Source organism: Nocardia sp. BMG111209 (assembly GCF_000381925.1).
In the GTDB taxonomy this organism is placed as follows: Bacteria; Actinomycetota; Actinomycetes; order Mycobacteriales; family Mycobacteriaceae; genus Nocardia.
The window spans coordinates 1,714,600-1,769,807 of the sequence record NZ_KB907308.1 but is presented as its reverse complement, the minus strand read 5'-3'; the positions used below and the strand labels follow the sequence as shown (position 1 = coordinate 1,769,807).

Here is a 55,208-nt window from a genome sequence, read left to right as displayed (position 1 = left end):
ACGAACCCCCGGATGTCTGGGTGGGTTCCGGTGTCGGGCAAGAGGTTTCGTTCCTGCTTGCCGGGTACCGGGGTTCATCGAGGACATGTGGTGTGGGGGTGTGGATAGTTTCATAGAGTTACGGCGGTTATAGCGGTGGGGAAACGCCCGGTCCCATTCCGAACCCGGAAGCTAAGCCTGCCAGCGCCGATGGTACTGCACTCGCCAGGGTGTGGGAGAGTAGGACACCGCCGGAACATACATTCAGTGAAGGGGACCCGCATGCGGGTCCCCTTCACTCGTTCCACGACCAAGACATGACAGGCCCCCGACGGAATGTCGGGGGCCTTTTCTGCGTCCACCGTGCAATCTGTCGACAGTCACAGCGCCGCAATGCGTCTCGATCACCCGGCAGCAGGGCCCACGGCGGCCGCTGCGGCCTTGTACCGCGCCGGCTGGACCTCCAGCGCGCCGACGCTCGATCGAGGGGCTGCATGTCCTCGGACCCACTCACGTTTCATCGCTTGTCGCTATCTGCGCAGGCCATGCACACTGCTTCGGAATCGGTGGCGGTTTCGACAGGCCCCGGAGTGGTATGCCTCACCCACAACAGGCGGCGACCCGGCGGTTTGCGCACTTCTCAGAGTCCTCTCGAGGAACAACCAGCCCCTCGAAAGCCGTTTTGTGGATCATGGAAGTGTAGGTCCGGCGTGACCGGATAGTGATGGGGAAGGAGTGCTCATGGTCGTGCTCGAAGAAGCACCGGTCCAGGGAGCATCGTTGGAGAGCGGTACGGTGACCACCCCGCGCTGGCGTCGGTTGCTGCTTCCCGTCACCTATACCTATGCCGCCCTGCTGGTGGCCGTCACCGTCCTGGTCTCCGAGCTGAGCGACGACGATCAGTCCCGTGTGGTCCTGCACGCCAGCACCAACCTGCACAACCTGCTCCGCGGCCACATCGGAACGCTGCTGTCGAGCGCGTTCGTCATCGGTGACAGCAATGCCGCGCTCATGATCATCCCGTTGCTGTTCTGCGTGCTGGCCCTCGCCGAGCTGAGATTCGGTTCGCGGCGTCTGCTGCGCGTATTCGTCGCCGGCCACATCGGCGCCACCCTGTTGGTCGCGATCGGGCTGTGGGTCGCGGTCGAGGCCGACTGGCTCCCCTGGAGCATCAGCCAGGCCGAGGACGTCGGTATCAGCTACGGCGCCATGGCCCTTATCGGAGCCTTCATCGCGCTGCTCCCGTCCCGCTGGCGGCCGACCTGGGCCATCTGCTGGCTCGCGGTGGCCGTCGCGGGAGTCGCGATGGGACGGACCTTCACCAACGTCGGCCATCTGCTCGCCGTGGCGATCGGGCTGGCCGCCGGATTCTGGTGGATCCGCAGCGGCCGGCTCGACGCGCTGCGCCGGCTCTCCTGGCCCGAATCGGGACTTCTCGGAACCGGCGCACTTCTCGGATATCTACTTCTGGTCGGATGAAATTGGCCTGCCGGATATCAATTTCATCGTCTATTGGCCTAGAGTTTCACGGGTGCGTTTAGTCATCGCTACGTGCCAAGTCGACTATGCCGGACGGCTCACTGCTCATCTGCCGATGGCCCGCCGTTTGATCATGATCAAAGCCGACGGTTCCGTACTCATCCATTCCGACGGTGGTTCCTACAAACCGCTGAACTGGATGAGTCCGCCGTGCTGGCTGAAGGAGGAGGTCGATACCGGCGCCGAATCCGGCACCGCGGAGAAGCCGCGCACGCGATGGATCGTCACCAACAAGGGTGGTGAGCAGTTGCAGATCACCATCGAGAACATCGAGCACGATTCGGCCTTCGAACTCGGGGTCGATCCCGGTCTGCAGAAGGACGGCGTGGAGGCGCACCTGCAGGTGCTGCTCGCCGAGCACATCGAAACCCTGGGCGCCGGTTACGAACTCATCTCCCGCGAGTACATGACCGCGATCGGGCCGGTGGACATCCTGTGCCGCGACGATCGCGGGGCGACGGTGGCGGTGGAGATCAAGCGCCGCGGTGAGATCGACGGTGTGGAGCAGTTGACCCGCTATCTGGAACTGCTCAACCGCGATCCGCTGCTGACGCCGGTGGCCGGGGTCTTCGCGGCCCAGCTGATCAAGCCACAGGCGCGAACCCTGGCGGAGGACCGCGGGATCCGTTGTCTGACTCTCGATTACGATGCCCTCCGCGGCATGCAGAGCACCGATTTCCGGCTGTTCTGAGCTCGAACTATGCCCCGCCGGAAGCCGCGCCCACAGCAGCCCTCGGCACGGTTCTCCGCCGAACCGCGGCCGATGGGTGATGCGTTCGGCCGCAAGGAGACCGGGCCGGACGGCGAGGACTACATGGTCCGGACCGTACCGGGCGCTCGTGCGGTGAAGACGTACCGCTGCCCGGGGTGTGACCACGAGATCCCGCCCGGGACCGCGCATATCGTCGCGTGGGCGGTATACGGCGGTGAGGACGATCGTCGGCACTGGCACACCGGGTGCTGGCGTGGTCGTAACACACGCAGCATCACCCGGCGCTGGTCCTGAGGAGCCCGATACGCCCGGAAGGCCGTCCCGAGAGGGGCGGCCTTCCGGCGATCGGTCAAATCGTGTCGCCCGGCGGTGTTCGGGGTCCCTAGCTCGAGATGTCTGCGTTCTCGCGGTGGTCGTCGAGGATGTCGTCCTCGTCGCTGGCAGCCTCCGGGATCGCCTTCTGCTGACGCCCCTGAGAGGGCTTGCTGGAGCCGCTGCTCAGCGAGCGCGCCTCGGACGCGCCGTCGAGCAGTTCGCTCTCCCGGTTGACGGCCGCGAGCATGGCCGGCACCGAGTCGAGCTGGCCACGGATGCCCAGCAGCTGCGCCAGGACGCGGCCACGCAGCACTCGCATCTCCTCCGCCAGTTCCTTGGCGTGCGCGATCTTGCGATCGGCCTGCTGGGTGGCGGTGGAGACGAGGCGGTTGGACTCGTCGGTGGCTTCCTTGATGCGCTGCGCGGCATCGCCGCGGCTGGAGGCCTCGAGCTCCTCCATGGCGCGCGTCAGCTTGGTGCGACGCTCGGCCATGGTGACCTCGAAGTCCTGCTGCGCGGCCTTGCGCTTGGCCTCGGCCTCCTTGGTGATCCGGTCGGCCTCGGCGTTGGCGGCCTCGTTGATCTTGGCCGACTCGTTGCGCGCGTTCGCGAGGGTCTGCTCGAACTCGACCTCGAGCGCTTCGCGCTTCTCCTTGGTCTCCGACAGCAGCGACTCGTACTTGCCGCGCATCTCGGTGGCCTGCTGCTCGGCGATCGAGATCATCTCGGCGGCCTCGGCCTGCGCCTGGGCGCGGACCTCGGAGGCCTCGTCGGAGGCCAGCCGCAGCATGCGCGAGATGCGATCGCTCATGCCCTCCGCCGTGGTCGGCGGCACGGACAGACGATCGACCTCCTTGCGCAGCTCGTCGATTTCGTCGCGCGCGTCCTCGAGCTGGGCGGCCAGGTTACGGGCCTGCGCGGCAGCGGCATCGCGGTCGGTGGCCGTAACTCTTAGTTCGGCGTCGAATCGGTCGAAGTAATTGCGCACTTCGTCGCGGTCGTACCCTTTACGAACAACGGTAAAGGGCAACGCGACGAAGCGGTTGCGATCGGGCTCAGTGGACGACATGCCGAACAAACTACAGCCTGCCGACCGGCCATGGTGACCCGACCGCGAATGTCGTTACGAACAACTTTCCACGGTCGGACCAGGGGTACTAGTGAGTAGGATTGGCCGCCGGTTCGATGAGCTCGATGAGCACACCGCCAGCATCCTTCGGGTGTAAGAAGTTGATCCGCGCCCCCGCAGTTCCCCTCTTCGGAGCGTCGTACAACAGGCGCAGGCCACGACTGCGCAAATGGGTTGCTACGGCCTCCACATCGGTGACCCGATAGGCAAATTGCTGGATACCCGGGCCGTTGCGGTCGATGAACTTGGCAATCGTCGAGTTCTCGTTCAGCGGTGCCAGCAACTGCACAGCAGTCGAGTCGTCGCCGGCGGCGGGCAGCGACAGCATCGCCTCGTGCACGCCCTGGGTCTCGTTGATCTCGCGATGGGTTTCCACCATGCCGAGGTTCTCGCTGTACCAGGCGACGGCGGTGTCGAGATCCGGCACCGCGATGCCGACATGGTCGACGGCGATCACGTAATCGGCCGGGATGAAAGGGCTGGTCTCGGATGAATCTGTGGTGCTCACCCTTACGACGGTAACTCCACCTGCGTAGAGCCCGAACGGTCGGCCGGGTTACCGTGAGAACGACGTTTCCGTCACCAGATCTACTCGGAACAACGAAGCGAGGCCCCTCGTGACCACAACAGTCATCGTCTCCGGCGCCCGGACCCCGGTCGGCAAACTGCTCGGTGGCCTGAAGGATTTCAGCGGCTCGGCTCTGGGCGGGATCGCCATCAAGGCGGCGCTGGAGAAGGCCGGCGTCCGGCCGGACCAGGTCGATTACGTCATCATGGGCCAGGTGCTGCAGGCCGGCACCGGCCAGCTGCCCGCCCGTCAGGCCGCGGTGGCCGCCGGTATCCCGATGAGCGTGCCCGCGATCAGCCCGAACAAGGTGTGCCTGTCCGGCATCAACGCCATCTCGCTGGCCGACCAGCTGATCCGCGCCGGCGAGTTCGAGATCGTGGTGGCCGGTGGCCAGGAGTCCATGTCGCGCGCGCCGCACCTGCTGCTCAAGGGCCGTGAGGGTGTGAAGCTCGGCGATCTGACCCTGCACGACCACATGAACTACGACGGCCTGCACGACGTGCTGACCGACCAGGCGATGGGCCTGCTCACCGAGGAACGTAACGATCTGGACAAGATCGCCCGTGCGGACCAGGACGCCTTCGCCGCCGCCTCGCATCAGCGCGCCGCGGCCGCGTGGAAGAACGGTGTGTTCGACGACGAGGTCGTGCCGGTTCCGGTGCCGCAGCGCAAGGGTGATCCGATCCCGTTCACCAGCGACGAGGGCATCCGCGCCGACACCACCGCGGAGTCGCTGGGCAAGCTGCGCCCGGCGTTCCGGCCGGACGGCACGGTCACCGCGGGTTCGGCCTCGCAGATCTCCGACGGCGCCGCCGCGGTGGTCGTGATGAGCAAGGAGAAGGCGCAGGAGTTGGGCCTGACCTGGATCGCCGAGATCGGCGCCGCCGGCGCGGTGGCCGGTCCGGACTCCACCCTGCAGGACCAGCCGGCCAACGCCATCGTGAAAGCCTGTGCGCGCGAGGGTATTTCGCCCTCCGACCTGGACGTGGTGGAGATCAACGAGGCGTTCGCCGCCGTCGGTGTCGCCTCGGCCCGCAAGCTCGGCCTGTCCGACGACAAGGTCAACGTCAACGGTGGCGCGATCGCCATCGGTCACCCGCTGGGCATGTCCGGCGCGCGCATCGTGCTGCACCTGGCCCTCGAGCTGAAGCGCCGCGGTGGCGGTGTCGGCGCCGCGGCCCTGTGTGGCGGTGGCGGTCAGGGCGACGCGCTGATCCTCCGCGTGCGATAAGTCCCCCTGACGGCACCCCGTCCGGCCCGTTTCCGCGGGTACCGGGCGGGGTGCCGTCGTCTCCGGGAGTTTGTGACACAGGTCAACTACGGGCCGTCGTAGCGGTTGGGCACAATAGAGCGCATGGGCGAATTCTTCGATGTGCGCACCGCCGCGACGCGGGTGCGGTTGTTCGGCACGCTGGAAGCGGTCTCGTGGGTGCTGCTGCTGACCGGTTCGGTGCTGAAGCGGCTCCCGGATCCGATCACCTGGCCGGTGATGGTGTTCGGGATGCTGCACGGCATCGTGTTCCTGATCTATCTCCTCAGCGTTCTGCTCGCGTGGCGCGAGTTCGAATGGCCCGGCCGGACCGTGCTGCTGGGGCTGCTGTCGTCGGTGGTCCCGTTCACCTCGATCTGGTTCGAGCGCTGGGCCATCCGCAGCGGACAGTTGGGCGAATTGAGCCAAGCCCCAGCGGCTACCCCGGTACAGGCATGACACACTGGAAGTCGTGACTCGACCTGCTGCACGTCGTCCCTCGCCCGCCGTTGCCGCTGCCATGTCCGGTGCGGTGGATCTGTCTGCTCTGAAGCAGCCCGCCGTCACGGATGTCCCGCGCGGGCACGCGGTCACCGAGGCCGATTTCGAGACCCAGGTGCTGCGGCGCTCGCTGCAGGTGCCGGTGGTTGTCGCTCTGTACTCCCAGCGCAGTCCGGGCAGTGTGGAATTGGTGAAACTGCTCGAGCGGCTGGTCGCCGAGGGCGACGGCAGCTGGGATCTGGCCACGGTCGAGGCCGAGGCCAACATGCGGATCGCGCAGGCGTTCGGGGTGCAGGGCATTCCGACCGTGATCGCCGTGGCGGCCGGTCAGCCGCTCGCGGATTTCCAAGGCGCACAACCGGAACCGCAGGTGAAGCAGTGGCTGGCCGCGGTGGTCGAGGCTGTGCGTGGCCGGCTGGAGGGCGCCGAGGGCGAGGCGCCGGAGGAGGTCCCCGAGGATCCGCGTTTCGTGGCGGCGGAGGAGGCGCTCGAGCGCGGTGACATCGCCGGGGCCGAGGCCGCCTACGAGAAGATCCTGGCGGAGGAGCCCGGCAACGTCGAGGCCCGGTCCGCGCTGCGTCAGGTGCGGTTCTTCGACCGTGCCCAGGGCCTGCCCGACGATGCGATCGCGCGCGCCGACGCCGCTCCGACCGATATCGAGGCGGCGTTCGCCGCTGCCGACATGGAACTGTTCAACCAGCTGCCCGAGGAGGCCTTCGACCGCCTCATCGCGCTGATCAAGCGGACCGCGGGCGACGACCGCAACCTGGTGCGCTCGCGGCTGGTGGAGCTGTTCGAGCTGTTCGACACCGGTGAGCCCGTGGTGGTTGCCGCGCGCCGCCGGTTGGCCAGCGCGCTGTACTGAGTGACCGGAGGCTCCGGGAAGGTCCGGGCCTCGGGTGCCGCGCGCCGGATCGGAGTGCGGCGACGGCACCGATGGGGCCGGGGCTTCCTCGACGTCTTATCCTGCGGTTCCGGACCCTCGGCGCGAGCCGGTTAGCAGTCGGCAACGGCTCTCTCGAGTGGCCAGTGATTTCGACCACACCCGCTCCGGTTGAGTGCCACTGTGCATTGATCTCGGCGGTGCGGTGCGGTGATTCTCGAATCCGCGGGGGTTGACGCACTTTTCGGTGTCGGGTCGTAGGTACTCGGCCTCGGTTCTGGCAGGGTGGGATTCGCGCGGGACGGTACGGCCGGATCCTGCGCGAAAGCGGGTAGTGGGCCGGGAATCTGGTGCTTGGAAGGCGGGAGCTGTGCGCAGGACATCGAGAGCCGTGTGGTCGATGGGTGTGCTGGCGGCCGTGCTGACCGTGCTGCCTGCCGGTGGCGCGGTGGCGCAGGATCGAATCACCGACCTCACCTTCACCCGCGACGATCCCGATCGCGCGATTTCGACGGTGACCCTGGGTTGCGATCCGGACACCGGTTCGCATCCCAACATCGCCGCCGCCTGCCGGTATCTGGCGGACAGCGGCGATCTGGCGTTACCCGAGGAGAATCCCGAGGTGCACTGCATCCGGTACCACCCGGTGTCGCTGCACGTCGTCGGGACCTTGTACGGGCGGCCGGTCAGTAGCCATCGCACTTATGGGTGTGTGGTGCCGGATCTCCCGGCGCCCTGGCAGTTCTGAGCGATCACTCCGCGGCGAGCCATACCGCGCTGTTGGGTGCGAGTGTGATCGCGGCGGAGGCCGGGCGGCCGTGCCAGTGCTGATCCGTCGCCTCCACGCCGCCGAGATTTCCGGTGCCGCTGCCGGCGTAGGCCAGCGCATCGGTGTTGAGGATCTCCCGCCAGCGGCCGGTGGCCGGCAGCCCGATGCGGTAGTCGCGATGTTCGGAACCGGAGAAGTTGAACGCGCAGGCGACCGTCGATCCGTCGCTGCCGTGGCGGAGGAAGGCGAGGACGTTGTTGCCGCGGTCGTCGGCCTCGATCCAGGAGTAGCCGCCGGGTGAGGAGTCCTGCGACCACAGCGCCGAATGGGCCCGGTAGGCGGCGTTCAGGTCGCCGACGAGGGTGAGGATGCCCTGGTGCAGGGGATTGCCCAGCTCACCCCAGTCCAGGCCGCGGTCGTGCGACCACTCCCGGAACTGGCCGAACTCCTGGCCCATGAACACCAACTGCTTACCCGGATGCGCCCACATGTAGGCGAGCAGGGTGCGCACTCCGGACGCCTTGGTGTAGTCGTCGCCGGGCATGCGGGTCCACAACGTGCCCTTGCCGTGCACCACCTCGTCGTGGCTGATCGGCAGCACGTAGTTCTCGCTCCACGCGTACACCGTGGAGAAGGTGATCTCGTTGTGGTGCCAGCTGCGATGCACCTGGTCGCGGCCGAAATAGCCGAGCGTGTCGTGCATCCAGCCCATGTTCCACTTCATGGTGAAACCGAGCCCGCCCACCTCGGTGGGCCGGGTGACGCCGGGCCAGGTGGTGGACTCCTCGGCGACGGTGACCACGCCGGGATGATGCTTGTGCACCGTCGCGTTCATCTCCTGCAGGAATGCGACGGCCTCCAGATTCTCCCGGCCGCCGTGCACATTCGGCTCCCAGCCGCCGGCCGGGCGGGAGTAGTCCAGGTAGAGCATCGAGGCGACGGCGTCGACGCGCAGGCCGTCGATGTGGAACTCCTCGATCCAGTACAGCGCGTTGGCGACCAGGAAGTTGCGCACCTCGAACCGGCCGAAGTCGAAAACGTAGGTGCCCCAATCCAATTGCTCACCGCGACGAGGGTCGGGGTGCTCGTAGAGCGGGGTGCCGTCGAAGCGGGCCAGGGCCCATTCGTCGCGCGGGAAGTGGGCGGGCACCCAGTCCAGGATGACCCCGATACCGGCGGTGTGCAGGCGGTCGACGAAGGCCCGGAAATCGTCCGGCCCGCCGAAGCGCGCGGTCGGCGCGTAGTAGGAGGTGACCTGGTAGCCCCAGGATCCGCCGAACGGGTGCTCGGCGACCGGCAGCAACTCCGCGTGCGTGTACCCGTGGTCGAGGAGATAGTCAGCGAGCTGATCGGCCAGCTCCCGGTAGCCGAGGCCGGGCCGCCAGGAACCCAGGTGCACCTCGTAGATGCTCATCGGGGCGCGGGTGGGATCGGTCTGCGCCCGCGTGGTCAGCCACGGCAGGTCGTGCCATTCGTAGTGGCTCTCGGTGACCACCGACGCCGTCGCGGGCGGCATCTCGGTGGCGAACGCGAACGGATCGGCGTGGTCGGCGGTGCGGCCGTCGGCGCCGTGGATGCGGTACTTGTATTTCGCGCCCACCGCGACACCGGGCACGAACAGCTCCCAGATACCCGAGCCACCCAGTTTCCGCATCGGCGCGCTCTGCCCGCTCCAGCCGTCGAAGTCGCCGATGACCGCGACTCCGCGGGCATTGGGCGCCCACACCGCGAACGAGGTGCCGGTGACCTCGCCGTCGAGGGTGTCGTAGTGCCGCGGATGCGCGCCGAGCACCTCCCACAGCCGCTCGTGCCGGCCCTCACCCATCAGGTGCAGGTCGAGGTCGCCGATGCTCGGCAGGAAGCGGTAGCCGTCGGCGTCGAGGACCGTCTGACCGCCCGGATAGGAGACCAGCAGCCGGTAGTCCCACAGGTCCGGGAACGGCACCACGCCCTCGAACACCCCGTGGGCGACATGTTTGAGCGGATACTCCTCGTCGCCGATCCGCGCGCAGACGCTGTCCGCGTGCGGCCGGAGCGCGCGCACGACGGTGCCCTCGGGATGGGGATGGGCACCCAGCACGGTGTGCGGATCCGCGTGCGTCCCGGCTGCAAGCAACATCAGATCGCGCCGATTCATCCGCGCTCCCTCCGGTTCGGCCCGCCGACGGTAGTGACGTCGTTCAACTTACCCACAAGATCGCCATCGGGCCCTGTGAGACGAGGTCCCGCACCCGTTCCTAGGAGAAAGTCCGGCGGTAGGACAGTTCGGCGCGGGCGGGGGCCGGAACCGGGGGCAACGCCAGGATGTGGGCGACCGACCTCGCGGGGTCGAGACGGATGTAATTGGTTTGGGCCCAATGGTATTCCTCGCCGGAGACCTCGTCGTGGACCACTGGGTGGTCGTGCCATTCGCGGCCGACCGCGGGGAGATCGACGGAGATCATGCCCTCCTCGACCCCGAACGGGTTCAGGTTCACCACCACCAGGACCGCGTCGCCGCTGACCGGGCACACCTTCGAATAGGCGAGCAGCGCGTCGTTGTCGGTCTCGTGGAAGCTCACGCAGCGCAGCTGTTGCAGGGCCGGGTGCGCACGGCGGATCTCGTTGAGCCTGGTCAGCCACGGTTCCAGGGATTCGCCGTGGGCGGCGGCCTCGGCGAAGCGGCGCGGGCGCAGCTGGTATTTCTCGGAGTCCAGGTACTCCTCGCTGCCGGTGCGCACGGCCTGGTGCTCGAACAGCTCGAAGCCGGAATAGACGCCCCAGGTGGGGGCGAGGGTCGCGGCGAGGACGGCGCGGATCGCGAACATGCCCGGACCGCCGTGCTGCAGGCTCTCGTGCAGGATGTCGGGGGTGTTGACGAACAGGTTCGGCCGGGCCTCGTCGGCCTTGGCGGCCAGTTCCCGGCCGAATTCGGCGAGTTCGTGTTTGGCGGTCCGCCACGTGAAATACGTGTAGGACTGGGCGAATCCGCGGCGGGCCAGACCGTAGAGCCGCGCGGGGCGGGTGAACGCCTCGGAGAGGAACAACACGTCGGGATCGGTGTTGCGCACCTCGGCGATCAGCCACTCCCAGAAGTCGGCCGGCTTGGTGTGCGGGTTGTCGACGCGGAAGATGGTGACGCCCAACGAGATCCAGTACCGGACCACCCGCAGCACCTCGGCGTAGAGGCCGTCGGGATCGGTGTCGAAATTGATCGGGTAGATGTCCTGGTACTTCTTCGGCGGATTCTCCGCGTAGGCGATGGTGCCGTCCGGCAGGGTGGTGAACCACTCCGGATGCGTCGTGACCCACGGATGGTCGGGAGCGCACTGCAACGCCAGATCGAGGGCCACCTCGAGGCCGAGTTGCCTTGCGGCGCCGACGAATTCGGTGAACTCCTCGGCGGTGCCGAGCAGCGGGTGGACCGCGTCGTGGCCGCCGTCGGCGGAACCGATCGCCCAGGGCGAGCCCACGTCGCCGGGCTCGGCGGTCAGGGAGTTGTTGGGGCCCTTGCGATTCACCTCGCCGATCGGGTGGATCGGCGGCAGGTACACCACGTCGAAGCCCATCGCGGCGATGCGCGGCAGTTCCTTCGCGGCGGTGACGAAACTGCCGTGGACCGGATTGCCCGCCGCGTCCCAGCCGCCGGTGGAGCGGGGGAAGAACTCGTACCAGGCGCTGTACAGGGCGCGGCGGCGCTGCACCAGGACGCAGTGCTGCGGGCCGCGGGTGACCATTTCGCGCACCGGATGGTCGCGCAGGATCTCGGTGACCTCGGTGCTGAACGCGGGCGCCACGCGGGCCGGTAGCTGTGCGTCGCTGCGCAGGGCGGTGGCCGCGGCGCGCAGGCGCTGCCACTGCTGTTTCGGCACCGCCTGGGCGGCGCGTTCCAGCAGGCGGGCGCCGGTCTCCAGATCGTTGGCCAGGTCGGCGGCGTTCTGGCCGACCGCGAGTTTTGCCTCGACCGCCGAACGCCAGGTGGCCAGCGGATCGCTCCAGCCCTCGATCCGGAAGGTCCACAGGCCGGGCCGATCGGGGGTGAAGGTGGCGTTGAACACATCCGGTTCGTAATCGGGCGTCATCCGGATGCGGTGTGTGCGACCACCACCCGGACCGCGCACGGCGAGGTTCGCGGCCACCGCGTCGTGCCCTTCGCGCCAGACGACGGTCCGAACGGGAAAGACCTCGCCCACCACCGCCTTCGCCGGGCGGCCACCGGGGATGGCAGGGGAGGTGTCATCGATGGCGATGCGACCGGTCACCGCACAACCCTACCGAGAATTCGGACACGATCGGATGTCGAGGGTGATGCTGCCAGGTTTCGATGCGGGTGGATGTGCGAGGGTTGCCTCGCTCGCACCGAGCCGGAACGATTGCCCCGGTTCGGTGGCGAATCGGTGAACGGCAAGGAGGGTTTCCACAATGACTGCTGTACAAGGTGATTCGGTCGACATCCAGACTCCGGACGGGGTCGCGGACGCGTACCTGGCGCATCCCGACGACGGCGCGGCGCATCCCGCTGTGCTGCTGTTCGTCGACGCGTTCGGCCTGCGGCCCGCCACCCGGCAGATCGCGGATCGGCTCGCGGCCGGCGGGTACACCGTGCTCGTCCCGAACGTGTTCTATCGGCACGGCCGCGCCCCGGTGGTCGACCTGCCCGACTTCATCGATCACGGGGACCGCACCGGCACGTTCGCGAAGATCGGCCCGATCATGCAGTCCCTGACCACCGAACTCGCGATGCGGGACGCGGGCGCGTACCTGCAGTGGCTGGCCGACGACCCGCGCGCCACCGACGGCCCGGTCGGCCTCACCGGATACTGCATGGGCGCGCGGCTGGTGCTGCTCACCGCGGGCACCTATCCGGACCGGGTCGCGGCCGCCGCCGGCTTCCACGGTGGCCGGCTGGCCACCGACGATCCGCACAGCCCGCACCTGGTCGTCGACCGGGTGACCGCGGAGCTGTACTTCGGCCACGCCGATCAGGACCAGTCGATGCCGCCGGAGCAGATCGAGCGGCTCAACAAGGCGCTGGACCAGGCCGGGGTCCGCTACCGCGCCGAGGTGTACGCGGGCGCCACGCACGGGTACACGATGCCCGACACCTCCGTCTACCAGGAGGAAGGCGCGGAGCGCCACTACACCGAACTCCTGGCCCTGTTCGGCCGCAGGCTGTAGTTTTGGCCTTCGCTTCGCTTCGGCGGGTTCGCGGCCCCCTTTGTCTCGCTCCTTCCCTCCTCCGGTCGGTCGCTGCGCTCCCTCCCTCCGTCAGTCCAGGACCGAGACGGGCCGCGAACAACGGGGGTGGGCCAGTGGCTGTGCTCGGCCGGCCGTGCGGCTGTGGGGGTGGTGGGGGCTTGCGGACCGGCCGGGGTGGGGCGGTCAGCGGGGGATCAGTTGCATCGTGGTCGCGGATGCTTGCGGGCCGGTGATGGAGTCGATGATGTTCGACGCGTAGCGACGGTATTTGTTCCGGTAGGCGGCGTCGATCCGGTCGTTCACGTCCGGGGTGGCGTCCACGAAGGTCACGTCACGCTCGACGCCGTCGGTGCTGAGGTGGCCCTCGTGCTGCCTGCGGGTTCCGCGATACCACGTCGCGGTCGGCCCGTTGACCGAGCGGACGTAGACGGCGTCGCCGTCGCGGACCGCCCAGATGACCCTGGCGCTGCTCAGCGAGCCGTCGGAACGCCGGGAGGAGATCTCGAATTCGTCCTCGTGGTCGAGGCGGGTGAGTTCGTCGGTGGTCCATGCGGTCATGAGTGCCTCCATCCTGTGCGGTCTGCCGCGGGTCTCCGTATCCGTCGTCGGTACCGTTGCGGGAATCCGATCGGGTCCCTTCTGCGAGTGTGGCAGAACCGCGGCGATACCGCTGCGGGGGTCCGCGCGGCCCGGCTGCGAGCAGGTGTCGAAAAGGTGTGTGACCGGCGGCTGAACCGGCGCGTAGCCTGCCGTGACGTGTAGGGTTCGGCGAATGAAGGCTCTGCGTAGGTTCACCGTCCGCGCCCATCTGCCCGAACGATTGGCCGCGCTGGCCGAGCTTGCCACCAACCTTCGGTGGTCCTGGCATACGCCCACCCAGGACCTGTTCGCGGAGTTGGATCGGGACCTGTGGGCGCGGGTCGGTCACGATCCGGTACGTATCCTCGGCGAGGTACCCGCCGCGCGGCTCGATGAGCTCGCCGGCGACGAGGTCTACGCGCGGGCCGTCGACGCGGCGGCCGCCGATCTGCAGGACTATCTGACCCGGCCGCGCTGGTTCGGGCGGCAGGAGTCCGGGCCGCGGTGTATCGCCTACTTCTCGATGGAGTTCGGCGTCACCGAGGTGCTGCCGAATTACTCGGGCGGCCTGGGGATTCTGGCCGGCGATCATCTGAAGGCCGCCTCCGACTTGGGACTTCCGCTCATCGGCATCGGATTGCTGTATCGCTCGGGCTATTTCCGGCAGTCGCTGACCGCCGACGGCTGGCAGGTCGAGCACTATCCGGCCCTCGACCCGCAGGGTCTGCCGCTGCGACTGCTCACCGAGTCCGGCGCGCCGGTGCTGGTCCACGTACCGATGTCCGAGGGCCGGGTGCTGCGGGCACGGGTGTGGATCGCGCAGGTCGGCCGGATCCCGTTGCTGCTGCTGGATTCCGATATCGCCGAGAACGACGCCGAACTGCGCGCGGTCACCGACCGGCTCTACGGCGGCGACCAGGACCATCGGATCAAACAGGAGATCCTCGCCGGGATCGGCGGCGTACGCGCGGTCCGCGCCTTCACCCGCGCGCACGGCCTGCCCGACCCGGACGTCTTCCACATGAACGAGGGCCACGCCGGATTCCTGGGTATCGAGCGGATCCGTGAATTCATGTCCGCCGGAATGGATTTCGATGCCGCGCTGACCGCCGTGCGGGCCGGCACCGTGTTCACCACGCACACCCCGGTGCCCGCCGGCATCGACCGGTTCGCCGCCGCACTGGTCCGCCGCTACTTCGGCGGTTCGCACGGCGAACGCGAATCCGCCGCGCTGCCCGGCGTTTCCGTGGACCGGATCCTGGCGCTGGGCCGCGAGGCCGATCCGTCGGTGTTCAACATGGCCCACCTCGGTCTGCGACTGGCCCAGCGCGCCAACGGCGTATCCCGGTTGCACGGCGAGGTCAGCCGCGCGATGTTCGCCGCGCTGTGGCCCGGCTTCGACAGCGCCGAGGTGCCGATCGGTTCGGTCACCAACGGCGTGCACGCCCCCACCTGGGCCGCGCGCGAATGGATCGACAAGGCAAGGGAATTCGTCGGCCCGGAGCTGGTGGAGGAGGCCCGCGGCTGGGAGCAGTTGCAGGACGTCGACCTGCGCGAGCTGTGGTCGACCCGAAATACGTTGCGCGCCACGCTCGTCGAGGAGATCCGCCGCCGCCTGCGGGCCTCGTGGCTGGAGCGCGGCGCCGCCCCCGCCGAATTGGGCTGGATCGACGAGGCTTTCGACCCCCGCGTGCTCACCGTCGGATTCGCCCGCCGGGTACCGACCTACAAGCGACTGACCCTCATGCTGCGCGACCCGGACCGCCTGCGCGCGCTGCTGCTGGATCCGCAACGGCCGGTGCAGCTGGTGGTGGCCGGCAAGAGCCATCCCGCCGACGACGGCGGCAAGGCGCTGATCCAGCAGGTGGTGCGCTTCGCCGACGACCCGGCGGTACGCAACCGCATCGTATTCCTGCCCGACTACGACATGTCGATGGCCCGCTACCTGTACTGGGGTTGCGATGTGTGGCTGAACAATCCGCTGCGCCCGCTCGAGGCATGCGGCACCTCCGGCATGAAGGCCGCGCTCAACGGCGCCCTCAACCTGTCCATCCGCGACGGCTGGTGGGACGAGATGTACGACGGCGAGAACGGCTGGGCCATCCCCACCGCCGACGGCGTCACCGACGACCACCGCCGAGACGACCTGGAGGCGAACGCCCTCTACGACCTACTGGAGCGTTCGGTACTGCCGCGTTTCTACGACCGAAACCACGACGATCTGCCGGTGCGCTGGCTGGAGATGGTCCGCCACACCCTCCAGACCCTGGGCCCGAAAGTACTGGCCTCCCGCATGGTTCGCGACTATGCGGTCGACTACTACCGCCCGGCAGCGGCCGCCTACGGCCGGATCTCGGCCGACGATTTCGCCGGCGCCCGCGAACTGTCCGACTACCGCCGCCGCATCGAGTCGGCCTGGCCGCAGGTCAAGGTCGTACAAGTGGACAGTGCCGGCCTACCCGACACCCCGGTGATCGGCAACGACCTGTGGCTGCGAGCCCGAGTCGCCCTGGACGGCCTCTCACCCGCCGACGTCGTGGTGCAAGCCGTCCTCGGCAGGGTCTCCGGCGACGACGACCTCTCCGACGTCACCGCCGTAGAGATGTCACACACCGGAACCGACAGCGGCACAGAACTTTTCGCCGTAGAAACCCCCGTCCCCCTCTCCGGCGCCGTAGGTTACACAGTCCGAGTCCTCCCCCGCCACCACCTGCTGTCCTCCTCCGCCGAACTGGGCCTCATGGCCGCAGCCACCCCGTAAACACCCGCGAATCCGGCCCAGGCCCAGCAAACACACCTCCGATGTGCGCGCCACCCGGCCGAACCGGCCGACCACACCGCCCGCACCACCCACTCGGCACGGTGCCCTGAGGCCGAACCCTGTTGGGCTGGTGATCTTCCCGGCGGGGTCGCGCTGGTCAGAGCTCGCCTCCGCACGAGCACGACTCGGCTGGACCGGTGGTGTTGCGCACTCCTCCAGCGAGCTCACCCAAGCCGCCCGAAGCATGACCGGAGTCGGCGACGGTTGAAGAGCCGACACAGCTGTGCTCGGTCGCACAGTGTTCAGCCCTGTCCGCCCAGCCGATCCGGCCGCCCGTTGTTCGCGGCCCGCCCGGTCCCGGTCACCAATACGCAGGCCCAACACGCCTGTTCGCGGCCCGGCCCGATCCTGGACTGACGGAGGCGGGGGAGCGAAGCGGAGGAGCCGGAGGAGGGAAGGATCGGGCCCGGAGGGCCGCGAACCCGCCGGAGCGAAGCGGAGGCCAAAAACACAGCCTGTCACCAACAAGCAGGCCCAACACTCAGCCCCAGCCCCACTCAACCCGGACCAACTCACCAAGACCAGCAAACGCCCCCCAACCCCCAACCCCTCAAGCCAACGTCCGCTTCAAAATCTTCCCAGTGGCATTCCGAGGAAGACTGTCCAGAAACGTGATGTCGCGAGGAACCGAGAACCGCCCCAGCCGATGCCGAATGTAATCGCGAACCATATCGGCATCCAGCCGTGAGCCGTCCCGAGCGACAACGAACGCCGCCAGCCGCTGCCCGTATTCATAATCCGGCACACCCACCACCGCAACCTCACTGACCTGCGGCAGATGCGCCAACGCCTCCTCCACCGGCCGCGGGAACACATTCTCCCCACCCGAGATGATCATCTCGTCCCCCCGCCCGGCCACGAACAACCGCCCATCCGCATCCAGATACCCCACATCGCCGGTATCGAGCATCCCGTCGGCCTCGGCCGGAGCCCCGGCATCGGTATACCCGTCGAACAACATATGGTTGCCGACGAAGATGCTCCCCGTCGCCCCGACCGGCAACGGCCGCAGATCCTTACCCAGCACCCCCACCCGCGTGCCCAGCGGCGGCCGCCCCGCGCAGGCAGGGGCCAGCCGCAGATCCGCCGGATCGGCGATGGTGGCCCAGGACACCTCGGTGGACCCGTACACGTTGTAGAGAATGTCACCGAACCCGTCCAGGAAGCGCAGCACCGCGGCCTCGGACAGCGGCGCCCCACAACTGGCAACCACCCGCAGACTGGACAGATCGTACCGTTCACGAACGCGTTCGGGCAGATCGAGGATCCGATTAACCATCACCGGCACCACGATCAAACTGGTGACGCCGTACTCCTCGATCAGCCGCAGACAGTCCTCCGCATCGAACCGATCCGGCAGCACGACGGTCGCGCGCAGCGGCGTGCTGATCTGCAGCGCCGCCAGCCCCCAAGTGTGGAACAAAGGCGCCGGTATCAGCATGGTCTCGTTGATCCGCAACGGAATTCGCGACAACAGCGCCGCGACCGTGCCGAACCCCTTGGGCTGCGGCCGCCGAGCACTCTTAGGAGAACCGCTCGTCCCGGAGGTGAGCACGATCTCCCGCCCCGGCGACTCCGGCCGCTCGAATTCACCGGTTCCGGCGCCGATCAGATCCTCGATCGTCAGCCGGTCCCGCGCCGGCGGCGCCCCGACGGTGCAGAACCGGGGAATCTCCGGCGGCAGGTACCGAACCAGCCATTCCAGCCCGGGATCGGCGAAGATCGCCGACATCCGATGCTTACCCGCGATCTCCTCGAACCGAGCGGCCGCCATACCGGTATTGAGCAGCACCGCATCGACGCCGAGTTTCCCCGCAGCGACCATGATCTCGACCATCTCCGCATGGTTGCGCGACAACACGCCGATGGTATCGCCCGGCCCGTACCCGAGGTCGGCGAGTGCGGCGGCCAGGGCATGGGTCCGGTCGTGCATCTCGGCGAAGGTGCGGTCGGCGCGGTCGTCGATGATCGCGAGCCGGTCCGGGGAATGCGCGGCGGCCGCCGCGTAGCCGCCGGCCAGGGTGAAACCCCACTTCGCCAGCCGGCCCATCTGCCGTAGTCCGCGATCGGGACGATAGGTGCGGACCACGCCGGTGGCGACCATCCGCCGCGCCACCTCCGCCTGCTGCCGCAGCGGGGTGTCCTCCCCGTTGACCACGGTCGAGGTGGGTGCGCCGCGCACCAGATCGGCGAGCCGATTCAGGCCGCCGGTCACCCACTCGGTGACGGCGCGCTTGTTCGCCGAGGCCGCCACCGGATGCAGGCGGTCGGCGGCGAAGAGGGTGACGGTGACCCGGGTGCGGCGTCCGCGGCCGCTCTCGTCGTGCAGCCGGACGGCGGCGAAGGCGCCGTCGGTGCTGCGCAGATCCAGGCTCTCCGGCTCGCGCCCGAGGGTGAGCCGCGCCTCGACGACGCGGACGTCGGTGGCGTCCCGGCCGATCCGCAGCCGCAGTTGCACGCTGCCGGGTTCGGCGGAGCCGAGTTGTTCACAGGCCCCGATCCCGGGAAATATCCGGGGATAGATCTGCGGGTCGCGCAGCAGTTCCCACACGGCGGCCCGTGCGACGGGGAGGTCCACGGTGGTGTCGACGATATCGGTAACCAACAGCTTGCACTTCTCACTCGGTCGGGCGCGAAGGCGCGGATGGCCGGAATAACGTATTTGTAACGGCACTCCCAGATTCGGTCAAGGAAAGTCGGATTTTAGGTGAATTATTCGGTTAATTGCCCGGTAATTGCATGTGACCCGAGGTTCCGCTCAAGTGGTGGCGAGGTGGATTGCCAGTGATTAACCATGGCGATTTCCCTCCGGCGTGTCGCGGCGGCTACCGTGCCGGGGGCAGCTCATTCGTTCGGCGGGGTGGAGACATCTGATGACGACAACCGACGTCCAACCGGAGTCCACCGGTCGCGTCGACGCCTACTTCGGGATCTCCCGGCTCGGGTCGACCGTCCGGCGCGAGATCATGGCCGGGACGGTCACGTTCCTCGCCATGTCCTATGTGCTGGCGGTCAATCCGGCGGTCCTCGGCGACCACGGCCCGCTCGGTTCCCGTGGCATCCCGACGCAGGCGGTGTTCACCGCCACCGCCGTGGCCGCCGTGGTCGGCACGCTGGTGATGGGATTGTGGGCGCGCTATCCGGTGGCGCTCGCGCCGGGGATGGGACTCAACGCCTTCTTCGCCTACTCGGTGGTGCTCGGAATGGGTATCCGCTGGCAGGAGGCGTTGTCGGGCACCCTGCTGTCCGGCGTCGTCTTCTTCGTGCTGGCGATCACCAGGATCCGCGAGAAGATCATCGACGCCATCCCGTTGCAGATGAAGCTGGCCGTCGGGGCGGGTATCGGCATGTTCGTGGCGTTCCTGGGCCTGAAGAACTCCGGGATCGTGATCGCCGACGACGCCACCCTCGTGCATCTCGGCGACTTCACCAGGGGCACTACGCTACTGGCGCTGTTCGGATTGCTGGTGACCGTGGTGTTCCTGGTGCTCGGCCGGCACGGCGCGGTGCTCTACGGCATCGTCGCGACGACCGTGGTCGGCATCGTCAGCGGGCTGGTGCGACTGCCGCACGCGGTCGTGGGCACGCCGCACGGACTGGATCAGACCTTCGGGCAGGCGATCGTCCACCTCCCGCACGCCTTCACCGGTCAGATGGCGATCGTCGTGCTCACCATGCTGTTCGTCGATTTCTTCGACGCCTCCGGCACCCTGATCGGCATCGCCAACCAGGCCGGGCTGCTCGGCGAGGACGGGAAGCTGCCGCGCGCGGCGCAGGCGCTGGCCGCCGACTCGATCGGCACCACGGCCGGCGCGATCATCGGCACCTCCACCACCACGGCCTATGTGGAATCCACCGCCGGGGTGAGCGCGGGCGGCCGGACCGGGCTGACCGCGGTGACGACCGCGGGCTGGTTCGCGGTGGCGATGTTCTTCTTCCCGGTGTTCGCCGTCGTGGCCGGCGCGCCCGCGGTGACCGCGCCGGCGCTGATCGTGGTGGGTGTGCTGATGGCCCGCGCACTCGGCGACATCGAGTGGAACAAGCTGGAATACGCGATTCCGGCCTTCCTGACCGTGATCATGATGCCGCTGACCTATTCGATCGCGAACGGCATCGCGATGGGGCTGCTGTTCTACCCGGTGGTGATGGTGGCCAAGCGGCGGATCCGCGAGGTGCACCCGGTGATGTGGGTGCTGATGCTGGTGTTCCTCGGCTACTTCTTCTTCCTCGCCGACTAGCCGCCGAGCGGGATTCCCCCAGGTCCCCGCGCCAGGTTGCAGGGCGCGGCGCGGGGACGGCGATACATCCGATGGGGAATTGGGGGATTCACCGGAGTACCGCTGTCCAGTTTACTTCCGTCCAGAAGATACCCGGGTTGCCGTGTGAATTTTCACATGGTTCACACAGCGGCCGCGGTCAGCCGCTGCAGGGCCTTGGCCACGACCTCCGGATCGGAGGTCTCCCAGTAGGGCGGCAGCGAGGCCCGCAGGTAGGGCCCGTAGCGAGCGGTGACCAGGCGCGGATCGAGGATGGCCACCACGCCGCGGTCGTCGACGCTGCGCAGCAACCGGCCGGTGCCCTGCGCGAGCAGCAGCGCCGCGTGATTGGCGGCGATGGCGAGAAATCCGTTGCCGCCGCGGGATTCCACCGCCTTCTGCCGGGCCACCAGCAGCGGATCGTCGGGCCGGGGGAACGGGATGCGGTCGAGGATCACCAGGCTCAGCGACGGGCCCGGGACATCCACCCCCTGCCACAGCGACAGCGTGCCGAACAGTGAGGTGGCCGGATCCTCGGCGAACCGCCGAACCAGCACACCGGTGGCATCCTCACCCTGGCACAGCACCGGGGTGTCCAGGCGTCCGCGCAGTGCCTCGGTCGCGGCCTTCGCCGCCCGCATCGAGGAGAACAGGCCGAGGGTGCGGCCGCCGGCGGCGGTGACCAGCCGCTGGATCTCGTCCAGATAGGCCGGGGGCAGTCCGTCCCGGCCCGGGATCGGCAGATGTTTGGCCACGTAGAGGATGCCCGACTTGGCGTGGTCGAACGGCGAACCGACGTCGAGGGCGTTCCAGCGCACCGATCCGGTGTCCGAGGGCGCCTCGGCGCCGTTGGCCAGGGCCGGGTCGACGGTGTGCGCGGACTGCGGGGGTAGTCCCCAGGTGACGGCGAGCGCGTCGAACGACCCGCCGATCTGGAGCGTCGCCGACGCCAGGATCACCGTGGACGTGCCGAACAACCGGCTGCGCAGCAGCCCGCCCACCGACAGCGGCGCCATGTGCAGACTCCGGCGGGCGATGCCCCGCACCTCCTCCGCGGCCAGCCACACCACATCGCGGCGGGCCGCGGGATCGTCGTCGTCGAAGGTGGTGAGCACCCGGACTGCGGCGTCGTGCACCTCCTCGATACCGGACAGCGCGAGATTGCGGGCCGCGGCGCCCTCGGGATCGGCCGCGGCGGCACCGCCGGTCTGTGGGCCCAGCGCGGTGCGGCAGTTCCAGGCGGCGTCGCGGATCATCGCCAGCACCGGTGCGGCGCCCTCCGGCAGCCGGTCCCAGCGGCCCGGCGGCAGCTCCTCGAGGAGTTGGTGCCAGGACTCGGCCGCCGCCTCCAGCCGGTCGACCTCCTGCTCGTCGATCAGCTTCGTGCAGCGGCGGGCGGCGGCGCTGATCGCGGCCGTCGACAGTTCCGCGGTGGCCACGCCGGTGACCCGGTCGACCAGTTCGTGCGCCTCGTCGACGACCACCACATCGTGCTCGGGCAGGACCTGCACGCCGCTGATCGCGTCGATCGCCAGCAGCGCGTGGTTGGTGACCACCACATCGGCCTGGCCCGATTCGGCGCGGGCCTTCTCGGCGAAACAGTCCACCCCGAACGGACAGCGGCCCTTGCCCAGACATTCCCGCGACGACACGCTGACCTGCCGCCACGCCCGATCGGTGACGCCGGGGACCAGCTCGTCCCGGTCGCCGGTCTCGGTGTCGGAGGCCCATTCGTTGAGCCGCTGCACCTCGCGGCCGAGTTTGGAGATGGCGAACGCGTCGAACAGTTCGGCCTCGCCCGAGTCGTCCGGGATGACACTGTTGATCTTGTTCAGGCACAGATAGTTGTTGCGGCCCTTGAGGATCGCGTACTTCGGCGTGCGGCCCAGCACCTTCGCCAGGGCCTCCGACAGCCGCGGCAGGTCCCGGTCCACCAGCTGCCGCTGCAGCGCGATGGTCGCGGTGGAGACCACCACCGTGCGGCCGGTGTGCACCGCGTGCCGCAGGCTCGGCACCAGATAGGCCAGCGACTTGCCGGTGCCGGTACCGGCCTGCACCGCGAGGTGTTCCTTGGTGTCGATGGAGTGCGCGACCGCCGCCGCCATGGTCTGCTGACCTGTGCGCGCCTTACCGCCGAGCGCCTCGACGGCGGTTGCCAGCAGGGCCGGGACAGCGGGGAGTTCGGGCACCCAGGCAGACTACTGCCACCCGCCGACAAGTCGCTCAGGACTCCAGGTTGCCGGTGAGTTCGATTCCGGCGGAACGCATCTCGTCGAGGACCCGGCCGACCGTGGCCGGTGTGACGGCGGCGGTGAGACCCAGCAGGACCCGGGTGCGCAGGCCCTCGGCCGCCGCGTCCAGGGCGGTTGCCCGGACACAGTGGTCGGTGGCGATGCCGCACACGTCGACCGCGCCGATCCCGTTGGCGCGCAACCAGTCCGCGAGGCCGGAGCCGTCGCCGGCACTGCCCTCGAAGCCCGAGTACGCGGCGCTGTACGCACCCTTGGAGAAGACCTCGGCGACGCGCGCGGTGTCGAGATCCGGGTGGAAGTCGGCGCCGGGCGTCCCGACCCGGCAGTGCGGCGGCCAGCTGTCGACATAATCCGGCTGCGCGGAGAAATGAGCGCCCGGGTCGATGTGATAGTCGCGGGTCGCCACGATCGCGGCATAGTCGGCGACGCCGAGATACTCGCTGATCCGCCCGGCCACCGCGGCCCCGCCGGTGACGGCCAGCGAGCCGCCCTCGCAGAAGTCGTTCTGCACGTCGACGACGATGAGTGCCCTGTTCCCGTCCGGGGAGTTCATGGTCTCGCACACCTCGTTTTCGCCCGCACCGAGCGGGCACGGCTTCATTGTAGGAACGTCGTGGGGATCGCGGGCTCCCCGGCGGAAAGCTTCAGCCCCTCCCAGGGCAGACTGACCAGTCCGCGCGCGACCAGATCGCGGCTCTCCCGCAGGGTGGGCCGATCGCCGAGCACCCGGCCCCCGCGGACCAGCGGCACCAGCAGCTCCCGGGTCTCGAAACCGTCCGGCTCCGGCGCGGGAGCGGCGATCGGATACACGATCTCCTCCACGATGGTCCCGGTCGGGCGGGCCAGGCGCACCGCGGTCTTGGCGCCGCCGCGGGACTCCTTGTGACTGGAACGCTTGGCCACCGGCGTGCCGTCCACCTCGACCAGCTTGTAGACCATCCCGGCGGTCGGCGCGCCGGATCCGGTCACCAGAGAGGTGCCGACGCCGTACACGTCGACCGGCTCGGCGCGCAGCGAGGCGATCGCATACTCGTCCAGATCGCCGGACACCACGATCCGGGTCCCGGTCGCCCCCAGCGCGTCCAGCTGATCGCGCACCTGCCGGGCCAGCACGCCCAGATCACCGGAATCGATGCGCACGCCGCCCAATCCGGGCCCGGCGACCTCGATCGCGGTCGCCACGCCCTTGGCGATGTCGTAGGTGTCGACCAGCAGCGTGGTGCCGAGCCCGAGCGCCTCGATCTGGGTGCGGAACGCCGCGGCCTCGTCCTGACCGTCCGGTCCGCTGTGCAACAGGGTGAACGCGTGCGCGCTGGTGCCCGCACCCGGTACGCCGAACCGCCGCACCGCTTCCAGATTGGACGTGGCGTCGAAACCGGCCAGGTAGGCCGCCCGCGAGCTGGCGGGCGCGGCCAGTTCGTGGGTGCGCCGCGAGCCCATCTCGATCATGTTGCGATCCCCGGCGGCGCTCACCATCCGCGCGGCCGCCGACGCGATCGCGCTGTCGTGGTTGAGGATCGACAGGATCAGCGTCTCCAGCACCACGCATTCGGCGAAGCTGCCCCGCACCGACAGGATCGGCGAGCCCGGGAAATACAGGTCGCCCTCGCGATATCCGTCGATGTCGCCGCCGAATCGGTACCCGCGCAGCCATTCCAGCGTGCGGTCGTCGAGGAATCCGGCCACCACCGCGAGTTCGGGCTCACCGAAGCGGAAGTCGGCCAAGGCATCCAGCAGCCGGCCGGTGCCGGCCACCACGCCGTAGCGCCGGCCGTTCGGCAATCGCCTGGCGAATACTTCGAAACTGCAACGCCGGTCCGCCGACCCGTCGGTCAGCGCCGCAGCGAGCATGGTCAATTCGTACTGATCGGTCAGCAGCGCGGTACTGGCCGCGGCGGTGCCGGAGGCATCCGAGGTGTCCACCAGGCCACTGTAGACAGCGCCGCGCCGGTGGTGTCGGCCGTCATCTCGAAAAGGACAATCCGCATGCGGCGGGTGTTGTTTCCCGCGGGCCGAGTCGTACCCTGAAGGTTATGGGTCTGTGCATGGAGGGCGCTGTCCGGTTTGCCGTCGGTCCGGCCGACGTGGTCGTACGGATGGCGGCCCCGCAGGCGACGCCCGAGGCGGTCGAGGTCACCGAGATCCTGGAGGCCGAGGACCGTCCGTGGGTCACGGTCGTCTGGGACGACCCGGTGAACCTGATGCACTACGTGACCTACATCTTCCAAAAGCTGTTCGGCTACAGCAAATCCAAGGCTACGGAGCTCATGCTCAAGGTCCACAACGAGGGCAAGGCGGTCGTCTCCTCCGGTTCCCGGGACAAGATGGAGCACGACGTCCAGCGACTACACGCGGCAGGCCTGTGGGCCACCATGCAGCGTGACGAGTAATCGGGGCGACTACCGTAAACCCGTGCGCAAATGGAGCAGGAAGAACTCGCTGAGCGGGCTCAAGCTGCGGTCCGAAATGGATGCGCGGGAGGCCGAGGTACTGCGTTCGCTGGTGGGCGCGGTGACCGGCCTGCTCGCCGATCGGGCCCGATCCGCCCCGGAAGACGATCTGGCCGCCCTCACCGGGTTACGGACCGGCAACAGCAATCCGCCGGACGACCCGAGACTGGCCCGGCTGCTACCCGAATTCCATCGCAGTGAACCCGGCTCGCCGGACGCCGACCGTGCGGATCTCAACAGCGCGCTGCGCAGCCTGCACGAGCCCGACATCATCGAGGCGAAGGTGGCCGCCGGCTCGGTGGTACTGGATACGCTGCCCGCTCAGGGCGGCAAGATCCTGATCACCCCGGAACAGGCCGACGCGTGGCTGATCGCCCTCAACGACGTCCGGCTGGCCCTGGGCACGGCCCTCGGCGTGGATGCCGACACACCCGACCACCTCGATCCGCACGATCCCCGCGCCCCGCACCTGGACGTGTACCACTGGCTCACCTGGATGCAGGACTCCCTGCTGCAGGCGATGACCTCCTGATGAAGATCGAAACCGGGCCCCGCAACGCCTTGACCGATGTCGCCGGGTTGCTCGTCGGTCACCACCAGGCCCTGGACGCGGAGGTGACCCGGGGAACCGGGGCCGCCACCGGCTGTACGGTCGTCCGGGCTCCCGGCGGTGCGACGGCGGCCGTCGACGTGCGCGGCGGCGGCCCGGGGACCCGCGAGACCGATCTGCTCGATCCGCACAACACCGTGCGCCGGGTCGACGCGATCCTGCTGACCGGTGGCAGCGCCTACGGCCTGGCCGCCGCCGACGGCGTGATGCGCTGGCTGGAGGAACACGGCCAGGGCATTCCGATGGATCCCGCCGATCCGGCCAAGATCGTGCCGATCGTGTCCGGCGCGGTCATCTTCGATCTCCCTCTGGGCGCCTGGGACATCCGGCCCACCGCCGAATTCGGCTACCGCGCGGCCGACGCCGCGGGCCCCGAGGTCGCACGCGGCTGCGTCGGCGCCGGTACCGGGGCCCAGGCCGGGGTGCTGAAGGGCGGGATCGGCACCGCGAGCATCCATATCCTCGACGGACCCGCCGCCGGCTGCACGGTCGCGGCGCTCGCGACCGTCAACGCGGCCGGGGCCACCTTCGATCCTCGCACCGGACTGCCCTGGGGTGTCGGCAGCGACGGCGCCGATCACTTCGGGCTGCGGTCCGCCACGTCGGAACAGCTGGCCCGGGCGGCGGCCCTGCCGCCGAAGGGCGCCTCGCTCAACACCACCATCGGCGTGGTCGCCACCGACGCCGAACTGGAACCGGGCGAGGCCGAGCGGCTGGCCATGTCCGCGCACGACGGGTTGTCCCGCGCGGTCCGACCGGCCCACACCCCGTTGGACGGCGACTGTTTCTTCGCGCTCGCGACCGGTGCGCGGGTCCTGGATCCCGAGGCGTACGGACCGAAGACCCCCTTGGCCCGCACCCTCCGGGTCGCCGACCTGTGCGCCGCCGCCGCGCTGGCGACCGAGCGGGCGATCGTCGACGGATTGCTGTCGGCCCACACGGTTGCCGGAATCCCTTCCTACACAGACGTTTTCGGTGATCGAGCGGTCGACCGGGCCGGACGGTAGGCCACGCCGGAGCGGCATCGCCGGGCCGGGCGGCATGGCACCGGAAGCAGACTGCCGGGAATAGGCGAATATTCTGGTCCGTTGACGACAGCGGCGGCGGTCCCCGGCCGGGCCGCGAACGGAAGGACGGCGACTGTGCTGGTGATCAGGGCGGACCTCGTGGACGCGATGGTGGCACACGCCCGCACCGACCATCCGGACGAGGCCTGCGGCATCATCGCCGGTCCCGAGGGTTCCGACCGGCCCGAGCGGTTCGTGCCGATGGTCAACGCCGAACGCTCGCCCACCTTCTACCGGTTCGACTCCGGTGAACAGTTGCGGCTGTGGCGGGAGATGGACGACCGCGACGAGGAGCCGGTGGTGGTCTACCACTCGCACACCGCCACCGAGGCCTACCCGAGCCGCACCGACGTCTCCTACGCCTCCGAGCCGAACGCGCACTACGTCCTGGTCTCCACCCGCGACCCGGAACAGTACGAGCTGCGCAGCTACCGCATTCTCGACGGCGTGGTCACCGAGGAACCGGTGCAGGTCGTCCCCGCCTATTCCGACACCGTGGCCTGACGCCCGTCGATCGACAACCCGGAACGCGAAACAAGGAGTCCTCATGCCGGTGACCGTGTCCATCCCGACCATCATGCGCACCCTCACCGGGGGTGAGAAGCGGGTGCAGGCCAGCGGCACAACCCTGGCCGCGGTGATCGACGACCTGGAGACCAACTACACCGGCCTGCGGGAGCGGCTGCTGTCCGACGGCAAGCTCAACCGCTACGTCAACATCTACGTCGACGACGAGGACGTCCGCTTCGCCGGTGGGCTGGAGGCCGAGGTGCCGGAGAACGGGACCGTCACCATCCTGCCCGCGGTCGCCGGCGGAGCCCGCTGAACCGTGGCCCGCTACGAATCGCTGATCGAAACCCTCGGCAACACGCCGCTGGTGGGCCTGCGCTCGCTGTCGCCGCGCTGGGACGGTGACGACCATGTGCGGCTGTGGGCCAAGCTGGAGGACCGCAACCCCACCGGTTCCATCAAGGACCGACCGGCGCTGCGCATGATCGAGCAGGCCGAGGCCGAGGGTCTGCTGCAACCCGGTTGCACCATCCTCGAGCCGACCAGCGGCAACACCGGTATCTCGCTGGCCATGGCGGCCAAGCTGAAGGGCTACCGGCTGGTGTGCGTGATGCCGGAGAACACCTCGGTGGAACGCCGGCAGCTGCTCACCATGTTCGGCGCCGAGATCATCGGCTCGCCCGCCGCGGGCGGCTCCAATCAGGCCGTGGCCATGGCGAAGAAGATCGCCGCCGAACACCCGGACTGGGTGATGCTGTACCAGTACGGCAATCCGGCCAACGCGCAGTCGCACTACGAGGGCACCGGCCCCGAGATCCTCGCCGATCTGCCGGAGATCACCCATTTCGTCGCGGGCCTCGGCACCACCGGCACCCTGATGGGCGCCGGCCGCTATCTGCGGGAACAGGTCCCGGACGTCCGGGTCGTGGCGGCCGAACCGCGCTACGGCGAGCTGGTCTACGGCCTGCGCAACCTCGACGAGGGCTTCGTGCCGGAACTGTACGACGAAGCGGTGCTGACCTCACGGTTCTCCGTCGGCCCGTACGACGCGGTGCGGCGGACCCGCGAACTGGTGCTGGAGGAGGGCATCTTCGCGGGCATCTCCACCGGCGCGATCCTGCACGCGGCACTCGGCGTCGGCGCCAAGGCGCTGACGGCGGGCGTCCGCGCCGATATCGCGTTCGTGGTGGCCGACGGCGGCTGGAAGTATCTGTCGACCGGCGCCTACGACGGCACCCTGGAAGAAGCCGAAGAGAAACTGGACGGGCAACTCTGGGCCTGAACCGCCGGGTACGCTCGTGGGAGGTCCTCGCGAGGAGGTGGGCAGTGACGCTCGACAACACCGATCGACGTCCCGGCGCAGTGGCTCGGTTGTGGCAGCAGTCGATCGTGCTGACGCTGGGTTTCGTTGCGCTGCTCTACGGTATCGAGGGCATCGACACCGCCACGAACCACGAGCTGGATCAGGGCGGGGTGCGTCCGCGCACGATCGGCGGCCTGGAGGGCATCGCGTTCGGCCCACTGCTGCATGCCAATTGGGAGCACCTGATCGGAAACACCGTGCCGGTGCTCGTACTCGGGCTGCTCACCCTGCTCACCGGCATCGGCCGGGGTCTGGCCGCGACCGCGATCGTCTGGGTGGTCGGCGAATTCGGCACCTGGCTCACCGGCGCCGACGGCACGATCCACCTCGGTGCGTCGGTGCTGGTGTTCGGCTGGCTGACCTATCTCATCTCGCGCGGGCTGTTCGCCCGCAACCTCTGGCAGATCTTGATCGGTGTGCTCGTCGGGGTGTTCTACGGATCCATCCTGTGGGGTGTGCTGCCGGGTCAGCCCGGAATCTCTTGGCAAGGTCATCTTTTCGGCGCCCTGGGTGGATTGCTGGCGGGGTGGGTACTCTCCGGAGATGAACGTCGTCGCCGCCGTGGAGGCTCCGTGGGACCGTCTGTGTCGCCCCTCGGGCAGTCGTAGCGGCCGGGTGCTTGGGGGGATCGCGTCGTGAACGAGCCGGCAGCGTGGCAGCATGTGGGCATGCGCCTCACCGTCCTCGGGTGCTCGGGCAGTGTGTCCGGCCCGGATTCTCCCGCGTCGGGTTACCTGCTCACCGGACCGGGAATGACTCCGACGGTGATCGACTTCGGGCCCGGCGTGCTGGGCGCGCTGCAACGGTTCCAGGATCCGGGCGCGGTCGACATCTTCCTCACCCATCTGCACGCCGATCACTGCCTCGATCTGCCCGGCTTGCTGGTATGGCGGCGCTATCACCCGAATCCGCCGAGCGGCCGCGCCACCCTGTTCGGGCCGGTCGATTCCGCGGTGCGCATCGGCAACGCCTCGGCCGAGGTCGGCGGCGAATGCGACGACTGGTCCGACGTGATCGACCTGCGGACCTGGTCCGAGGGCGTGACCTCCGCATTCGGCGAGGGCTACACCGTCACCGCGCGCCGCATGTACCACCCGCCGGAATCCTACGGCCTGCGGATCACCGGCCCGGCCGGTCGTACGCTCGTCTACACCGGCGACACCGCCTTGTGCCCAGCGGTTTTCGAATTGGCCGCCGGTGCGGACGTGCTGCTGTCGGAGGCATCGTGGACGCACGATCCGGACAACCGGCCGCCGGGAATCCACCTGTCCGGCACCGAGGCCGGCCTGATCGCCGCCGAGGCCGGCGTCGGTGAGCTGCTGCTCACCCACATTCCGCCGTGGACCTCCCGCGAGGATGTCATCGCCGAGGCGAAGGCCCAGTTCAGCGGCCCGGTGCACGCGGTGTCCCCGGGCGAGGTCATCGATCTGGCCTGACGGCCGAAGGCCCTGCGCGCGAGCCGTTGCCGAGTCGCCGCGCGGCCGTGCGCTACGTGGTCGCGGGCACCGTCTAGGGTGAGTGCCGTGTCTAGACGAGCCGATGGCAGGGCGGACGACGAGCTCCGCGAGGTCCGGATCACCCGGGGATTCACCACGCATCCCGCCGGGTCGGTGCTGGTGGAGTTCGGGCAGACGCGGGTGATGTGCACCGCGAGCGTCACCGACGGCGTGCCGCCGTGGCGCCGGGACTCCGGATTGGGTTGGCTCACAGCCGAATACGCGATGCTACCGGCGGCCACCCACACCCGCAGCGGCCGGGAGTCGGTGAAGGGCAAGGTCGGTGGCCGCACCCAGGAGATCAGCCGGCTGGTCGGCCGCTCGCTGCGCGCCTGCATCGACCTGGCCGCGATCGGGGAGAACACCATCGCCATCGACTGCGATGTCCTGCAGGCCGACGGCGGTACCCGGACCGCCGCCATCACCGGCGCGTACGTGGCGCTGGCCGACGCCGTCACCTACCTCGGCGCTGCCGGGCAACTCGCCGATCCGCAGCCGCTGTCGTGCATGATCGCCGCGGTCAGCGTCGGCGTGGTCGACGGCCGGGTGCGGCTCGACCTTCCGTACGAGGAGGATTCGCGCGCCGAGGTGGACATGAACGTGGTCGCCACCGACACCGGCACCCTGGTGGAGATCCAGGGCACCGGCGAGGGCGCCACCTTCCCGCGCTCCACCCTCGACAAATTGCTGGATTCCGCGCTGGCCGGCTGCGAGCGACTGTTCGCCGTCCAGAAGGAGGCGCTGGCGCTGCCGTATCCCGGGGCACTGCCGGAGAAGAAGAAGTGAGCCGCCGGGTCCTGGTCGCCAGTCGCAACGCGAAGAAGCTGAACGAACTGCGCCGCATCCTGGCCGAGGCCGGCGTCGAGGGGCTGGAGATCGTCGGCCTGGACGAGGTGCCGCCCTACCACGAGGCCCCGGAGACCGGCGCGACCTTCGAGGAGAATGCCCTGGCCAAGGCCCGTGACGGCGCTGCCGCCACCGGATTGCCTTGTGTCGCAGACGATTCCGGTATCTCGGTGGACGCGCTCAACGGTATGCCGGGGGTGCTGTCGGCCCGCTGGTCCGGCGGCCACGGCGACGACGCCGCCAACAACGCACTGCTGCTGGCCCAGCTGAAGGATGTGCCCGACGAACGCCGCGGCGCCCGCTTCGTCTCCGCCTGCGCGCTGGTGGTCGACGGCCGCGAGGTCGTCATGATCGGCGAATGGCCGGGGCGGGTCGCCCGCGAACCGGCCGGCAGCGGGGGCTTCGGTTACGACCCGCTGTTCGTCCCGGACGGCGGCGACGTCTCGGCCGCCGAGCTCACCCCCGCCGAAAAGGACGCCGCCTCACATCGCGGCCGCGCCCTGCGCGCTCTGCTCCCGGCCTTGGAGGCCCTGGCCGTCTCCTGATGCCGCATCGATCGGCGCGATCCGATCGATGCGGCCGGATTCGCCCGGCCGCATCGCACAGCTCGCTCAGAGCGAATAAGCCTGCTTGACCTGCTTGGCATTCCAGTGCTCGACGAAGAACGACAGCAGCGGAATGGTGCCCGCGAGCAGGGTGCCGATGGTGCGGGTCAGCGGCCACCGCACCTTGATGGCCAGGTCGGCGGTGACGATCAGATAGACGAAGTACACCCAGCCGTGCACCACGGCGATCCAGTTCGGGGTGTGCACGTCGAAGCCGTACTTGGCGATGATCTCGGCGGTGAGCAACAGCAGCCAGATACCGGTGGCCCACGCCAGCGTGCGGTAGCGCAGCAGGGCGGGCTTCACCTTGGCGGCGGTGCCCGCCGCCACCGGGCCCGGCGCCTGCACCTCGGTGCGGCCGCCGGTGGTGTCGGTGGAGTTGTCGGCGCTCAACCGGCGCTCCTCTCGGTGTCGCGGGCTTCGAGCCCGGCGGCGCGGATCTGCTGGTGCAGATCGCGCGCGTTCAATTCGGCCAGGTACTGGTTGTATTCGGCGACCACGGGATCGTCGGCGCGGGCCGCGGCCGGTCGCTCCGGCAGGATGCCCGCCGGGATCTCGCGCGGCCCGGCCGGCTTGGACAGCTTGGCGAGCAGGCCCGGTTGCGGCCGCTCGGTCTCGTCCGCCGGTTCCTCGGCCTCGCGCTCCAACCGGATGAAACGGATGTACGCGAAGACCACGAATCCGGCGAACAGCGGCCACTGCAACGCGTAGCCGAGATTCTGCGCGGTGCCGCTCGCGGACTCGAACCGGCCCCACTGCCACCAGCCGAGCGCGAGACACCCGAGTGCGGCAACGACCACAAACAGGATCAGCGCCGGGCGGCGGTGTGGAGCGGGCACGACCACCACGGTACTCGTCTACTACACCGGAACGTAGCGCTGGGCTCGATCAGAACTTGTAGCTCACCCCGGTGCGTTGCTCGGATTCCTCCCACAGCCGCCGCTGCAGGTCCCGGTCGCGCGACAACCGGCTCGACGGCGAGGGCCGGACCGGGCCGCGGGACCCGAACAGCCAGGTCGGACCCCAATAGGTATCCGGATCGGCATCGACCGTGGTGGCGGCGAACAGGCTGGACTCGGCCGCGTGTTTGGGGGAGTGGCCGATCAGCGCGATCACGGGCTTGGCCACCCAGTCCACCGGCGTCTCGGTCCGGGTGAACAGATCGGTGGCCGAGACGCCGGGGTGGACGGCGTACGAGCGCTTCGGCGACCGCGCCTCCGCGAGCCGATGCTGCAGTTCGCGGGCGAACATCAGATTCGACAGCTTGGCCTGGGCATAGGCGAGATTGCGCTGGTAGCGGCGCTGCTCGTAGTTCAGATCGTCGATCCAGAGCTTCGGGGTCTGCCGATGCGCGATGCTGGCCAGCGTGACGACCCGGTCGCCGATCCGGTCCAGCAGCAGGCCGGTGAGCGCGAAATGGCCGAGATGGTTGACGCCCCACTGGGTTTCGAAGCCGTCGGCGGTCCGGGAGAACGGGATGTTCATCAGGCCGGCATTGTTGATCAGCACGTCGAAGTCGCCGGTCTCGTCCGCGAAGGCGCGGACCGAGGCGAGGTCGGCGAGGTCCAGTGCCCGCACCCGGACGTCGCCGGGGATTCCGTCGGCCACCTGCTGCGCCTTGGTCGCGTTGCGGCAGGCCATGATCACGGTCGCGCCCCTGGCGGCGAGGGCCTTGGTGGTGTGCTTGCCGATGCCGCCGTTGGCGCCGGTGATGACGAAGGTGCGCCCGGTCTGATCCGGGATGTCGGTGGGCTTCCACGCCATGGTTGTCGGACCTCACTGCTGCCGGAATGGTCGGAGATGTGTCGTCACAACCCCTCGCCCCGACCTTACTTGAGAGTAAGTTCGAGTGGTGGCGAAGTGGCCGAAGTGCCGGTCACCGGGGGTGAATGCGCTGGTCACGATGCCGTGTCCCTGCCCGGTGATCACAACGGCCGCACCCATACTGAAACGCATGGCCGGTGCCCACGCAGCGCAGACGAGCTCGAGCCGGGTCGTGGTGTTCCTCACCATCATGCTCGGCATGTTGATGGCCGCACTCGACCAGACCATCGTCTCCACGGCGCTGCCGACGATTGTGGCCGACCTCGGCGGGGCGGGCCACATGGCGTGGGTGGTGACCTCGTACCTGCTGGCCGAGGCGGTCACCACGGCACTGGCCGGTAAATTCGGCGACCTGTTCGGCCGCAAACGGGTGTTCCAGGTCAGCGGGCTGATCTTCATCATCGGCTCGATCGTGGCGGGTATGGCACACGGAATGTTCCTGCTCATCGTGGCCCGCGCGATCCAGGGGGTGGGCGCCGGCGGCCTGATGGTCACCTCGATGGCGCTGATCGCCGACGTCATCCCGCTGCGCGACCGCGGCAAATATCAGGGTGCGATGGGTGCGGTGTTCGGCGTCACGACCGTGCTCGGGCCGACGCTGGGCGGACTGTTCACCGACCACATCAGCTGGCGCTGGTGCTTCTACGTCAATGTGCCGGTGGCGCTGGTCATGCTGGTGGTCGCGGCCCGGACCATTCCGGCGATGCGGGCCGTGCAGCGTCCGGTGATCGACTACCTCGGTATCGCGCTGGTCGCCGTCGGCGTCAGTTGCCTGATCCTCGCGCTGGAATGGGGCGGGAACGAATATCCGTGGAAGTCGGCGACGATCATCGGATTGTTCGTCGTGGCCGCGATCCTGTTGGCGGCCTTCGTCTTCGTGGAATTGCGGGCCGCGGAACCGATGCTGCCGATGCATCTGTTCCGGTCCAACGTCGTCACGGTCTGTTCCGTTCTGAGTTTCATCGTCGGATTCGCGATGCTCGGCGCGATGACCTACCTGCCCGCCTATCTGCAATTCGTGAACGGCGTGACCGCGACCGCCTCCGGCATCCGGACGTTGCCGCTGGTGGTCGGCCTGTTCACCACCTCGATCCTGTCCGGGCAGGTGGTCGGCCGCACCGGCCGATACAAGATCTTCCCGATCATCGGCACCGCCGTGATGGGTGTCGGCCTGTATCTGATGTCGACGATGGGCCGCAGCACCGGCGTGTGGAAGGAATCGCTGTACATGCTGATCCTCGGTCTGGGGATCGGCCTGTCCATGCAGGTGCTCACCATCGTCGTGCAGAACACGGTGCCGTATGCCGATCTGGGCACCGCGACCAGTGCGGTGACCTTCTTCCGGACCCTCGGAAGTACCTTCGGCACAGCCATTTTCGGCACGCTGTACAACAACCGGATCGGCCCGAACCTGCGCGGCGCCCTGGCCGAGGTCCCGCAGGTACCGCCCGCGGCGGCGCAGAATCCCCAACTGCTCCGGCGCCTTCCGGCCGCCGAGGCGATGCCGATCATCGACGCCTACGCTGCCACCATCGACTACGTGTTCCGCTGGGTGCTGCCGGTGATCGTGCTCGGATTCCTGGTGGCGTGGTTCCTGAAACAGGTGCCGCTGCGCGACAGTGCGCGAGCCGAGGCCTCGGACGTCGGGACCGGATTCTCGATGCCGGAATCGCCGGATCGCCTGGTGCTGCTGGAGAACGCGCTCGGCGCACTGCTGCGGAAGGTCCGGACGCACGAGGTGCCCGCCCCCAATCTGCTGTCGCTGGCGGGCAGTTCGCTCAGCCCCGGGCAGGCGTGGGTACTCGGGCAGGTGCGGAAATACAACCGGGTCCGCGGCCACGTCACCCTGGTCGACATCGCCCGTTCGCACCATATGCCCCCGGACGTCCTGCAACCGGCCTTCGGCCGGGCGGTGCACGAGGGCCGCATCGAATTCTTCGGTGACCGAATCGAATTCACGCCCGCCGGGCAGGCGGAGTCCGACCGGCTGCGTGCCGCGCTCCGGGACTGGGTCGGTGGCCAGCTGAAGGATTGGGACTGCCCGGACGCCGACGATCGCGCACTGCTCGATCGGGCGATGGACAATATCGCGGCACGCATGCTCGACGAGGAAGAGGATCAGCTCCGGATTGCCGCATAACCGCTGAACAGGGTGCGTGAGTGCGGAATTGCGGTGCTGAGTGTGCGCGGAGTGAATGTTCGTTCGGATGGGTTGCAGGCGTCGCGCGCGGGCGAGTAGGGTCGGCCGCAGCCGATCTGGGGGCGGAGAGCCGGCCGACCCTGGTGACCTGGTCTGTCGTACCGGCGCCGAGGGGATTCGCATGAACGGTTGGGGGCGGGTTCTCGGGAGTGTTTGTGTGCTCGGTGTGGTGGGGAGTGGGTTGATGGGGTGTGGGAAGGATGGGGGTGGGGGGACGGCTGCGAGTGGTGCGGTGGGGTCTTCCCCGGCGTTGCCGCCTGCGCCGACGGGGTTCGATCCATGTTCGGATGTGTTGAAACCGGTACTGGATTCGGAGCAATTGCACGGCAAGGAAAGAGACGATTCCAACGGTAACGGTGGTACGCAGTGGAGGGGGTGTGTGTGGGTACAGTCCGACGGGTATTCCGTCTCGATTCGCACAACGAACATTACGCTTCCAATGGTCCGCGCGAATACCGGTTTCAAAATCGCCGAGGAGTTGAACCTCGGTGGCCGGGTGGCGATCACGTATCACGACAGCGACGCCACCGACCTGCGGCACGACTGCCTGCTCGATGTCGAAATCAAAGGTGGGAGTCTTTCGTTCTCACTGGACAATCCGGCATCCCGTCGCAAGACAGGCGATTCGGATACGTGTGAGATTGCGAAAAGCCTTGCCGGTAAAGTTGTTCCGCTGATCCCGGCATCGGCCTGATTCGAGGTAGTCGTTATGGTATCTGGAGCCAACGGGAGGAGTCGAATCCGATGCCGGTGCCATCACTTCCGCCACTGGCGGACCTCATATCCGAGGCGAAGAACGGGCATCTGAACGTCAGCTTCAATGCCGACATGCGCGTGAACGCTGAAGAGTTCGCCTATATCGAACGCGATTGTGATGCCTTCAAGGACTCGATTCAGAAGCTGATGCAGATTGCGAAGAATGTTTCAGAGCAGAAGAAATGGGGTCTCGGCGAGGATCAGGAGATCCTGACCTCTGCCAAGACTGTGGTTCATCGGTTCCGGGCCAAGGCCGCCGTAGTCGATCCCGGTAAGGACGGCGCCAACAATGTCCATGACATCCTCGACCGGCACTACCAGATCGTGGATGCGCTTCAGCAGCTCCATCGCACGATCGCTCAGCGGTACGTGGAAACCGATCAGGTGTTCGCTGCTCGGTACAACGAGTTGATGGCGAATATGCCGCCGAGTTCGATCGGGACGGCTGCGATCCAAGGGCCGATGCAGACCGGGGAAGGGAAGTGGCGATGAGCATCGCGAGCGAACCTCCGCACATCGCGGACAAGGAGAATCCGGCGGCGTTCGAGCACTGGGATCTCTACCACGCCTTCCATCCTCAGGACACGACCGATGCCAACAACGCCGCCGACAAGTACGACCATATGGCTCGGACCTGGGCGGCCGACGTCGCGACTTTCGCCGCCAGGATCCAGCGGTCCAGCGCGTCCGCCTGGGACGGTCCGGCCGCCGAGGCATCCCGCGAAGCGATCAACAATTACGCACAGCGTGCCGAGGATCTGACTCCCGCGCTGATGGCCCTCGCCGAACAGGTGACGACGGCGGCCACCGGAATCGTGAATACCAAGAAGGGCGTCGAACCGGAACCTCAGTCGACGGTCGGCCCTTGGTACGCGCACGCCTTCAACACCGATGGGTGGGATTTCATCCACCACGGATCGCGCTCGGTCACGAAGATCAACGAGGCCAAGGCGAAGGCGCAGGCCGCGATGCAGAACAACTACCTGGTCGACTTCGTTCACGCGGATTCGCGCATCCCCGTTCTCCCCGAACCGGTTTCGCCGACCAGCCCGCTGTACTCGTGGCAGCCCGGACAGTCCGGTGTCGGTCCCGGACCGGGCGGGACCAGCGGCAACGGCTACAGCGGTCCCAACGGCACCGGCGGCCCGGATGGCGGCCCAGCCGCCGACGGCCACACCGAGCAGGGCACCCCGGACCAGCCCGCCGGCGCGAGCGGCCCATCGGCGGACTCGACCGGCCCGGATCGCGCTGCGGACCAACCGACACGGTCCAGCAGCTCGAACCCGGATGAAACTCGTTCGGCCGGAACAACTCCCGGCGACACGACGACCAGGCCGACCGGCCTGGGCCCACAGAGCCAACCGGGCGGCGGCTACGGAACCGGCGGGCTCGGCGACGCCGGTGGTCCTGTCGGTGCAACCCCCGGTCGCAGCGTCCCCGGAAATCCAACTGCGACAGGAACTTCCGGACGTCCATTGGCTGCACGGGCGGGCGCCCCAGGTGTCCCCGGTATGGGCATGCCGGGCATGGCTCCGCCGGGCAAGGGGAAATCCGAGGACGACGACCGCACCCACAAGTCGCCGGACTGGCTGAAGAACAAGCAGAACGCCGAGGACCTGCTGGGTACACCGCCGCACACGCTGCCCGGCGGCGTGATCGGCGCCGAGGAACCCGCACCCACCCCCGAGACACCCTGACCGATGACAACCGAATGGGATTGGGACCCGGATGATTTCGCGGTCCTCTGGAACAGCGACGCACACGACCGATTCCCCCGGCCATTGTCCTACACGAGCAGGTTCCCGACCACGAACCAGGTAGCCCAACACCGCACCGCAGTGCGCGCCCGCTACGACCGCGACGAAACCGACCTCATCCACCTGGCATTCCACACGCTGGACGCGGCCGACCTGCGCATCGAAATCCTCGGCGATTCCACAACTCTCGGAAACGGCGACCCACGTCAGTACCGAGTCCTGGGTGCCCGAACCACCCACCACGCGGTCCTGCTCACCCAGACCGCCACCGCCACCGTGCACGGTCGCATCCGTTGCCGTCTCTTCACCCCCGCCGAACTGCCGTCCCGTCTGGCCCGCATCCTGCCCCGCCACCCGGCCGGCACCGAACAACCGGAAACCTTCCACCGGGCCGACCTCACCGCAGACACCGCACCCGAAGACCATCGGCCGGATCCACGCCGCCGCCTACGCCAGCGAATCCGCCGAGCAGACGGCGGCGGTGTAGCCGCCCTGACCACCGGCCCCCTCTACGCGGAGCCGACCCCGTCGTTCACCACCCAATGGCTCGACATCCCCGGCGACGGCCGCTACCTGCAACAACTGACCCGCGACCACCTCACCCTCCGCCCGGCCGCCATCCCCGACCTCACCACCCTGTTCACCACGTGGATCGACCACACCCTGAAACGCCAACGCGCCCAAGAACGCTGGTAACGAGCAGTAACCTTGTCTGTGCCGCTGTGCCGCTGTGCCGCTGTGCCGCTGTGCCGCTGTGCCGCTGTGCCGCTGTGCCGCTGTGCCGCTGTGCCGCTGTGCCGCTGTGCCGCTGTGCCGCTGTGCCGCTGTGCCGCTGTGCCGCTGTGCCGCTGTGCCGCTGTGCCGCTGTGCCGCTGTGCCGCTGTGCCGTGAAATGCGTGTTCGCGATTCATGAATGGTTGTCGCGCAGGGAGCCTCGGATCTCGTGGGCCAGGTGGGCGGCCGCATCACGGAGTGACTCGGCCATCGGATGCCGCAGTGCGGCGGAATCGGTGCGCGCAGCCAGGAAGGTGGGCCGGGTGGCGTCGGGGTGGTCGATGCGGATCACCGACACCGTGTGCGGTAGTGCGGGCACCATCAGTCCGGGGACGACGGTGACGCCCAGGCCCGCTGCGACCAGGCCCAGTTTGGCGACCCAATCGCGAGCCACGTAGGCGACGGTGGGCCGTCGCGCCGGATCGGTCCATGTCCCGAGCAGGGTGGTGGCGGGGTCCTCGCTGCCGGTGATCCACCGCTCGCTGTGCAGCCGAGCGGGTGGCACGCTCACCGATCCACTCAGCGGATGTCCTCGCGGCACGGCCACGTAGAGCCAATCCTCCAGCAGGATCGACGTTTCCACCCCTTCCGGCAATTCCAGTCGACCGGAGATCACTGCCAGATCGATGCGGCCGCGGCCCAGCGCGCTCAGCAGCGCCGGGCTCGTTCCTTCCCGTAGTCGCTGCCGTAATTCCGGAAAGCGCTGCACGGCAACGGATATCGCGTGCGGTACGAGATACGCTGTGGCCGTGGAGAATGCGCCCAAGCGCAGCAGGGCCGGTGACCTGCTGCCCAGGTCGCGCAGTTCCCCACGGGCGGTATCGAGTGTGTCCAGTACCGAATCGGCGTGGCGCAACACCACCCGACCGGCCTCGGTGGGCCGCACTCCGCGGGCCCACCGCTCGAACAGTGGCCGTCCGGCGGCCTGTTCCATCAATGTGACCTGGCGCGATACGGCGGACTGGGTATAGCCCAGTCGCTCCGCCGCACCCGAGAACGACCCCGTGCGCGCCGCCTCCCGGACCACGCGCAGACCTGTCACCGTGAACTCACCCATGCGAATTACTGATACCAGCTGTGCGAGATCCTCGCTGGTCGCACAGCCGGGACGGCCGTAGATTCGGCTTCGTGAGCAACAAAGCCTTCATCGAAGAACTGTTCAGCCAACTGGCACAGGGGAATTCGCAAGCGCTGGGTGCGGCGATGGCCGACGACTGCCGCTGGGTGTTTCCCGGGAACTGGTCGTGGTCCGGCGTGTGGGAGCCCAAGTCGGCGGTTCTCGACGGTCTGTTGCGCCCGTTGGGCCGCCAATTCGCCGACGGTTACCGCAACGAGCCCGATCTGATCGTCGCGGAAGGAGACCGGGTCGTCGTCCAGGCGCGCGGCTACGCCACCACCACCCGCGGCGAGCGGTACCACCAGACCTACTGCTTCATCTTCCGCATCACCGACGGCCGCATCGTGGAGGTGATCGAACATTGCGATACGGCGCTGGTGGAGCGGGTTCTCGAGCCGCTGGTCCCGGCACCTCGCTGATTAATCCAACCGGAGAACCGGTGTGGCGTGGTCTCATTCGTTCCGGCGCCGGGCACGCTCGATGACCTCCTCTTCGGTGAGCGCGCTGGACGGGTGGTGGCTCAGGCACATCGGTACGTCGATCTTCTCGAAACCCGAACCCTCCGTGGCCCCGTAGAAGCGGCCGGCCTTCAGGTGCGAAATGTCGTCTATCCGGCCACCTTTGGCGCGCGCCAGTTCGGTGGCGGCCTGGATCTGCACCGATGCGTTGAGCAGTCCGAAGAATTGGGTCGCGGCGTTGCCGGTCACCATGTTGTCCAACGCCTTCGGCGCCTGGGTTGCGTACACCATGCCGAGTCCGTACTTGCGGGCCTGGGTGGCCAGCTTCAGGGTGCTCTCCTTGGATGCGTTGGAGCGCAATGACGGTACGAACGTCTGTGCCTCGTCGAGGACGAAGAGACTGCCCAGGGGGCGATCTCGTGCCGGGTTGCGCTTGATCCACGCGAACAACGCCAACTGCAATTGGTTGACGAACGTCTGGCGCTGCTCGTCGGTCGGCAGCCCGATGAAATTGACGACGGATACGCGAGCGCGTTTGCCCGCGGCCGGGGTCAGCAGTGCGCCGGGATCCAATCGCTCGCCCGCGCCGCCGAACACCGGATCGTTGATCATCGCCGCGGTGAGACTGTCGGCCATCTCCGCGGCCCGGCGCGATGCGTTCGCGATGATGCTGACGCCCTCGGGCAGGTTCGCGAGCAGGGCCACGAAATCGCGCAGTTCGCTGCCACCCTGGGTGGCGAAGTGGGTGAGGGCCTCGCGCAGCACGGCCGCACCCTTCGGGGTTTCACGGCTGGTCAGCCCGGCTCTCGGCAGCAGTCCGGCGACGGAGGCATCGATGGAGGTGAGCAATTCGTCGGGATCGTCCAGCACATCACGGAAGTCGGGCAGCGGATTCAGCGCGAGGGGGCGGCCCGCTTCGCGCCGGGGAGTCCACACGACCACATCGGTGTTCTCGAGGTATTCCGCGGCACGGTCCGCATCGCGGGGACCCCAGCCGATCGGCGGTTCCGGCCAGGGGTCGCCCAATCTCGCCAGGTCGTTGTTGCTGTCGATCAGGATCGCCGAAACACCCTGCAGCGCGGCTTCTTCCACCAGACGCCGGAGCAGCACCGTCTTGCCCGAACCGCTACCGGCGAAAACGGCAGTGTGCTTGCGCAACAGAACGAGGGGGACGCGGAATTCGTTCCGGCCGTCCATGGTCCGACCCAGCGGAACCGCCGGTTTCGTCCCGGCCGGGCCGGGCTCGGTGTGTGGCGGTGGTGTGCTGCCGGGTTTCGTTGTCGCGGTGTCGGTTTCGATCGGGTGCGCCGGCGCAGGCTCCGGCTCGGCGAATCCGTCGAAGGTCGATTTCCTCGTTCCGGCCGCCGGATCAGTCGGCACGGCCGCCGGGTCGATCGGCACGGCCGCCGCATCGATCGGCACGGCCGGGATCACCCTGCTGAGCAATTGCGACCGGCTCGCCGGTTTCCGGACCACGAGCCAGTCGGCGAAGCCCGCCGCGGAGTCGAGGAGCATCGCATCCAGCGCGGCGAAGACCCGGAGATCCTCTTCGGAGATGGGGACCGCGACGCCGCCGGCCGCCTGGAATTCGCTGAGCATCTCGGAGGTGACCCGGCCGGGCGAGAACGGCATGTTGCGCACCACGACGAGATGCCGTTTGTCCGTGCCGGGTTGGATTCCCGCCTCGAGCGACGCCGAGCGCAACCGGGTCTGCACGGCACGCGCATGGGTGTGGCCGATCGATCGGAAGCTCCAGTGCTCCTCGTCCTCGGTCGCCTCGTCGAGTGTGCGGCGCAGCCGGGCATGCAGCGCGGACTGCAAGGTGGCCGCCTGATCGACGGTCAGCCCCTTCCCGCTGCCGCGTTGTTCCAGCGCGAAGGACCGCAATGCGGCGTTGAGCAGCGCGAACATTCGCTCGTCCTCGTGCCGGGGATCCAGTGGCGCAACCACATCCGCGGATCGGCACAGGCGCTCGAACTGGGCGTCGAACACCGCCATCTCGTCGGGAGCGGGCGGTGTGGGCAGCGGTACGGGCCTGTCCTCCGGCGCTTCGAAATGTTCGAGTTCGGTGATCGTGCCGAGGTTCAGGCACCGCTGGACGTGCTCGTCGACCTGTTGCAACAAGCGGCGCGGCGTGTAGTTGGCCACCGCGCGATCCTCGAAGGCCAGTGGCGAGACCGGCCAGCTCGGAAACGGGGGTTCGAAGCCGATCTCGCCGTACTGCGCCGCCAGATGTCGTACGACGATCGTTCGTGCCATATCGGTGCTGGGCATGTTGGTCGACAACTCGAGCACGGTGAAGCGATCGGCGGCGGAGTTGACCGCGCGGTCCGCCAGGAGCTCCCACGATTTGGGAATGCAGGCGGCCACGATGATCGTGCGCACGGTTTCTTCCCGCATCCGCATGAGGCCGTCGGCGAGGTCCTGGGCCAGCCGGTTCTCGCCACCGTGGCCCGATTGCGCGATCACGGAATCGATCTGATCGACCGCCAGGACCACCGGGCCGGTGAGCGCGAACAACCAGGACAGGTCGTTGAAGATCTGCTGGGAGGTCCGTCGTCGGCTGCGGAAACCCCATGCCGCACGGTCGGTTTCGTCGATGCCGTCCTCGAGCAGCAGGAAACTGAGTCCGACATCGCGCACATCGCGCTGGTTGGCCTGATAGAGCACGAGCGCGCGCAGCGTGTCCTGATAGTCGCGCATCGACTGACTGTCGAAATCGTCCACCTGGGCGATGAACTCGTCGAGGTGGTCCCGGCCGACCGTGAGTGTGCCGTGCAACCGGACCCGTAATTCGCGGTCGCACCCGGCGATCTGGCTCAGCGCGTCGATGATCCGGCCGAGCTGCCCGCCGTCGGCCCCGCGCAACTGGTTGACGATGCCGTGCACCGCGCCGGCCCAGAACGAGGCGCCGTCGAGCAGTTTCGGCATGAAGAACGATCCGCCCTGCTCCTGAACGTATGCGCGCAGCCAGCCGAGCATGTGCGTCTTGCCGACACCGCGCTCACCGCTGAGTATCAGACCGGTCGGCTGGCTGCGCGGTCTGCTCGCGGCCGCCTCCACGGCGCGCCGGATCCTCGCGGTGGCCAGCGGATGCAGACCGTCGACGTGGTAGCGTAGGGGGCTCCAGATCCCTTCCGTGCCGAGCACACTGCCGAATTGGATCGCGGAGAGTGCCCGGCGCTGGTCTTCGTTCATTTCGGCGCCTCGATGGTGAGCAGATGTCGGGGCGTGCCGCCCAGCCGGACCGCGGCCGCCCGATCCTCTTCGGTGAGCAGTTTCTGATCGGCCTCGGCCCGCACGTGCACATCGTGGCGGCGAGCCAGTTGTTCCAGCGCGCGGTCGACATCGTCCCGGGGCAGGCCGGTCAGCTTGGTCCGCAGCACCGCCAGCCGCACGGGAGTGCCACTGCCACGGGTCAATTCCGCGTACGCGGTCTCCACCCGTCGCGCCACATCGGGCCGGAAGACGTCGGACAGGGTGTGCCCGCTGTCGGTCAGATGGCGGCCCACCCCGGCGAGCACGGTGTACAGCGCACCACCCGCGCAGCCGGAACGCGCAGGGCGGGAACGGGTCAGCTCCAAGGCACACCACTTCGTGCCGCGATCGGTGAGCTCGTGGACATAGGCCCGGTTCACCTTGACACTGCCGACCAGCCCCAGATCGTTGAGTCGCTGACGGTACCGGCCGTCGAGTTTGACACCGGCCAGTGCGAGCAACTCGGCGTTGGTGAGCTCACGGGCCTCCGCCATCAGCACGAGCAGGACACAGCGTTCGGTGAGGGTGAGCTGATCTTCGGGCATATCGCCTCTTCTTTCACGGTCGGGGGTGGATGATGAAACCTGTTTCCGCGGTGGTGATCTCGCGGGTCCGCCGGGTCCGGGCGAGGGATCCGGACGCGCGCACGAGCCGGCCGTCCCGATGCGCGGCCAGCGCCGCGGCGTATTGCGTGGCATCGGCCAGCCGCACCGCGACCAGTTGCGGTTGCCGTGCGGGTTCGGTGTCCCCGGCGATGAGCGTGCCGCGCACCTTGATTCGCCAGCGGTCCCCCTCCTCGTCGTCGGACAGCTCGGTCACCAGCCCCGCCACCGTGGCGGTCTCGATCACCTGCGCGGTGGGCCGGCTCGCGGCACGCAGGTGCTCGCCCGCACCGGCCGGAAACCGCAGCGCCACGTTGTCCCGCGGAATGAGTTGTGACCAGCGGAAACCGAGTTCGAACGGGGCATTGTGCTCGCTGCCCGCCAGCTCGGCCAGCGCGCCGCAGATCACCTCGGGCACGTCCGCTTGCGAGATCCGTTCCACGGCATCGGTTTCCGACTGCACTGCCGACAGCAACCGGGCCGAGCTGTCCAGCAGGCGCAGGGTCGTCCGGCGGCCGAGCGGCTCGGGATCGGCGCCGTCGATCGGGACCCGGACATCGATCCCGAACGTCTCGGTGGACACCGTCAGCAGTGATCGTTCCAGCAGGGAGCGCACCACATCCGGCGGCCGGCCCGGCAGACCGGAACGGTTCTCGTCCAACGACTCTCGTGCGCAGATCGAGAGGAGGTCACGCACGCCGCTCACCGCACCGGCGCCGGTGGTCAGGGTGAGGGCGGTATTCCCGCCCGCTCGGTACGACACGAGATCGGTTGCGGGAGTGATTATGTCGGACCGGACGTCGGCGGCCGCGCGGTCCTCGGCGGCCGCGACGCACCGGATCAGCTCACGCAGCCGCAGCTGCGCGTCGATCACGGTGTCCGACGGCGGTAGCAGTACGTCGTAGTCGTCCCTGCTCCAGACCTCCGCACCGCGCCAGCGTCCGCTGACGATCCATCCGTGCGTCCGGAGATAGGTGGTCACATCCTCGATCCGCGGCGGCTGTGTCATCGCCGGTCACCCGATCGGAGTGACGATATTGCCGAGAACGAGTCCGCGCAGGCTTTCCGCGGTCAGCACATTGCTCATCGGGAGTTTCACCCGGATGTGCCGATCGCGCCGGGACGACGGTAGCGGCGAAAGGTCGCTGAGCGATACGTAATACCCGATATGACGTAACAACAGACCGAATGTGCTGAGGTCGGCGTAATTGGTGGAACTACGCGGAACATGAACTACGAAAAGGTATCTCGGCACCGTGAAGTCCGGGCCCGCCAGGTTGTTGAACTGGGCGTGGCTCAGGCCGTCGTAATTGACCACACCGTTGGTGGTGTCGAGCGTGGAAACGGTCTTGACCTGCACGTCGATTCGTGGCGAGAAACCGCGCGGCGTACGGCCGGGCAGTTTCAGGCACAGGTCGACGGTGTCGAGGTCCACATCGTCCTGTGACCAGATCAGCCCGGCCGCCGAGGCCAGTACGCGAATGTAGTCCGCACCGAATTTCCCCTGATGATTCCCTGGATCCAGCACTGTCCCCTCCGACCGGCCGGAATGTTGCTGGTGTACCTCCGGCTCTGCGCCGATCGATACTGTAGCGATTCCGTCGCGTTCGAGCGGCGTATCCGGGCAATTCCGTGGCGTATCGGTCCGAACGGTGGCGAAGCGGGCCCGGAATCGGATGACGATTCCGGGCCCGCGCGCAATTACCCTCAGGCCCAGGCGAGTTCGGCCTGCTCGTCCACCGGGGCGGCCCAGTCGATGCGGTAGCTCTGTTCGCGGCGCATGATCTGCTGGAGTTTGGACGAGCCGAACATCAGGGGCATCAGGGCGGGCATGACCTTACGCATCACGGGCCCTGGGGTTTTGGCGTGGTTGATCCGCGCGCCACGGGCGGCGATGGCTTCGACGCGGGGGCGGCGGAATCGTTCGTAGGCGGTGAAAGCCGTTGCCGGATCGTCGAAGTCGCGCAGGCAGCGAGCCAGCTGGATGGCGCTCTCGATGGCCTGCGAGGCACCCTGACCGGTGCTGTTGCTGGGGGCGTGCACGCTGTCGCCGACCAGGACCATGCGGCCGCGGTGCCAGTGCGGGACCGGCGGCATGATGTGCAGGGCGCCGGAGACGACCAGATTCTCGGGGCGGGTGTGGCGGACCAGGTCGGCGCCGGGGACGTCCTCGCCGTAGGTGTCGCGCATGGTGCGCAGCCACTGCTCGTTGGAGATCGCGCGGGCCTCGCTGATCGACATGTAGCGCTTGCTGGGCAGGTTGGCGCCCCACCCGACGCGGCCGTCGGCGCCGACCCAGTACAGGTAGTAGGCGTTCTTGCCGAAGGCGAAGATCATGGTGTGGGCGGGGGTGTCCAGCGTGTGATCGGAGAGTGCGCCGAAGCCGAGCATGCCCGTGTAGTTCGCGCCGGGAGCATTCGGATCGATGAGGTCGCGGACGGTGGATTTCACTCCGTCGCAACCGATCAGGATGTCGGCGGTGGCGCTGGTGCCGTCGGCGAAATGCGCGGTGATGTGGTCGGCGCGCTCGTCCACGCGCACCAGGCGCTTGTCGTATTCGAACGGGATGCCCGCGGCGACAGCGTGATCGTGCAGCGCGGTGTGCAGATCGCTGCGGTCGACCAACTGCTGTGGTTCCAGGTCGGCGGCGGTGGGCATCTCGATCGTCTTGTGGCCGAAGGACATCGCGCTGTGCCGGATCGGCAGTGCGAGTCGGCGGATCGCGTCACCGGCGCCGATGACGTCGAGGGCGGCCAGGCCGTTGGGGGCGAAGCCGAGGCTGGAGCCGATGTTGACGGCCGGGCCGGAGTACGCCTCGAAGACGCGGGCCTCGATACCGGCCATCTGCAGTGCGGTGGCGGTCACCGGCCCGGCGACGCCGCCGCCGATGACGAGTGCGGAACGAATGGACATGACTGAGTTCTCCCTGCGGTTGCGTGTTTCTACGCCCGAACCGGGGCGTGCAGGGAGCGCGGTTATCCTTGGTTTGCCAGCCTTGGGCCGGATTCGCCTGCACGAATGTGGTTCGAGACGGTATTTCGATCGGGCTCGGCGCAGGTGTTGCCGCACCTCGCCGGGCCCGGTTGCCGGTGGCGGATCAGTGACCCGCCGGTGGGTCGGAATCCCCCCTCTCGATCGGGCTCATGCCCTCGGGGAAATCGATCGTGCCGATCTCGCCGGGGGTGAGAACGTTCTCGGTGTGCAGTCGCTGCCAGAACTCGACACCGGGGAAGGTGCCGGAGGTCAGTTCCGCGCGGAAGCCGCGGACCCATTCGGCCTCGGCCTCGAGCATCGCGGCGCCGAATTCGGCCTCGATCATGAACAGCCGCGGGATCAGGTCCCGCTGTTCGGCGATCTCCTGCCGGACGTCGGCGATCTGCTCGGCCAGCCGGTCCAGTCGCACGCTCAGCAGCGTGATCAGATCGTCCGGCGGGATCATCGCCACGATGGACAGGCCGGCGACGAAGCGGTGGTGCTCCGGCTCGGGAGTGGAGATGAGCTCGCGGGTCCAGTCGACCGCCTCGGCGTGTCCGGCCTCGGTGAGCCGGTAGATGACCCGCTCCGGGCGGGCGCCCTCGCGTTCGCTGCCGACCACCTCGAGAAAGCCGTGCTTCTCCAGATTCTGGACGACGGTGTAGAGCGAGCCCCACTTGATGTCCATGTCGCGGTCCTTGCCGCGATCCTTCAGGACCGCCGCGATCTCGTAGCGATGCATGGGCCGCTCGATCAGCACGGCCAATACGGCCAGGGCCAGCAGATTGCCGACCTTGCGCTTCTGCGCCATCCGGGCTCACCTCCTTACTCGTCTACGAATATACGTCTACGAGTATTCGTCGGCAAGTGCTCGGCGGCGGATATTCCGGATCAGGGGGCGTCGCGGGGCCGGAACCGGTTGCGGAGATGGTCGGCGGTGGCCTCGTCGGCCGGGAGGAAGGCCTCCAGATGCACCTCCGCCAGCGCCACATCGGTGGCGGTGGCGAACGAGGTCAAGGTGGTGATCAGGCGCAATTCGGTTCCGCCGGTGCGCAGCCGCAGCGGTACGGCGAAGCCGAGATAGCCGGGGCCGAGGTCGGCGGGCGGCAGGTACGACTCCAGTTCCTCGATCATGGCGTCGAGTTCGGGATCCGGGCTCGTGCGGGCGCGGTGGCGCAGCGCCTCGGTCACGTGCCGGCCCCATTCCGGCAGGTTGCGGACCCGTTTCGCCAGGCCGTCCGGGTGCAGGGCCAGGCGGCGCACGTTGATCGGCGGCCGCAGCAGTTCCGGCGCGCTGTCCTCGGTGAACAACGTGAAGCCCGCATTGGCCTCCAACAGGGTGCCGTAGCGATCCACGATGATCGCCGGATACGGCAGGTGGCCCGCGAGCACGGTGCGCAGCGCCGCCCGCACCGGCGCCAAACCCGGTGCGCCGAAATCGGATTCGGTGAATGCCGGCGCGTAACCGGCCGAGATGAGCAGTGCGTTGCGCTCGCGCAGCGACAGCCGCAGCGATTCGGCCAGCCGGACCACCACCGCCCGGCCGGGCTGGGATCGGCCCTGCTCCAGGAAACTCAGATAGCGCTGGGTGGTGCCGGCGCGGATCGCCAGATCCAGCTGGCTCAACCGCCGCACACCGCGCCATCGGCGCAGCTCACGGGCGAACAGTCCGGTCTCGGCCACAGTGGTCACCGCACCATCCTGACCCCTCGCGCCGACACCGTGCCATACCCTGCGGGGAATCGCGCGACCACCACCGCCCGGCCCAGACTCGGCGGCATGACCGATATCGAACTGAAGCAGCTGACCGATCGCTGGGTCGCCCAGTGGAACGAACCCGATCCGGTGCGACGCCGGGAGCTGATCCGCGAATTGTGGGCCGAGGACGGCTACCAGCTCATGGTGCATCCGCCGGAGGAGATGCGCGCGGCCGCGGCCCGGCTGTCCGTCCCGTTCCCCGCCCTGGAGATCCGGGGACACGACGCACTCGCCGAGCGGGTCGGCCGCGCCTACGAGATGTTCGTCGGCACCGGTGAATTCGTCTTCGCGCAGCAGGGCGAGCCGGTCCGGCACGCGGGTGCGGCGGTCGCGGTGACCTGGGTGATGCGTTCGCGCGCAGACGATTCCGTCGCCGGCTCCGGGCTGGAGGTACTCACCTTCGCCGCCGACGGCCGGGTCCGCAGCGATCACCAGTTCGTGGCATGACCGCGGACGGCACCCTGCGCTACACCGCCATCGTGACCGGCGCGGACGGCGGTTCGCGATTCACCGATGCCGACATCCCGCTCGCCGCCCGTGAGATCGCGGCGGGAGTACCGCCGATGCGGATCGGCGGCCTGCCGTCGGCGGCCGGCGTGGCCTATGTGCGCAGCGAATTCTTCGACAGCACACCGCATCCGGCGCCGGCCCGGCAGTGGGTCGTGATGGTGCGGGGCGTGATCGAGGTGACCACCACCGACGGTGTGCGCCGGCGCTTCGGCCCCGGCGATCTGGTGCTGGCCGCCGATACCGACGGGACGGGCCACAGCACCGTCGCCGTCGGCGCGCCGCCGTTCGAAGCTCTCTTCATCCCCGTCGATTTCCGGAGTGGATCATGAATTCTGTTGCCTATCAACTCTTTCCCGGGCAAGGACCGGAGGGCCTGCGGGCCGCGCCCAGGCCGGTGCCGCGGCCGGGGCCGACCCAGCTCGTGGTGCGGGTGCGGGCCGCGTCGTTCAACCGCCGCGATCTGATGTTGATGGACGGTACCTATCCGCTGCCCGCGACACCCGGTGTCGTCCCGTTGTCCGACGGGGTCGGTGAGGTGATCGCCGTGGGCGACGGCGTCACCCGGGTCGCGGTCGGTGACCGGGTCACCGCCACCTACTACCTGCACTGGCTGCGCGGCCCGCAGCGGCTCGCGCACGTCCTCGACCAGTACGGTGCGAATCACGACGGGTGGCTCGCCGAACATATTGTGCTGGAGGAGGATTCGGTCGTCATCGTGCCGGATCACCTCACCGATGCGGAGGCGGCGAGCCTGACCTGCGCCGGGGTGGTGGCGTGGAAGACGCTGGCGGATCCCGCGCCGGTGCTGCCCGGCGAGACCGTACTGACCGTCGGCACCGGCAGCGTCGCGCTGTTCGCGGTGCGGTTCGCGCGATTGCGCGGGGCGCGGGTGCTGTCGATCACCTCGAGCGCCGAGAAGGCGAAGCGGTTGCGCGAGATCGGCGCCGACGAGGTGATCGACCGCACCGAACTCCCGGACTGGGAACAGGCGGTCCTGGACCGCACCGACGGCGCCGGGGCCGACCACGTGGTGGAGGCGGTCGGGCCACCCACGCTCGCGAAATCCGTTGCGGCGTCGGCCTTCAACGCCCGGATCACCCTGATCGGAGCATTCCCGGCCGACGGTCCGGCGGGGGATCCGTTCCTCGGCAGATATCTGTCGATCCGCCGGATCGCGGTCGGCAGCCGGGCCGATTTCGAGGATATGAACCGCGCGATCACCGCGCACCGGCTGCGTCCGGTCGTGGACCGGGTGTTCCCCTTCGAGGCCGCCGTCGACGCCTATCGCTGTTTCCGCGAGGGCGATCCGTTCGGGAAGGTGGTGATCGAGCGCGGCTGAGTCACGGGTACTCGGCCGAAATCCGCACCAGCCGCGCGATATCGGCCGGGCCGACCCGGCAGCAGCCCCCGATGATGTCGGCGCCGAGGGAAAGCCATTCGCGCACGGCCGTTTCGGTGAACTCGGAGGCGCCGGTCCAACGCCGCCGCGCCGGATCCCAGCCCTCACCGCTGTTCGGATACACCACGATCGGCTTGCCGGTGACGGCGCGGGCGGCGGTGATCGCGGGGGCGACATCGGCGGGGCGGCAACAGTTCACGCCGACCGCCACCAGATACGGGGTGCTCGCCGCCACCGCGAACGCCTCGGTCAGCGGCTGCCCGGCCCGGGTGCGGTCACCGTCGACGGTGTAGCTCAGCCACGCCGGGAAGCCGGCCTCGGCCACCAGATCGGCCAGTGCCACCGCCTCGTCGATATCCGGAATCGTCTCCAGCGCAAGCAGATCGGGATCCGCCGCGAGCAGCGCCTCGAACCGGGGACGATGCCGGTCGCGCAGGGCGGCGACGCCGAGCCCGTATCGGCCGCGATATTCGGAACCGTCCGCGAGCATCGCCCCATACGGTCCGACCGAGGCCGCGATCCAGCGCGGCCGGCCGTCCCCGGCGACCTCGTCGCGGGCCTCCCGGGCCAGCGTCACGCTGCGGCGCAGCAGCCGGGTGGTGGCCGCGTGATCCAGTCCGCGGGCGGCGAAGCCCTCGAACGACGCCTGATAGCTCGCGGTGATCGCGATGCGGGCGCCGGCCCGGAAGTAGGCCGCGTGCACCGCCCGGATCTCGTCGGGGGAATCGAGCAGCAACCGGGCCGACCACAACGCATCCGTCAGGTCGTGTCCGCGGGCCTCCAATTCGGTCGCGAGACCACCGTCGGAGATCACGGGCCGTGCGCTCGGGTCGAAAACCACGGCACCACTGTATTACGGTCGGTACATGGTAGACAGACGCGATCTGCAACACCGGTTGATAACGACTTTTCAACGACACGTGGCCAATCCGATTTCGCGGCGGCTGGGCACTCAGACACTTCTCGAAACCACCGGCCGGGTGAGTGGCCGGCCGCGCGTCACACCACTGGGCGGGCGTCGGGTCGGCGATTCGTTCTGGTTCGTCTCCGAATTCGGGGAGCGGTCGCAATATATTCGTAATATCCGGGCGGACAATCGCGTTCGGCTGCGGCTGCACGGACATTGGCATTCCGGTATCGCACATGTCCTGAACGGCGACGATGCCAAATCGAGGCTGAAGGAACTGCCGCGTGCGAACAGTGCCGCGGTGCGTGCGGTCGGTACCGATTTGCTCACGGTCCGCGTCGATCTGAACTGATCGCGCGTCACAAACACTGCAATATAGTCTTCTTGGTACTGTGCCGAAGTGATGGGCTTTCGTATCGGTGGTCGCACACTGGTCGACGAAAGGTTCCGACAATGGAGTCACCGGAGGATTCGCAGCCGACCCGTTCGGCGAACGGAAACAGCACCACCACACGCACTGTGGCAATAGTCGCGGTCGCCGTCGCGATCGTCGCCGTCGCCGCGCTGATCGGGGTGTTGTTCGACCGTTCCGGTAAGGATGTCGACCCGCAATCCGTCGCGGCCACCGGTGAGATCGGGAACGGCCCGGCCGGCGACGGCCGCCACAACGGCGACGACTGTGCCGAGGACGAGGTGACCGGCCAGTGGGCCGTGCGCAACGGGCACTGGGAATGCCTGCCGCTGGTCCGCATGGAGGAACACCGGCTCGGCGAGGATTGCAGTCACGACGGTCTGGTCGCGCAGTGGGGGCTGGTGGTCGGACGCGGCTGGGAGTGCGTCTCGCAGGTGGACAGCGGCGGCACCCAGCGCGACGGCGCCGACTGCTCGCACAACGGCATCACTTCGCACTGGGAACGGCCGGTCGGCCACGGCTGGGAATGTGTGCCGGGAGCCCCGCGGACACTGCAGCGGGTACAGGGCACGCCTTCGGGTACCGCCACGCCGGGCGCCCCGATCTCGCCGGTACCAGGCGCGCCCGAGCAACTGGGAGCGCCGTCCGCGGTGCCGGGCACCCTGGCCCCGCAGGTCCCCGAACAGCCCGTCACGCCCGAACCGCCGATCCTGCCCGAACCCCAGGCCCCGAACCTCGAACCCGGCCGGCCGGACGCGTTCCCGGCGCCCGCGCCGCCGCCGTGGCTCATCCCGTTCCTCTGGCACTGAGGCTGCCGCGGCCGTGTCCCCCGGATCGCGTAGGGTGCAGGCGTGCCACGTGACCTCGCCGATCTGCCCTACACCGGCCGCCTCGAGGTGTTCCACGGCGAGCCGGAATACGACACCGATTACGAATACGTACATCTCGACGAGCGCGCCTTCACCGATCTGGATGCCCGCGGTATCCGGTTCTCCCGCTCGGCCTTCACCGGCGTCGAGTTCACCGGTGGCGAGTTCCGGCAGGCGCGGTTCGACGAGGTGCTGCTGCGCGCGGTCCGCTGGATCGGCGGCGACCTGGGCGAATCCGGCTGGCTGGACACCGAACTCGTCGACAACGCGCTGACCGGTGTCGACCTCGTCGGCGCCCGGCTGGACCGGATCCGCTTCACCGGCTGCAAATTCGAGGCGGTGAACTTCCGGGCCTCCCGGCTGCGCGACGTCACCTTCACCGATTGCCTGCTGCGCGGTACCGATTTCAACGAGGCGACGCTGGCCCGGGTGTCGTTCCCCGGCTCCCGGCTCGAGGGTGTCACGGTGCACCGCACCACCTTCACCGAGGTCGACCTGCGCGGCGCCCGCACCCTCGATCTCACCGGCGGGATCGCGGCGCTGAAGGGCGCGATCATCAGCAGCGGTCAATTGTTCGACCTGGCACCGGCATTCGCGCGCGCCGCCGGGATCGTGGTCAGCGACGACTGACCGGGCTCAGGCGTGCGCGGTTTTCCCGCCGTCGATGACCAGTTGCGCGCCGGTGAGATACGGATAATCGGGTGCGGCCAGGGTGAGCGCGAAGGTGGCGATCTCCTCGGCGGTCGCCAGACGCCCCATCCCCGGCACATTGCTTCGCGCCCACTGCCGGATGAACACCTCCCACGCGTCGTCGGGAATATGTTCCATTCCCGCTGCGCGACGGACCAATTCGGTATCGGTGGTTCCAGGGACCAGCGCGTTCACCCGGATCCCGGCGTCGGCGTAGTCCAGCGCCGCGGCCTGCACCAGCCCGATCAGGCCGCGTTTGCTCGCGGTGTAGGCGGCGCGACCGGCCTGCGTGGCAATGGCATTCGAGGACGCAGTGACGACGACGGTGCCGCCGCCCGCGCGGAGCAGGTGGGGCACTTCGTATTTGAGAGCGAGGAAGGTGCCGCGCAGATTGGTGTGCACGACCCGGTCGAACTCCTCGGCGCTGTACTCGTGCAGCTTCTTCTGTACGGTGATGCCCGCATTGTTGAAGGCGACGTGCAGTCCGCCGTACCGGTCGGCGGCGGTGTCGACGAACCGCCGGACCTCGTCCTCGATCAGGACATCGGCCCGGATGTAGGTGGCCTCGCCACCGGCGGCGCGGATGTCCCGCTCCACCGCGGCGCCGCGGTCGGTTCGCCTGCCGCAGAACGCGACTCGGGCACCCTCGGCGGCGAACAACTTCGCCGCCGCCGCACCGATGCCGGAGGTGGCGCCGGTGATCAGGACCACCTTGCCGTCGAACCGGCGCAATCCGGTGGCGGGCAGCCGCGGCGGGGTGGCATCGGTGCCGAGCGCCACACCGCCGGCCAGTCCGGCCGCACCCGCGACCACCCCGGTCGCCGCCAAGGCGCCCAGCAGTCTGCGGCGGTTCGATCGGCGGCCGGTGAATTGTTCTGCGGCACTGTGCTCTCGGGCGTCCCCCCGGCTCGATGGTGCGCCGCCGGAGAGTGTGGTCCCGTCCTGGTCGGAGTGGTCAGTGCGGTCGTCCCGGTCAGCGCCGCCAGTGCGATCAGTGCGATCAGTGCTATCAGCGTGATCGGAGTGATCGGAGTGATCGGTGCGGTCAGTGTGGTCAGTGTGGTTTTCCCGGTCAGCGCTCCCAACGCCCCCAGCTCCCCTGCCCCTAGTGCTGGTGCGGTCAGTGCGGTCATTGTGGTCGTCCTGGTCAGTGCGGTCGGTGTGGTCGTCGCGATCGGAGTGATCGGGGCCGGTGTGGTCGGAATTGTCGTTGTCGGACATGGGTTCACTGTCGTCTCGGTCGGCGGCGCGCGGATCGGCCCGATGG

Annotated in this window: 54 protein-coding genes and 1 rRNA gene; 33 read left to right on the top strand and 22 right to left on the bottom strand. The window is 68.4% G+C overall.

The window, feature by feature from the left end:
- Positions 1-119: 119 nt before the first annotated feature.
- The 4 genes from rrf (at position 120) to G361_RS51245 (ending at position 2,524) form a co-directional block, all read left to right on the top strand.
- Positions 120-236: ribosomal RNA gene (gene rrf / locus G361_RS0131485) — 5S ribosomal RNA — on the top strand.
- A 484-nt stretch (positions 237-720) separates the two neighbouring features.
- Complete coding sequence (locus tag G361_RS45570) at positions 721-1,458, top strand: rhomboid-like protein (protein WP_019931123.1); 738 nt, start codon at positions 721-723, stop codon at positions 1,456-1,458.
- A gap of 52 nt (positions 1,459-1,510) precedes the next feature.
- Positions 1,511-2,209, top strand: coding sequence for an endonuclease NucS (gene nucS / locus G361_RS0131475; protein ID WP_036495619.1), 699 nt, complete (start codon positions 1,511-1,513; stop codon positions 2,207-2,209).
- 9 nt (positions 2,210-2,218) lie between these two features.
- Positions 2,219-2,524, top strand: coding sequence for a hypothetical protein (locus G361_RS51245; protein WP_019931121.1), 306 nt, complete (start codon positions 2,219-2,221; stop codon positions 2,522-2,524).
- 88 nt (positions 2,525-2,612) lie between these two features.
- On the opposite strand, the gene G361_RS0131465 is transcribed toward G361_RS51245, so the two are convergent.
- Together G361_RS0131465 and mce are read right to left on the bottom strand one after the other, a co-directional pair.
- The gene (locus G361_RS0131465) at positions 2,613-3,614 is read right to left on the bottom strand and encodes a hypothetical protein (RefSeq protein WP_026343737.1); all 1,002 of its coding nucleotides are present in this window, start codon (positions 3,612-3,614) and stop codon (positions 2,613-2,615) included.
- An 88-nt stretch (positions 3,615-3,702) separates the two neighbouring features.
- Positions 3,703-4,182 (bottom strand): methylmalonyl-CoA epimerase, encoded by a 480-nt coding sequence (gene mce, locus G361_RS0131460; protein ID WP_019931119.1) that lies wholly within the window; start codon positions 4,180-4,182, stop codon positions 3,703-3,705.
- A 109-nt stretch (positions 4,183-4,291) separates the two neighbouring features.
- Between mce and G361_RS0131455 the strand changes: the two genes are divergently transcribed.
- The 4 genes from G361_RS0131455 to G361_RS45565 all read left to right on the top strand — a co-directional run bounded on the left by G361_RS0131455 (position 4,292) and on the right by G361_RS45565 (position 7,623).
- Positions 4,292-5,473, top strand: a complete 1,182-nt coding sequence (locus tag G361_RS0131455; protein WP_019931118.1) for an acetyl-CoA C-acetyltransferase — start codon at positions 4,292-4,294, stop codon at positions 5,471-5,473.
- Between the two features lie 123 nt (positions 5,474-5,596).
- Positions 5,597-5,950, top strand: coding sequence for a DUF3817 domain-containing protein (locus G361_RS0131450; RefSeq protein ID WP_019931117.1), 354 nt, complete (start codon positions 5,597-5,599; stop codon positions 5,948-5,950).
- A 61-nt stretch (positions 5,951-6,011) separates the two neighbouring features.
- On the top strand, positions 6,012-6,857 hold the full coding sequence (locus G361_RS0131445; protein ID WP_019931116.1) for a tetratricopeptide repeat protein: 846 nt from the start codon (positions 6,012-6,014) through the stop codon (positions 6,855-6,857).
- 388 nt (positions 6,858-7,245) lie between these two features.
- Positions 7,246-7,623 (top strand): SSI family serine proteinase inhibitor, encoded by a 378-nt coding sequence (locus tag G361_RS45565; protein WP_155981874.1) that lies wholly within the window; start codon positions 7,246-7,248, stop codon positions 7,621-7,623.
- A 4-nt stretch (positions 7,624-7,627) separates the two neighbouring features.
- Here the strand turns inward: G361_RS45565 and glgB are convergent, their stop codons facing one another.
- Together glgB and G361_RS0131430 are read right to left on the bottom strand one after the other, a co-directional pair.
- On the bottom strand, positions 7,628-9,781 hold the full coding sequence (gene glgB, locus G361_RS0131435) for a 1,4-alpha-glucan branching protein GlgB (protein ID WP_019931114.1): 2,154 nt from the start codon (positions 9,779-9,781) through the stop codon (positions 7,628-7,630).
- A gap of 100 nt (positions 9,782-9,881) precedes the next feature.
- The gene (locus G361_RS0131430) at positions 9,882-11,885 is read right to left on the bottom strand and encodes an alpha-1,4-glucan--maltose-1-phosphate maltosyltransferase (protein WP_019931113.1); all 2,004 of its coding nucleotides are present in this window, start codon (positions 11,883-11,885) and stop codon (positions 9,882-9,884) included.
- A 160-nt stretch (positions 11,886-12,045) separates the two neighbouring features.
- Here G361_RS0131430 and G361_RS0131425 point away from each other — a divergent pair, with 160 nt between their 5' ends.
- A complete protein-coding gene (locus G361_RS0131425) occupies positions 12,046-12,801 on the top strand; it encodes a dienelactone hydrolase family protein (protein WP_019931112.1) in 756 nt (251 codons plus the stop codon).
- Between the two features lie 204 nt (positions 12,802-13,005).
- Here the strand turns inward: G361_RS0131425 and G361_RS0131420 are convergent, their stop codons facing one another.
- Positions 13,006-13,380: a DUF2255 family protein gene (locus tag G361_RS0131420; protein ID WP_026343736.1), complete on the bottom strand. Its 375-nt coding sequence runs from the start codon at positions 13,378-13,380 to the stop codon at positions 13,006-13,008.
- A gap of 214 nt (positions 13,381-13,594) precedes the next feature.
- On the opposite strand from G361_RS0131420, the gene glgP reads away from it, so the two are divergent.
- The gene (gene glgP, locus G361_RS0131415; protein ID WP_019931110.1) at positions 13,595-16,162 is read left to right on the top strand and encodes an alpha-glucan family phosphorylase; all 2,568 of its coding nucleotides are present in this window, start codon (positions 13,595-13,597) and stop codon (positions 16,160-16,162) included.
- A 610-nt stretch (positions 16,163-16,772) separates the two neighbouring features.
- Here the strand turns inward: glgP and G361_RS0131410 are convergent.
- Positions 16,773-18,827, bottom strand: a complete 2,055-nt coding sequence (locus G361_RS0131410; protein ID WP_019931109.1) for an AMP-binding protein — start codon at positions 18,825-18,827, stop codon at positions 16,773-16,775.
- Positions 18,828-19,095: 268 nt separating this feature from the next.
- On the opposite strand from G361_RS0131410, the gene G361_RS0131405 reads away from it, so the two are divergent.
- Positions 19,096-20,460, top strand: a complete 1,365-nt coding sequence (locus G361_RS0131405; RefSeq protein ID WP_019931108.1) for an NCS2 family permease — start codon at positions 19,096-19,098, stop codon at positions 20,458-20,460.
- Between the two features lie 161 nt (positions 20,461-20,621).
- On the opposite strand, the gene G361_RS0131400 is transcribed toward G361_RS0131405, so the two are convergent.
- Genes G361_RS0131400 through G361_RS0131390 form a run of 3 tightly spaced genes read right to left on the bottom strand, consistent with a single transcriptional unit; the run spans position 20,622 to position 24,653 of the window.
- Entirely contained in the window at positions 20,622-22,667 is a 2,046-nt protein-coding gene (locus G361_RS0131400; RefSeq protein ID WP_019931107.1) for an ATP-dependent DNA helicase, read from the bottom strand.
- Between the two features lie 34 nt (positions 22,668-22,701).
- The gene (locus G361_RS0131395; RefSeq protein WP_026343734.1) at positions 22,702-23,283 is read right to left on the bottom strand and encodes a nicotinamidase; all 582 of its coding nucleotides are present in this window, start codon (positions 23,281-23,283) and stop codon (positions 22,702-22,704) included.
- 44 nt (positions 23,284-23,327) lie between these two features.
- Positions 23,328-24,653, bottom strand: a complete 1,326-nt coding sequence (locus G361_RS0131390; RefSeq protein ID WP_019931105.1) for a nicotinate phosphoribosyltransferase — start codon at positions 24,651-24,653, stop codon at positions 23,328-23,330.
- Positions 24,654-24,775: 122 nt separating this feature from the next.
- Between G361_RS0131390 and clpS the strand changes: the two genes are divergently transcribed.
- The 10 genes from clpS to rdgB all read left to right on the top strand — a co-directional run bounded on the left by clpS (position 24,776) and on the right by rdgB (position 31,617).
- Positions 24,776-25,120, top strand: a complete 345-nt coding sequence (gene clpS, locus G361_RS0131385; RefSeq protein ID WP_052172931.1) for an ATP-dependent Clp protease adapter ClpS — start codon at positions 24,776-24,778, stop codon at positions 25,118-25,120.
- Between the two features lie 22 nt (positions 25,121-25,142).
- Positions 25,143-25,712, top strand: coding sequence for a DUF2017 domain-containing protein (locus G361_RS0131380; RefSeq protein ID WP_026343732.1), 570 nt, complete (start codon positions 25,143-25,145; stop codon positions 25,710-25,712).
- On the top strand, positions 25,712-26,797 hold the full coding sequence (locus G361_RS0131375) for a P1 family peptidase (protein WP_019931102.1): 1,086 nt from the start codon (positions 25,712-25,714) through the stop codon (positions 26,795-26,797). Before G361_RS0131380 ends, G361_RS0131375 begins: the two co-directional genes overlap by 1 nt.
- Positions 26,798-26,932: 135 nt before the next feature.
- Positions 26,933-27,361, top strand: a complete 429-nt coding sequence (locus G361_RS0131370) for a Mov34/MPN/PAD-1 family protein (RefSeq protein ID WP_019931101.1) — start codon at positions 26,933-26,935, stop codon at positions 27,359-27,361.
- A gap of 43 nt (positions 27,362-27,404) precedes the next feature.
- The gene (locus G361_RS0131365) at positions 27,405-27,683 is read left to right on the top strand and encodes a MoaD/ThiS family protein (protein ID WP_019931100.1); all 279 of its coding nucleotides are present in this window, start codon (positions 27,405-27,407) and stop codon (positions 27,681-27,683) included.
- 3 nt (positions 27,684-27,686) lie between these two features.
- Positions 27,687-28,649, top strand: coding sequence for a PLP-dependent cysteine synthase family protein (locus G361_RS0131360; protein WP_019931099.1), 963 nt, complete (start codon positions 27,687-27,689; stop codon positions 28,647-28,649).
- A 44-nt stretch (positions 28,650-28,693) separates the two neighbouring features.
- Positions 28,694-29,338, top strand: coding sequence for a rhomboid family intramembrane serine protease (locus G361_RS0131355; RefSeq protein WP_026343731.1), 645 nt, complete (start codon positions 28,694-28,696; stop codon positions 29,336-29,338).
- Positions 29,339-29,398: 60 nt separating this feature from the next.
- The gene (locus G361_RS0131350; RefSeq protein ID WP_026343730.1) at positions 29,399-30,166 is read left to right on the top strand and encodes a cyclic nucleotide-degrading phosphodiesterase; all 768 of its coding nucleotides are present in this window, start codon (positions 29,399-29,401) and stop codon (positions 30,164-30,166) included.
- A gap of 87 nt (positions 30,167-30,253) precedes the next feature.
- A complete protein-coding gene (gene rph, locus G361_RS0131345) occupies positions 30,254-31,012 on the top strand; it encodes a ribonuclease PH (RefSeq protein WP_019931096.1) in 759 nt (252 codons plus the stop codon).
- Positions 31,009-31,617: an RdgB/HAM1 family non-canonical purine NTP pyrophosphatase gene (gene rdgB, locus G361_RS0131340; RefSeq protein WP_019931095.1), complete on the top strand. Its 609-nt coding sequence runs from the start codon at positions 31,009-31,011 to the stop codon at positions 31,615-31,617. The genes rph and rdgB overlap by 4 nt, the downstream gene beginning before the upstream one ends.
- Positions 31,618-31,683: 66 nt before the next feature.
- Here rdgB and G361_RS0131335 read toward each other — a convergent pair whose 3' ends face one another.
- Genes G361_RS0131335 through G361_RS0131325 form a run of 3 tightly spaced genes read right to left on the bottom strand, consistent with a single transcriptional unit; the run spans position 31,684 to position 33,441 of the window.
- Positions 31,684-32,070: a DUF3817 domain-containing protein gene (locus G361_RS0131335; RefSeq protein ID WP_019931094.1), complete on the bottom strand. Its 387-nt coding sequence runs from the start codon at positions 32,068-32,070 to the stop codon at positions 31,684-31,686.
- Positions 32,067-32,525 carry a hypothetical protein gene (locus tag G361_RS0131330; RefSeq protein ID WP_019931093.1) on the bottom strand — a complete coding sequence of 153 codons (459 nt, stop codon included), beginning with the start codon at positions 32,523-32,525 and terminating at the stop codon, positions 32,067-32,069. The genes G361_RS0131335 and G361_RS0131330 overlap by 4 nt, the downstream gene beginning before the upstream one ends.
- 40 nt (positions 32,526-32,565) lie before the next feature.
- Positions 32,566-33,441, bottom strand: a complete 876-nt coding sequence (locus G361_RS0131325) for an oxidoreductase (RefSeq protein ID WP_019931092.1) — start codon at positions 33,439-33,441, stop codon at positions 32,566-32,568.
- Positions 33,442-33,631: 190 nt separating this feature from the next.
- Between G361_RS0131325 and G361_RS45560 the strand changes: the two genes are divergently transcribed.
- Genes G361_RS45560 through G361_RS0131300 form a run of 5 tightly spaced genes read left to right on the top strand, consistent with a single transcriptional unit; the run spans position 33,632 to position 38,910 of the window.
- The gene (locus G361_RS45560) at positions 33,632-35,641 is read left to right on the top strand and encodes an MDR family MFS transporter (RefSeq protein WP_036496113.1); all 2,010 of its coding nucleotides are present in this window, start codon (positions 33,632-33,634) and stop codon (positions 35,639-35,641) included.
- 55 nt (positions 35,642-35,696) lie between these two features.
- Positions 35,697-36,395, top strand: a complete 699-nt coding sequence (locus tag G361_RS48715; RefSeq protein WP_369797965.1) for a DUF3558 domain-containing protein — start codon at positions 35,697-35,699, stop codon at positions 36,393-36,395.
- A 50-nt stretch (positions 36,396-36,445) separates the two neighbouring features.
- A complete protein-coding gene (locus tag G361_RS0131310) occupies positions 36,446-36,949 on the top strand; it encodes a hypothetical protein (protein ID WP_019931089.1) in 504 nt (167 codons plus the stop codon).
- Positions 36,946-38,154: a hypothetical protein gene (locus tag G361_RS0131305; RefSeq protein WP_063711921.1), complete on the top strand. Its 1,209-nt coding sequence runs from the start codon at positions 36,946-36,948 to the stop codon at positions 38,152-38,154. Before G361_RS0131310 ends, G361_RS0131305 begins: the two co-directional genes overlap by 4 nt.
- A 3-nt stretch (positions 38,155-38,157) precedes the next feature.
- Positions 38,158-38,910 (top strand): ESX secretion-associated protein EspG, encoded by a 753-nt coding sequence (locus G361_RS0131300; protein WP_019931087.1) that lies wholly within the window; start codon positions 38,158-38,160, stop codon positions 38,908-38,910.
- Positions 38,911-39,121: 211 nt separating this feature from the next.
- On the opposite strand, the gene G361_RS45550 is transcribed toward G361_RS0131300, so the two are convergent.
- Positions 39,122-40,045 carry a LysR family transcriptional regulator gene (locus G361_RS45550; RefSeq protein WP_019931086.1) on the bottom strand — a complete coding sequence of 308 codons (924 nt, stop codon included), beginning with the start codon at positions 40,043-40,045 and terminating at the stop codon, positions 39,122-39,124.
- Between the two features lie 71 nt (positions 40,046-40,116).
- Here G361_RS45550 and G361_RS0131290 point away from each other — a divergent pair, with 71 nt between their 5' ends.
- Positions 40,117-40,524 (top strand): nuclear transport factor 2 family protein, encoded by a 408-nt coding sequence (locus G361_RS0131290; RefSeq protein WP_019931085.1) that lies wholly within the window; start codon positions 40,117-40,119, stop codon positions 40,522-40,524.
- 33 nt (positions 40,525-40,557) lie between these two features.
- On the opposite strand, the gene G361_RS0131285 is transcribed toward G361_RS0131290, so the two are convergent.
- The 7 genes from G361_RS0131285 to G361_RS0131255 form a co-directional block, all read right to left on the bottom strand.
- Positions 40,558-43,761: a helicase HerA domain-containing protein gene (locus G361_RS0131285; RefSeq protein WP_019931084.1), complete on the bottom strand. Its 3,204-nt coding sequence runs from the start codon at positions 43,759-43,761 to the stop codon at positions 40,558-40,560.
- Positions 43,758-44,366 (bottom strand): hypothetical protein, encoded by a 609-nt coding sequence (locus tag G361_RS0131280; protein WP_019931083.1) that lies wholly within the window; start codon positions 44,364-44,366, stop codon positions 43,758-43,760. Before G361_RS0131280 ends, G361_RS0131285 begins: the two co-directional genes overlap by 4 nt.
- 13 nt (positions 44,367-44,379) lie before the next feature.
- Complete coding sequence (locus G361_RS0131275; RefSeq protein WP_019931082.1) at positions 44,380-45,432, bottom strand: hypothetical protein; 1,053 nt, start codon at positions 45,430-45,432, stop codon at positions 44,380-44,382.
- A gap of 6 nt (positions 45,433-45,438) precedes the next feature.
- The gene (locus G361_RS0131270) at positions 45,439-45,951 is read right to left on the bottom strand and encodes a DUF4365 domain-containing protein (RefSeq protein WP_019931081.1); all 513 of its coding nucleotides are present in this window, start codon (positions 45,949-45,951) and stop codon (positions 45,439-45,441) included.
- A gap of 179 nt (positions 45,952-46,130) precedes the next feature.
- Complete coding sequence (locus G361_RS0131265) at positions 46,131-47,336, bottom strand: NAD(P)/FAD-dependent oxidoreductase (protein WP_019931080.1); 1,206 nt, start codon at positions 47,334-47,336, stop codon at positions 46,131-46,133.
- A 184-nt stretch (positions 47,337-47,520) separates the two neighbouring features.
- Positions 47,521-48,207, bottom strand: coding sequence for a PadR family transcriptional regulator (locus G361_RS0131260; RefSeq protein ID WP_019931079.1), 687 nt, complete (start codon positions 48,205-48,207; stop codon positions 47,521-47,523).
- 80 nt (positions 48,208-48,287) lie between these two features.
- Entirely contained in the window at positions 48,288-49,088 is an 801-nt protein-coding gene (locus tag G361_RS0131255) for a helix-turn-helix domain-containing protein (protein ID WP_019931078.1), read from the bottom strand.
- An 87-nt stretch (positions 49,089-49,175) separates the two neighbouring features.
- On the opposite strand from G361_RS0131255, the gene G361_RS0131250 reads away from it, so the two are divergent.
- The 3 genes from G361_RS0131250 to G361_RS0131240 are packed head-to-tail and all read left to right on the top strand — an operon-like array spanning position 49,176 to position 51,003.
- Positions 49,176-49,601, top strand: a complete 426-nt coding sequence (locus tag G361_RS0131250) for a hypothetical protein (protein WP_019931077.1) — start codon at positions 49,176-49,178, stop codon at positions 49,599-49,601.
- Positions 49,598-49,993, top strand: a complete 396-nt coding sequence (locus G361_RS47440; RefSeq protein ID WP_019931076.1) for a hypothetical protein — start codon at positions 49,598-49,600, stop codon at positions 49,991-49,993. Before G361_RS0131250 ends, G361_RS47440 begins: the two co-directional genes overlap by 4 nt.
- A complete protein-coding gene (locus G361_RS0131240) occupies positions 49,990-51,003 on the top strand; it encodes an NAD(P)-dependent alcohol dehydrogenase (protein ID WP_081635653.1) in 1,014 nt (337 codons plus the stop codon). Before G361_RS47440 ends, G361_RS0131240 begins: the two co-directional genes overlap by 4 nt.
- 1 nt (position 51,004) lies before the next feature.
- Here G361_RS0131240 and mmuM read toward each other — a convergent pair whose 3' ends face one another.
- Positions 51,005-51,877 (bottom strand): homocysteine S-methyltransferase, encoded by an 873-nt coding sequence (gene mmuM, locus G361_RS45540; protein ID WP_019931074.1) that lies wholly within the window; start codon positions 51,875-51,877, stop codon positions 51,005-51,007.
- Between the two features lie 52 nt (positions 51,878-51,929).
- Here mmuM and G361_RS0131230 point away from each other — a divergent pair, with 52 nt between their 5' ends.
- The 3 genes from G361_RS0131230 to G361_RS0131220 all read left to right on the top strand — a co-directional run bounded on the left by G361_RS0131230 (position 51,930) and on the right by G361_RS0131220 (position 53,881).
- A complete protein-coding gene (locus tag G361_RS0131230; protein WP_026343728.1) occupies positions 51,930-52,322 on the top strand; it encodes a nitroreductase/quinone reductase family protein in 393 nt (130 codons plus the stop codon).
- Between the two features lie 101 nt (positions 52,323-52,423).
- Positions 52,424-53,191, top strand: coding sequence for a hypothetical protein (locus G361_RS0131225; protein ID WP_019931072.1), 768 nt, complete (start codon positions 52,424-52,426; stop codon positions 53,189-53,191).
- Positions 53,192-53,233: 42 nt separating this feature from the next.
- Complete coding sequence (locus tag G361_RS0131220) at positions 53,234-53,881, top strand: pentapeptide repeat-containing protein (RefSeq protein WP_019931071.1); 648 nt, start codon at positions 53,234-53,236, stop codon at positions 53,879-53,881.
- Positions 53,882-53,887: 6 nt separating this feature from the next.
- On the opposite strand, the gene G361_RS45535 is transcribed toward G361_RS0131220, so the two are convergent.
- Entirely contained in the window at positions 53,888-54,769 is an 882-nt protein-coding gene (locus G361_RS45535) for an SDR family NAD(P)-dependent oxidoreductase (protein ID WP_019931070.1), read from the bottom strand.
- Positions 54,770-55,208 lie beyond the last annotated feature (439 nt).

Coding starts and splice junctions, on each gene's coding strand:
- G361_RS45570 (WP_019931123.1), top strand. CDS start 721: ATGGTCGTGCTCGAAGAAGCACCGGTCCAGGGAGCATCGTTGGAGAGC.
- G361_RS51245 (WP_019931121.1), top strand. CDS start 2,219: ATGCCCCGCCGGAAGCCGCGCCCACAGCAGCCCTCGGCACGGTTCTCC.
- G361_RS0131465 (WP_026343737.1), bottom strand. CDS start 3,614: ATGTCGTCCACTGAGCCCGATCGCAACCGCTTCGTCGCGTTGCCCTTT.
- G361_RS0131450 (WP_019931117.1), top strand. CDS start 5,597: ATGGGCGAATTCTTCGATGTGCGCACCGCCGCGACGCGGGTGCGGTTG.
- G361_RS0131445 (WP_019931116.1), top strand. CDS start 6,012: ATGTCCGGTGCGGTGGATCTGTCTGCTCTGAAGCAGCCCGCCGTCACG.
- glgB (WP_019931114.1), bottom strand. CDS start 9,781: ATGAATCGGCGCGATCTGATGTTGCTTGCAGCCGGGACGCACGCGGAT.
- G361_RS0131425 (WP_019931112.1), top strand. CDS start 12,046: ATGACTGCTGTACAAGGTGATTCGGTCGACATCCAGACTCCGGACGGG.
- G361_RS0131420 (WP_026343736.1), bottom strand. CDS start 13,380: ATGACCGCATGGACCACCGACGAACTCACCCGCCTCGACCACGAGGAC.
- glgP (WP_019931110.1), top strand. CDS start 13,595: ATGAAGGCTCTGCGTAGGTTCACCGTCCGCGCCCATCTGCCCGAACGA.
- G361_RS0131405 (WP_019931108.1), top strand. CDS start 19,096: ATGACGACAACCGACGTCCAACCGGAGTCCACCGGTCGCGTCGACGCC.
- G361_RS0131395 (WP_026343734.1), bottom strand. CDS start 23,283: ATGAACTCCCCGGACGGGAACAGGGCACTCATCGTCGTCGACGTGCAG.
- clpS (WP_052172931.1), top strand. CDS start 24,776: ATGGAGGGCGCTGTCCGGTTTGCCGTCGGTCCGGCCGACGTGGTCGTA.
- G361_RS0131375 (WP_019931102.1), top strand. CDS start 25,712: ATGAAGATCGAAACCGGGCCCCGCAACGCCTTGACCGATGTCGCCGGG.
- G361_RS0131365 (WP_019931100.1), top strand. CDS start 27,405: ATGCCGGTGACCGTGTCCATCCCGACCATCATGCGCACCCTCACCGGG.
- G361_RS0131350 (WP_026343730.1), top strand. CDS start 29,399: ATGCGCCTCACCGTCCTCGGGTGCTCGGGCAGTGTGTCCGGCCCGGAT.
- G361_RS0131325 (WP_019931092.1), bottom strand. CDS start 33,441: ATGGCGTGGAAGCCCACCGACATCCCGGATCAGACCGGGCGCACCTTC.
- G361_RS45560 (WP_036496113.1), top strand. CDS start 33,632: ATGGCCGGTGCCCACGCAGCGCAGACGAGCTCGAGCCGGGTCGTGGTG.
- G361_RS48715 (WP_369797965.1), top strand. CDS start 35,697: ATGTTCGTTCGGATGGGTTGCAGGCGTCGCGCGCGGGCGAGTAGGGTC.
- G361_RS0131310 (WP_019931089.1), top strand. CDS start 36,446: ATGCCGGTGCCATCACTTCCGCCACTGGCGGACCTCATATCCGAGGCG.
- G361_RS0131305 (WP_063711921.1), top strand. CDS start 36,946: ATGAGCATCGCGAGCGAACCTCCGCACATCGCGGACAAGGAGAATCCG.
- G361_RS0131300 (WP_019931087.1), top strand. CDS start 38,158: ATGACAACCGAATGGGATTGGGACCCGGATGATTTCGCGGTCCTCTGG.
- G361_RS45550 (WP_019931086.1), bottom strand. CDS start 40,045: ATGGGTGAGTTCACGGTGACAGGTCTGCGCGTGGTCCGGGAGGCGGCG.
- G361_RS0131285 (WP_019931084.1), bottom strand. CDS start 43,761: ATGAACGAAGACCAGCGCCGGGCACTCTCCGCGATCCAATTCGGCAGT.
- G361_RS0131280 (WP_019931083.1), bottom strand. CDS start 44,366: ATGCCCGAAGATCAGCTCACCCTCACCGAACGCTGTGTCCTGCTCGTG.
- G361_RS0131275 (WP_019931082.1), bottom strand. CDS start 45,432: ATGACACAGCCGCCGCGGATCGAGGATGTGACCACCTATCTCCGGACG.
- G361_RS0131265 (WP_019931080.1), bottom strand. CDS start 47,336: ATGTCCATTCGTTCCGCACTCGTCATCGGCGGCGGCGTCGCCGGGCCG.
- G361_RS0131260 (WP_019931079.1), bottom strand. CDS start 48,207: ATGGCGCAGAAGCGCAAGGTCGGCAATCTGCTGGCCCTGGCCGTATTG.
- G361_RS0131250 (WP_019931077.1), top strand. CDS start 49,176: ATGACCGATATCGAACTGAAGCAGCTGACCGATCGCTGGGTCGCCCAG.
- G361_RS47440 (WP_019931076.1), top strand. CDS start 49,598: ATGACCGCGGACGGCACCCTGCGCTACACCGCCATCGTGACCGGCGCG.
- G361_RS0131240 (WP_081635653.1), top strand. CDS start 49,990: ATGAATTCTGTTGCCTATCAACTCTTTCCCGGGCAAGGACCGGAGGGC.
- G361_RS0131230 (WP_026343728.1), top strand. CDS start 51,930: ATGGTAGACAGACGCGATCTGCAACACCGGTTGATAACGACTTTTCAA.
- G361_RS0131225 (WP_019931072.1), top strand. CDS start 52,424: ATGGAGTCACCGGAGGATTCGCAGCCGACCCGTTCGGCGAACGGAAAC.